This is a genomic window from Acinetobacter sp. AYS6 (assembly GCF_025630795.1).
Taxonomy (GTDB): domain Bacteria; phylum Pseudomonadota; class Gammaproteobacteria; order Pseudomonadales; family Moraxellaceae; genus Acinetobacter.
Genome location: NZ_JAOTNV010000010.1, coordinates 33588 through 91258 on the forward strand (window position 1 = coordinate 33588; position 57671 = coordinate 91258).

At 38.5% G+C, this 57671-nt stretch carries 56 protein-coding genes, 1 tRNA gene and 1 riboswitch (1 of these 58 only partly in view); of the genes, 22 read left to right on the plus strand and 35 right to left on the minus strand.

Going from position 1 to position 57671, the window contains the following annotated elements; all coding sequences use genetic code 11:
* Positions 1 to 145 precede the first annotated feature (145 nt).
* The 5 genes from OD757_RS15885 to panD all read left to right on the plus strand — a co-directional run bounded on the left by OD757_RS15885 (position 146) and on the right by panD (position 2713).
* A tRNA-Gln gene (locus tag OD757_RS15885) sits at positions 146 to 220 on the plus strand.
* A 36-nt stretch (positions 221 to 256) separates the two neighbouring features.
* Positions 257 to 1207, plus strand: a complete 951-nt coding sequence (locus OD757_RS15890) for a ribose-phosphate pyrophosphokinase (RefSeq protein ID WP_002120445.1) — start codon at positions 257 to 259, stop codon at positions 1205 to 1207.
* A 95-nt stretch (positions 1208 to 1302) separates the two neighbouring features.
* On the plus strand, positions 1303 to 1599 hold the full coding sequence (gene rplY / locus OD757_RS15895) for a 50S ribosomal protein L25 (RefSeq protein ID WP_009393890.1): 297 nt from the start codon (positions 1303 to 1305) through the stop codon (positions 1597 to 1599).
* A 20-nt stretch (positions 1600 to 1619) separates the two neighbouring features.
* Positions 1620 to 2201: an aminoacyl-tRNA hydrolase gene (pth, locus tag OD757_RS15900; protein WP_003653332.1), complete on the plus strand. Its 582-nt coding sequence runs from the start codon at positions 1620 to 1622 to the stop codon at positions 2199 to 2201.
* A 131-nt stretch (positions 2202 to 2332) separates the two neighbouring features.
* A complete protein-coding gene (gene panD, locus OD757_RS15905; protein WP_002120296.1) occupies positions 2333 to 2713 on the plus strand; it encodes an aspartate 1-decarboxylase in 381 nt (126 codons plus the stop codon).
* A 46-nt stretch (positions 2714 to 2759) separates the two neighbouring features.
* Here the strand turns inward: panD and OD757_RS15910 are convergent, their stop codons facing one another.
* Together OD757_RS15910 and OD757_RS15915 are read right to left on the minus strand one after the other, a co-directional pair.
* On the minus strand, positions 2760 to 3320 hold the full coding sequence (locus OD757_RS15910) for a GDYXXLXY domain-containing protein (RefSeq protein WP_263032460.1): 561 nt from the start codon (positions 3318 to 3320) through the stop codon (positions 2760 to 2762).
* Positions 3317 to 5101, minus strand: a complete 1785-nt coding sequence (locus OD757_RS15915; protein WP_263032461.1) for a DUF2157 domain-containing protein — start codon at positions 5099 to 5101, stop codon at positions 3317 to 3319. Before OD757_RS15915 ends, OD757_RS15910 begins: the two co-directional genes overlap by 4 nt.
* Positions 5102 to 5277: 176 nt before the next feature.
* A riboswitch (FMN riboswitch) is annotated at positions 5278 to 5428 on the plus strand.
* 90 nt (positions 5429 to 5518) lie between these two features.
* On the opposite strand from OD757_RS15915, the gene ribB reads away from it, so the two are divergent.
* Positions 5519 to 6178 carry a 3,4-dihydroxy-2-butanone-4-phosphate synthase gene (ribB, locus tag OD757_RS15920; RefSeq protein WP_151767212.1) on the plus strand — a complete coding sequence of 220 codons (660 nt, stop codon included), beginning with the start codon at positions 5519 to 5521 and terminating at the stop codon, positions 6176 to 6178.
* Between the two features lie 59 nt (positions 6179 to 6237).
* On the opposite strand, the gene OD757_RS15925 is transcribed toward ribB, so the two are convergent.
* Positions 6238 to 6912 (minus strand): HAD-IA family hydrolase, encoded by a 675-nt coding sequence (locus OD757_RS15925; RefSeq protein ID WP_263032462.1) that lies wholly within the window; start codon positions 6910 to 6912, stop codon positions 6238 to 6240.
* Between the two features lie 97 nt (positions 6913 to 7009).
* On the opposite strand from OD757_RS15925, the gene OD757_RS15930 reads away from it, so the two are divergent.
* Complete coding sequence (locus OD757_RS15930; RefSeq protein ID WP_263032463.1) at positions 7010 to 7777, plus strand: hydroxymethylpyrimidine/phosphomethylpyrimidine kinase; 768 nt, start codon at positions 7010 to 7012, stop codon at positions 7775 to 7777.
* A 43-nt stretch (positions 7778 to 7820) separates the two neighbouring features.
* On the opposite strand, the gene lysM is transcribed toward OD757_RS15930, so the two are convergent.
* The 6 genes from lysM to OD757_RS15960 all read right to left on the minus strand — a co-directional run bounded on the left by lysM (position 7821) and on the right by OD757_RS15960 (position 11491).
* The gene (gene lysM / locus OD757_RS15935; protein WP_009393958.1) at positions 7821 to 8294 is read right to left on the minus strand and encodes a peptidoglycan-binding protein LysM; all 474 of its coding nucleotides are present in this window, start codon (positions 8292 to 8294) and stop codon (positions 7821 to 7823) included.
* A gap of 186 nt (positions 8295 to 8480) precedes the next feature.
* Complete coding sequence (gene acpP, locus OD757_RS15940; RefSeq protein WP_004641570.1) at positions 8481 to 8717, minus strand: acyl carrier protein; 237 nt, start codon at positions 8715 to 8717, stop codon at positions 8481 to 8483.
* Positions 8718 to 8801: 84 nt separating this feature from the next.
* The gene (gene fabG, locus OD757_RS15945) at positions 8802 to 9536 is read right to left on the minus strand and encodes a 3-oxoacyl-ACP reductase FabG (RefSeq protein WP_004794212.1); all 735 of its coding nucleotides are present in this window, start codon (positions 9534 to 9536) and stop codon (positions 8802 to 8804) included.
* Positions 9533 to 10519 (minus strand): ACP S-malonyltransferase, encoded by a 987-nt coding sequence (gene fabD / locus OD757_RS15950; RefSeq protein WP_009393944.1) that lies wholly within the window; start codon positions 10517 to 10519, stop codon positions 9533 to 9535. The genes fabG and fabD overlap by 4 nt, the downstream gene beginning before the upstream one ends.
* Before the next feature lie 151 nt (positions 10520 to 10670).
* Positions 10671 to 10856, minus strand: a complete 186-nt coding sequence (gene rpmF, locus OD757_RS15955) for a 50S ribosomal protein L32 (protein ID WP_000290730.1) — start codon at positions 10854 to 10856, stop codon at positions 10671 to 10673.
* A gap of 74 nt (positions 10857 to 10930) precedes the next feature.
* Positions 10931 to 11491, minus strand: a complete 561-nt coding sequence (locus tag OD757_RS15960; protein WP_009393966.1) for a YceD family protein — start codon at positions 11489 to 11491, stop codon at positions 10931 to 10933.
* A gap of 96 nt (positions 11492 to 11587) precedes the next feature.
* Here OD757_RS15960 and OD757_RS15965 point away from each other — a divergent pair, with 96 nt between their 5' ends.
* The 5 genes from OD757_RS15965 (at position 11588) to rluB (ending at position 15528) form a co-directional block, all read left to right on the plus strand.
* Positions 11588 to 12250 carry an elongation factor P hydroxylase gene (locus OD757_RS15965; RefSeq protein ID WP_263032464.1) on the plus strand — a complete coding sequence of 221 codons (663 nt, stop codon included), beginning with the start codon at positions 11588 to 11590 and terminating at the stop codon, positions 12248 to 12250.
* 89 nt (positions 12251 to 12339) lie between these two features.
* Positions 12340 to 12957, plus strand: coding sequence for an L-threonylcarbamoyladenylate synthase (locus tag OD757_RS15970; protein ID WP_003653356.1), 618 nt, complete (start codon positions 12340 to 12342; stop codon positions 12955 to 12957).
* 224 nt (positions 12958 to 13181) lie between these two features.
* Complete coding sequence (locus tag OD757_RS15975; protein ID WP_009393917.1) at positions 13182 to 13973, plus strand: segregation and condensation protein A; 792 nt, start codon at positions 13182 to 13184, stop codon at positions 13971 to 13973.
* Positions 13970 to 14563 (plus strand): SMC-Scp complex subunit ScpB, encoded by a 594-nt coding sequence (gene scpB / locus OD757_RS15980; RefSeq protein WP_004794223.1) that lies wholly within the window; start codon positions 13970 to 13972, stop codon positions 14561 to 14563. Before OD757_RS15975 ends, scpB begins: the two co-directional genes overlap by 4 nt.
* 41 nt (positions 14564 to 14604) lie before the next feature.
* Positions 14605 to 15528, plus strand: coding sequence for a 23S rRNA pseudouridine(2605) synthase RluB (rluB, locus tag OD757_RS15985; RefSeq protein WP_009393918.1), 924 nt, complete (start codon positions 14605 to 14607; stop codon positions 15526 to 15528).
* Positions 15529 to 15592: 64 nt separating this feature from the next.
* On the opposite strand, the gene bioD is transcribed toward rluB, so the two are convergent.
* The 5 genes from bioD to OD757_RS16010 form a co-directional block, all read right to left on the minus strand.
* Positions 15593 to 16237 (minus strand): dethiobiotin synthase, encoded by a 645-nt coding sequence (bioD, locus tag OD757_RS15990; protein ID WP_263032465.1) that lies wholly within the window; start codon positions 16235 to 16237, stop codon positions 15593 to 15595.
* A complete protein-coding gene (gene bioC / locus OD757_RS15995; protein WP_263032466.1) occupies positions 16238 to 16987 on the minus strand; it encodes a malonyl-ACP O-methyltransferase BioC in 750 nt (249 codons plus the stop codon).
* Positions 16984 to 18141: an 8-amino-7-oxononanoate synthase gene (locus OD757_RS16000; protein ID WP_263032467.1), complete on the minus strand. Its 1158-nt coding sequence runs from the start codon at positions 18139 to 18141 to the stop codon at positions 16984 to 16986. The genes bioC and OD757_RS16000 overlap by 4 nt, the downstream gene beginning before the upstream one ends.
* 1 nt (position 18142) lies before the next feature.
* Positions 18143 to 19423, minus strand: coding sequence for an adenosylmethionine--8-amino-7-oxononanoate transaminase (gene bioA, locus OD757_RS16005; protein WP_263032468.1), 1281 nt, complete (start codon positions 19421 to 19423; stop codon positions 18143 to 18145).
* Between the two features lie 93 nt (positions 19424 to 19516).
* Complete coding sequence (locus OD757_RS16010) at positions 19517 to 20248, minus strand: alpha/beta hydrolase (RefSeq protein WP_009393962.1); 732 nt, start codon at positions 20246 to 20248, stop codon at positions 19517 to 19519.
* A gap of 356 nt (positions 20249 to 20604) precedes the next feature.
* Between OD757_RS16010 and otsB the strand changes: the two genes are divergently transcribed.
* Together otsB and OD757_RS16020 are read left to right on the plus strand one after the other, a co-directional pair.
* A complete protein-coding gene (otsB, locus tag OD757_RS16015; RefSeq protein ID WP_263032469.1) occupies positions 20605 to 21456 on the plus strand; it encodes a trehalose-phosphatase in 852 nt (283 codons plus the stop codon).
* On the plus strand, positions 21444 to 22877 hold the full coding sequence (locus tag OD757_RS16020; protein ID WP_263032470.1) for a trehalose-6-phosphate synthase: 1434 nt from the start codon (positions 21444 to 21446) through the stop codon (positions 22875 to 22877). Before otsB ends, OD757_RS16020 begins: the two co-directional genes overlap by 13 nt.
* A 69-nt stretch (positions 22878 to 22946) precedes the next feature.
* Here OD757_RS16020 and OD757_RS16025 read toward each other — a convergent pair whose 3' ends face one another.
* The 7 genes from OD757_RS16025 to OD757_RS16055 all read right to left on the minus strand — a co-directional run bounded on the left by OD757_RS16025 (position 22947) and on the right by OD757_RS16055 (position 33541).
* Positions 22947 to 24140: an MFS transporter gene (locus tag OD757_RS16025; RefSeq protein ID WP_263032471.1), complete on the minus strand. Its 1194-nt coding sequence runs from the start codon at positions 24138 to 24140 to the stop codon at positions 22947 to 22949.
* 290 nt (positions 24141 to 24430) lie between these two features.
* The gene (gene bfr, locus OD757_RS16030; protein ID WP_004794241.1) at positions 24431 to 24895 is read right to left on the minus strand and encodes a bacterioferritin; all 465 of its coding nucleotides are present in this window, start codon (positions 24893 to 24895) and stop codon (positions 24431 to 24433) included.
* Between the two features lie 251 nt (positions 24896 to 25146).
* The gene (gene ligA, locus OD757_RS16035; RefSeq protein WP_263032472.1) at positions 25147 to 27186 is read right to left on the minus strand and encodes an NAD-dependent DNA ligase LigA; all 2040 of its coding nucleotides are present in this window, start codon (positions 27184 to 27186) and stop codon (positions 25147 to 25149) included.
* Positions 27187 to 27280: 94 nt separating this feature from the next.
* A complete protein-coding gene (locus OD757_RS16040; protein ID WP_263032473.1) occupies positions 27281 to 28324 on the minus strand; it encodes a cell division protein ZipA C-terminal FtsZ-binding domain-containing protein in 1044 nt (347 codons plus the stop codon).
* A gap of 1 nt (position 28325) precedes the next feature.
* Positions 28326 to 31775, minus strand: coding sequence for a chromosome segregation protein SMC (gene smc / locus OD757_RS16045; protein ID WP_263032474.1), 3450 nt, complete (start codon positions 31773 to 31775; stop codon positions 28326 to 28328).
* Between the two features lie 10 nt (positions 31776 to 31785).
* The gene (locus tag OD757_RS16050) at positions 31786 to 32481 is read right to left on the minus strand and encodes a GntR family transcriptional regulator (protein WP_263032475.1); all 696 of its coding nucleotides are present in this window, start codon (positions 32479 to 32481) and stop codon (positions 31786 to 31788) included.
* Positions 32482 to 32737: 256 nt separating this feature from the next.
* Positions 32738 to 33541, minus strand: coding sequence for a sulfite exporter TauE/SafE family protein (locus OD757_RS16055; RefSeq protein WP_004794252.1), 804 nt, complete (start codon positions 33539 to 33541; stop codon positions 32738 to 32740).
* Positions 33542 to 33571: 30 nt separating this feature from the next.
* On the opposite strand from OD757_RS16055, the gene OD757_RS16060 reads away from it, so the two are divergent.
* A complete protein-coding gene (locus OD757_RS16060; protein ID WP_263032476.1) occupies positions 33572 to 34324 on the plus strand; it encodes a biotin--[acetyl-CoA-carboxylase] ligase in 753 nt (250 codons plus the stop codon).
* A gap of 14 nt (positions 34325 to 34338) precedes the next feature.
* Entirely contained in the window at positions 34339 to 35073 is a 735-nt protein-coding gene (locus OD757_RS16065; protein ID WP_263032477.1) for a pantothenate kinase, read from the plus strand.
* 49 nt (positions 35074 to 35122) lie between these two features.
* Here the strand turns inward: OD757_RS16065 and ffh are convergent, their stop codons facing one another.
* Positions 35123 to 36538 (minus strand): signal recognition particle protein, encoded by a 1416-nt coding sequence (ffh, locus tag OD757_RS16070; RefSeq protein WP_004794257.1) that lies wholly within the window; start codon positions 36536 to 36538, stop codon positions 35123 to 35125.
* Between the two features lie 140 nt (positions 36539 to 36678).
* Here ffh and OD757_RS16075 point away from each other — a divergent pair, with 140 nt between their 5' ends.
* Together OD757_RS16075 and OD757_RS16080 are read left to right on the plus strand one after the other, a co-directional pair.
* Complete coding sequence (locus tag OD757_RS16075; protein WP_263032478.1) at positions 36679 to 37488, plus strand: inner membrane protein YpjD; 810 nt, start codon at positions 36679 to 36681, stop codon at positions 37486 to 37488.
* A gap of 84 nt (positions 37489 to 37572) precedes the next feature.
* On the plus strand, positions 37573 to 38517 hold the full coding sequence (locus OD757_RS16080; protein ID WP_263032479.1) for a tRNA dihydrouridine synthase: 945 nt from the start codon (positions 37573 to 37575) through the stop codon (positions 38515 to 38517).
* Positions 38518 to 38595: 78 nt separating this feature from the next.
* Here OD757_RS16080 and OD757_RS16085 read toward each other — a convergent pair whose 3' ends face one another.
* The 7 genes from OD757_RS16085 to OD757_RS16115 form a co-directional block, all read right to left on the minus strand.
* Positions 38596 to 39549, minus strand: a complete 954-nt coding sequence (locus OD757_RS16085) for a DUF6160 family protein (RefSeq protein ID WP_263032480.1) — start codon at positions 39547 to 39549, stop codon at positions 38596 to 38598.
* Positions 39550 to 39707: 158 nt separating this feature from the next.
* Positions 39708 to 42119: a DUF6160 family protein gene (locus OD757_RS16090; protein ID WP_263032481.1), complete on the minus strand. Its 2412-nt coding sequence runs from the start codon at positions 42117 to 42119 to the stop codon at positions 39708 to 39710.
* A 32-nt stretch (positions 42120 to 42151) separates the two neighbouring features.
* Complete coding sequence (locus tag OD757_RS16095; protein ID WP_263032482.1) at positions 42152 to 42877, minus strand: hypothetical protein; 726 nt, start codon at positions 42875 to 42877, stop codon at positions 42152 to 42154.
* 15 nt (positions 42878 to 42892) lie between these two features.
* Positions 42893 to 44935 (minus strand): hypothetical protein, encoded by a 2043-nt coding sequence (locus OD757_RS16100; RefSeq protein ID WP_263032483.1) that lies wholly within the window; start codon positions 44933 to 44935, stop codon positions 42893 to 42895.
* A 231-nt stretch (positions 44936 to 45166) separates the two neighbouring features.
* Positions 45167 to 46642, minus strand: coding sequence for a hypothetical protein (locus OD757_RS16105; RefSeq protein ID WP_263032484.1), 1476 nt, complete (start codon positions 46640 to 46642; stop codon positions 45167 to 45169).
* A gap of 296 nt (positions 46643 to 46938) precedes the next feature.
* Positions 46939 to 47508, minus strand: coding sequence for a dCTP deaminase (gene dcd, locus OD757_RS16110; protein ID WP_003653416.1), 570 nt, complete (start codon positions 47506 to 47508; stop codon positions 46939 to 46941).
* A 114-nt stretch (positions 47509 to 47622) separates the two neighbouring features.
* Positions 47623 to 48216, minus strand: coding sequence for a LysE family translocator (locus tag OD757_RS16115; protein WP_263032485.1), 594 nt, complete (start codon positions 48214 to 48216; stop codon positions 47623 to 47625).
* Positions 48217 to 48579: 363 nt separating this feature from the next.
* Between OD757_RS16115 and OD757_RS16120 the strand changes: the two genes are divergently transcribed.
* Positions 48580 to 49149, plus strand: a complete 570-nt coding sequence (locus tag OD757_RS16120; RefSeq protein ID WP_009393937.1) for a DUF2062 domain-containing protein — start codon at positions 48580 to 48582, stop codon at positions 49147 to 49149.
* Between the two features lie 32 nt (positions 49150 to 49181).
* Here the strand turns inward: OD757_RS16120 and OD757_RS16125 are convergent, their stop codons facing one another.
* The 3 genes from OD757_RS16125 to OD757_RS16135 all read right to left on the minus strand — a co-directional run bounded on the left by OD757_RS16125 (position 49182) and on the right by OD757_RS16135 (position 52034).
* Complete coding sequence (locus OD757_RS16125; RefSeq protein ID WP_263032486.1) at positions 49182 to 50054, minus strand: 5'-methylthioadenosine/S-adenosylhomocysteine nucleosidase; 873 nt, start codon at positions 50052 to 50054, stop codon at positions 49182 to 49184.
* Positions 50055 to 50197: 143 nt separating this feature from the next.
* Positions 50198 to 51388 (minus strand): iron-sulfur cluster carrier protein ApbC, encoded by a 1191-nt coding sequence (gene apbC / locus OD757_RS16130; protein WP_263032487.1) that lies wholly within the window; start codon positions 51386 to 51388, stop codon positions 50198 to 50200.
* Positions 51389 to 51533: 145 nt separating this feature from the next.
* A complete protein-coding gene (locus tag OD757_RS16135) occupies positions 51534 to 52034 on the minus strand; it encodes a hypothetical protein (RefSeq protein ID WP_263032488.1) in 501 nt (166 codons plus the stop codon).
* A gap of 394 nt (positions 52035 to 52428) precedes the next feature.
* Here OD757_RS16135 and metG point away from each other — a divergent pair, with 394 nt between their 5' ends.
* Positions 52429 to 54495, plus strand: coding sequence for a methionine--tRNA ligase (gene metG, locus OD757_RS16140; protein WP_263032558.1), 2067 nt, complete (start codon positions 52429 to 52431; stop codon positions 54493 to 54495).
* A 107-nt stretch (positions 54496 to 54602) separates the two neighbouring features.
* Here metG and OD757_RS16145 read toward each other — a convergent pair whose 3' ends face one another.
* The 3 genes from OD757_RS16145 to OD757_RS16155 all read right to left on the minus strand — a co-directional run bounded on the left by OD757_RS16145 (position 54603) and on the right by OD757_RS16155 (position 55893).
* Positions 54603 to 54938, minus strand: coding sequence for a calcium-binding protein (locus OD757_RS16145; RefSeq protein WP_263032489.1), 336 nt, complete (start codon positions 54936 to 54938; stop codon positions 54603 to 54605).
* The gene (locus OD757_RS16150; protein ID WP_263032490.1) at positions 54919 to 55107 is read right to left on the minus strand and encodes an NF038215 family lipoprotein; all 189 of its coding nucleotides are present in this window, start codon (positions 55105 to 55107) and stop codon (positions 54919 to 54921) included. The genes OD757_RS16145 and OD757_RS16150 overlap by 20 nt, the downstream gene beginning before the upstream one ends.
* Before the next feature lie 162 nt (positions 55108 to 55269).
* Entirely contained in the window at positions 55270 to 55893 is a 624-nt protein-coding gene (locus OD757_RS16155; RefSeq protein WP_009393869.1) for a LysE family translocator, read from the minus strand.
* 178 nt (positions 55894 to 56071) lie between these two features.
* Between OD757_RS16155 and OD757_RS16160 the strand changes: the two genes are divergently transcribed.
* The gene (locus OD757_RS16160) at positions 56072 to 56641 is read left to right on the plus strand and encodes a TetR/AcrR family transcriptional regulator (RefSeq protein WP_263032491.1); all 570 of its coding nucleotides are present in this window, start codon (positions 56072 to 56074) and stop codon (positions 56639 to 56641) included.
* Positions 56638 to 57671, plus strand: partial view of an MFS transporter gene (locus OD757_RS16165; RefSeq protein ID WP_263032492.1) — the 5' portion only. It continues 610 nt past the right edge of the window; the window shows 1034 of its 1644 coding nt (coding positions 1–1034); its start codon is at positions 56638 to 56640; its stop codon lies beyond the right edge, outside the window. Before OD757_RS16160 ends, OD757_RS16165 begins: the two co-directional genes overlap by 4 nt.

Below are 57671 nucleotides of genomic sequence, written 5' to 3' on the forward strand. Positions count from 1 at the left end.
GGCACCGGGTTTTGATCTCGGCATCCGTTGGTTCGAATCCAGCCGCCCCTGCCATTCTCTTATTTTAAAGACAGACTTAATTGCTATGCTTTTTGTTGATTAATCTTGACATTGCATTGCAAAAATATTAAAGTTCTGCCGCATTAGGGGCGTCGCCAAGTGGTAAGGCACCGGGTTTTGATCTCGGCATCCGTTGGTTCGAATCCAGCCGCCCCTGCCATCTATTTAATTACATACCAACCGCCAAGGGTGCTTCATGCCCAATCTTGTCGTTTTTAGTGGAAATGCTCATCCACAGTTCGCTCAAAAAGTCGTAAGTCACTTACATATCCCTCTAGGTGCTGCATCAGTCGGTCACTTTTCTGATGGAGAAATTTCAGTAGAAATTACTGAAAATGTTCGTGGCAAAGACGTATTTATCGTTCAGCCTACTTGTGCCCCTACCAATGATAACCTTATGGAAATCTTGGTTATGGCAGATGCTTTGCGTCGTGCAAGTGCTGGTCGTATTACCGCAGTTATCCCTTATTTTGGTTATGCTCGCCAAGACCGTCGCCCACGTTCTGCACGTGTGCCGATTACAGCTAAAGTTGTTGCAGACATGCTTACCACTGTTGGTATTGATCGTGTCGTAATGATTGACTTACATGCTGACCAAATTCAGGGTTTCTTCGATATTCCAGTCGACAACATCTATGGTACTCCTGCTTTACTTGCTGACTTACGTCAACAACAGCATGATAACCTTATGGTGGTTTCTCCTGACGTTGGTGGCGTAGTACGTGCTCGTGCCGTTGCTAAACAGATGGGTGACATCGATTTAGCAATCATTGATAAACGTCGTCAAAAAGCCAATGAGTCGCAAGTTATGCACTTAATTGGTGACGTGAAAGATCGTGATTGCGTTATCGTAGATGACATGGTGGATACTGCTGGTACATTGTGTAAAGCAGCTGATGCGCTTAAGCAATTTGGTGCACGCCGTGTAGTTGCATATGCAACTCATCCTGTACTTTCAGGTAAGGCTATTGAAAACTTACGTAATTCAGTTATTGATGAATTGGTTGTTACTGACACCATTCCTCTTTCTGAAGAAGCACTAACCTTGGGCAAAATCCGTCAGGTTTCTGTTGCTAGCATGGTTGCTGAAACGATTCGTCGTATTAATAACGAAGAGTCTATCAGTGCGATGTTCGATAGTTTATAATATTGCAGCTTTTCTTAACCCTGGCCTTGGCTGGGGTTTTCTATCACTAAACTGGTCGCAAGTTTAGTCTATTTAACTTTAATGAGGATTTACTCATGTCAAACTTCGTATTAAACGCTCAAGCGCGTGCTGAAGACAAGCAAGGGAAAGGTGCGAGCCGCCGCCTTCGTCGTGAAGCTTTAATTCCAGCTATCATCTATGGTGGCGAAGCTGAGCCTGTAAGTGTTACTTTAGAACTTCGTGAGCTTGTAAAAGCTTTAGAAAACAAAGCATTCTTTGAAGAAGTTGTAGAAATCAAAGTGGGCGACAAAGTTGAAAACGTTAAAATCCAAGCGTTACAACGTCACCCAGCAAAAAACACTCCTATGCACGCTGACTTTAAACGCGCATAAGTGTTAAAAGGCGTAGATTAGTGTCAAATATTTCGCTAATTGTTGGTTTGGGCAATCCTGGTTCAGAATATGCCCAAACCCGTCATAATGCAGGTTTTTGGTTCATTGAACAGCTTGCTAATAAATATGGCATTACATTAAAAAATGATCCGAAATTTCACGGAATCAGTGGACGTGGTAATATAGAAGGACACGATGTCCGTCTACTTCTACCCACTACATTTATGAACCGTTCTGGACAAAGTGTAGTTCCATTTGCGAAATTTTATCAAATTGCTCCCGAAGCAATTTTGATTGCTCATGATGAACTTGATATGAACCCTGGTGTAATTCGTCTAAAAACAGGCGGAGGGCATGGTGGTCATAATGGTTTACGTGACATTGTCCCTCATATTGGTCCAAATTTTCATCGTTTACGTATTGGTATCGGACATCCTGGCTCGAAAGAAAGAGTTTCAGGTCATGTACTTGGTAAAGCACCAAGTAGTGAACAAAGTCTGATGGATGCAGCAATTGATCATGCCCTTTCTAAAGTGAAACTACTTGTTCAAGGTCAAGTTCCACAGGCCATGAATCAAATCAATGCATATAAACCCACTTAAATTGTTGAACAATCAAGCTTGCTATCTTGCTTTTTTAGGAGCAAAATGCGCATCAGCCACTTTGCCAACAGCAAAAGCTATAGATTTCATCATAAGATCTTAATCTTAGGTCTACTCAGGAGACGCTAGCCATGCTATCTCGTTTATTAAAATGCAAAATTCACCGTGCAGTTGTAACCCATGCTGAACTTCACTATGAAGGTTCTTGTGCAATTGATGGCGTATTGATGGACTTAGCTGGTATTCGTGAATATGAAGAAATTCATGTTTGGAATGTAACCAATGGCAAACGCTTCACAACCTATGCGATTCGTGGTGAAGATAACTCTGGAATTATTTCGGTAAACGGCGGTGCTGCACATCAAGCAGACGTTGGTGATTTAGTGATTATTGCTACATTTGGTGATTTTACTGAAGCTGAAGCAAATATTCATAAACCACGTTTGGTCTATGCGAATCCAAATAATACAGTCAACCATACAGCGAATTGTATTCCTGTCCAAGTTGCTTAACTTATTCTAAGAATAAAAAAGCCCGCATTGACGGGCTTTTATAATTTTATAAATCTTTAATAGCTCCTTCCCACCAACTCTTTTGTTTTTCGCAATTTAATGATTGAAGCTTTTCTCCTCGTAAATTAAACAAGATCGCTTCTCCTTCAGGATTTACCTTAAATTCAGCATATTTTGCTTTCTGATAGCATTGAGCTAGACCTTCTGCAAATAAGAAACTTCTTGAAGCTGGATATAAAGCCTGTAAACGATTTTCAGGATTTTTTAAAATTAAATTTTGCCCAGTAAATGAATTGTTAGCATCTAAAATTGTGCGGACTACTCGATTTTGCGAATCCAAAATAACTTTTGCTGGAACAGAAGAATGATTAAAAATTACCTGATCTAGAGCCTTACTCTCACTTCCTGCAAGAGCTTTAAGTGATTGTAAATTTAATTCATAAGCCAGTGCCATATAGTCACCTTGTAAAATTGAGCGGGGGTCAACTGGTTTAAGCTCAATGAAAATACTTTTACTATGTTGCAAATGCCATTCATTCTTCACTACTAACGCCGCAAAAAATAATATGGTGGCTAATGCAAGAATAAGAGAAAAATACTTCTTCATTCTTTCTCTCCTTCAACAAGATCATTTTTATTTTCGCGGTGAAGTAACCAAGACAGAGCCAATAGAACAACACCAGAAATAAAAATAGATGCGCTCTTAGCTAGAAAATTTATTTGTAGATTGTAATAAAGCTGCCAGAATACAAAAACAAATACTGCTAAGCTAACTCCATAAACCACATGGTCTTTCTTTTTTAACGTCCACGTTAAAATAATCAACAGGATAAAAATTTCAAAATATCCCAATGCAATAAGTAATATGCCAAAAGTTAAAAAGGCAAAAAATGCTGCTCCTTTAAGTTGTTTATATAAATAAAAAGAACTAAAGCATAATAACCAAAGACTAGGTAACAGATAGAATACCCCTAACTTCTGGTCCACCGAATTATCTAGGGCTAGCCCCATAAAAGTATCGAAAAAAGAAGCTACTAGAATTACTACAAGCACACATAAAAAAATACTACGCTCATATAGAGCTATTGATCCCTTCTTAGGTAAGAGCACCAAACTAAAAACCAAATAATTGAGCAAAGTTAAATTTAAATAAGTTTGATTAGAATGTATTGACCACAATGAATGATCCAGTTGTAGCAAATAGATAAAAGCGATGCCATATGTGGCAAGCATTTGAATTAAAATAAAGAACCAATGTAGTTTAAGAAAATAACTAATACACAGAATAAAAATCTGTGCAATTAAAACCCATAGAATTCGATCTGTTTCTGAACCGAGATGAAATAGGAAAGCAGACTGTCCACTAATAAATAAACAATAGGCAAATTGTCGAAAGAAATAGCTTTGTGATTTCTTTAAAAGAACAGTAGCTAATCCTACAAAAATAATTCCAATGACTAAAGAAATAGCCTCCCAAAATACCAGCGTAAAAGCAGCAAGCGCTAAACCTGCAAGCCAAGCACCAATTGCCAATGGAATGATATAAAAACGGCTTTGACGAAAAATTTTTATTAAAAGATAGCTAATCAACGCAAACCAAATAAAAATAATGCCAGCAATCAATAAAAAAATGAACTCATTAGAATCTTTGAATAAGTTATTAATTCCATCTACCAGCCATATTGTAGCTGTCACCCCGAGAACAGCAGCCATTAAACTGGCACATAGCTGATCATTTTTTTTGAAGAAATAATAAAAAGCAATTATCCCTAAAAAGAAAGCAGAGATCAGATAAGCAATATTTTCATTCGATAGATATTGAATCATTCCAATGATTGAAATAACAGCAAACCATGCGATAAAGACAAATCTTAAAGCACGATACTTCTTTATACATACCCAAAATTCGACAAGGCTTAATAAATTTAGAGCAAATAGATATAAATAAGGAAATTTTTCTGACCAAAAAGTCTGCTTAAAAAATAAAAAGAGTGTAAGTTGACTGGTAATACAAATTAAAGTAAAAATTCCAATATTGGGGCGATATAACCACGGTAGTAAAAGTAATGTCCAAAGTAAGAAAAGCAAATAGCTGTCTGCACCTGTTTGATAGACCTGCCCGATTACAGCCAAACTTAGGCCTATCATCAAACCGCAAACACCATGTAAAGTCTGCCTAACTCCTTCACTTAAGGTATCTTTTACGCTGATCCATGCTGTCACAACTAATATAAGTGGAGGGATGACTAGCTGAATGCTGTCTGGCAGCATTAACCAGTTAGCAGCAATTAAATAAAGAATACTGACAGCCATAAATACATAACTGAAAATATGGAGATGCTGAATAAATAAAGTATTCCTAAGGGGATAATCATCTCTTATCTGCATGAAACACCTATTTTATTTATAATTTTCTATAAAAAACATAGCATTCCATTTTCATATCAACAAGTAAGCTCTTGTTAAAAAGCCTATTTCTGTTTGCGAAAATACTTATTCTTAAAGAAACTTAGCATTCTATAAAAGCATCTAGCCAATTTTATCAAGCGCGTTATAATAAAACCCATCGCTTCAGGGCGGGGTGTAATTCCCCACCGGTGGTAAAGTTAATTTTTATTGATAAATTAACAAGCCCACGAGCTTAAATTGTGTAATTTGAGCAGATTTGGTGAAACTCCAAAGCCGACGGTATAGTCCGGATGAAAGAAGACGACGAACTGGGATAAATCCGTTTTATTTCAGTAACAGCCTGTTTTTACATCAGTCCTGAAATGTTCAACCGTATTTTTACGAGAGCGTTTCATTATGTCTAGCTTAATTCAACCAGAACTTTTTTTCTCAGCCCTCTCTCCTGCTGAGCAACGCATTCAACAAGCATTAGAAGATATCCGTCAAGGCAAACCTGTCTTGGTTATGGATGACTTCGACCGTGAAAATGAAGCAGATCTCATTGTTGCAGCCGAAACTTTAACAGTAGAAACAATGGCACGTATGATTCGTGATGGCTCAGGCATCGTATGTTTATGCCTTACAGAAGAGTTAGCAGATCATCTAGAACTTCCACCAATGGTTTCTCAAAACTCAAGCCAGTTTCATACTGCTTTCACAGTAACAATAGAAGCAGCTCAAGGTGTTACCACAGGTGTTTCTGCTAAAGACCGTGTTACTACCATTCAAACTGCAATTAAAGATGGTGCTGTCCCAAGCGATCTTAACCGTCCTGGCCATGTTTTTCCTTTACGTGCACGTAATGGTGGAGTACTTACTCGCCGAGGACATACCGAGGGAACAATTGATCTAGCAAGACTAGCTGGGCTTAAACCTGCTGGCGTGTTATGCGAATTAACTAACCCAGACGGTACTATGGCATCAGGTATTCAAGTTTTGGCTTATGCGCAAACTCATCACTTAACCGTGATTACCATTGAAGAACTTGTTCAATACCGCCAACAGCACGGTGTTTAAATAAAAAAAGGTTTGGCTTTATATCAAAGCCAAACCTTTAAATTAAAACTTACTTATATTTAAGAAACTTTCTTTTGTGCTGCCATTTCTTCAACATAGTCCAAGAGTTCAGAGAATTGATTAATCATTGCTTTTGGCTGTGCTTGAGCAAGTTCCTCTGCTGTTCCATAACCATAAGTCACAGCTACCGCCTCAATACCATTATGACGTGCACCTAAAACATCATATTGACGGTCACCCACCATTAAACATTCTTCTGGGTTTAGTTGCTCATGTTCCAAAATATAATGGATAAGGTCAGCTTTATTAGTCCGCTCACCTGTCAACTCACTGCCATAAATATGTACAAAATATTGACTTAAGTCAAAATGATCTAGGATACGTTTTGCATAAATCGTTGGTTTAGCAGTTGCAACGAATAAACGATACCCCTCTTCTTTCAATGCATTAAGTGTTTGGGCAACCGATGGATATACTTCATTTTCAAATAAGCCCGTAACTGAAAACCGCTCACGATAAGCAAGTAAAGCTTGTTCAGCTAAAGCATCATCTTGCGTATCGAGAAGTTTTGCTAATGATGCTTTTAATGGGGGGCCAATTGTCCAGTCAATATTTAAATCGGCAGCTAATGGAAAGCCCAACTTATCCATTGCATAGCGAATTGAAGTATGGATACCTACTTTTGGGTCTGTTAAGGTTCCATCTAAATCAATCAAAATATGTTTTATAGCCATTCAATCACTAACCCAGTAAAGTATTTAATTCAATTGGTCGAGAGTTTAATCAAACTCTCTTATACTAACGTAAATTTAAATTGAAAAGGAAATAACCGTGCGTCCAACCGTACTTTGTTTCTCGGGTTTAGACCCTTCAGGTGGTGCAGGTTTACAAGCTGATATTGAAGCGATTGGACAAAGTGGTGCTCATGCAGCAATTGCATGTACAGCTCTTACCATTCAAAACTCACAACAAGTATTTGGCTTTGAAGCAACCTCAAAAGAACTATTATTAGCCCAAGCAAATGCCGTAGTAGGTGATTTACCGATTAAATGCGTTAAGTCAGGCATGCTCGGCACTACAGATAACATTGCTGCTCTAGCGGAATTTCTTCGTGCACATCCTGACTATCAATATGTACTCGACCCAGTGTTGGTGGCAAACAGTGGTGGTTCATTAGGTGATCAAGCAACTCTTGTCAAAGCTTTCGTTGAGCTTATTCCCCTAGCCACTGTTATTACTCCAAATACAGTCGAATTACGTGCTCTAACAGGAATCGAAAACTTAGAACAAGCGACCCAGAAACTTTTCGAAATGGGTGCTAAAGCTGTATTAGTCAAAGGTGGGCATGAAGATACACCAAATCATATTAAAAATAGTTTATATATTAATGGTGAACTTGCGGCGAGTAGTAGTTGCCCCCGCTTGGAGGGTGAGTATCACGGTTCAGGATGTTCTTTAGCTAGTTTTATTGCTGGTCGTTTAGCTTTAGGTGATTCTTTAAAAATTGCTGTACAGCATGCTGAAACATGGTTATTTGGGGTTTTAAAAAATGCCGAGACTCCGGTACCAAATGGGCAAAAAATACCAAAAAGATTTTAAAAAGAAAAAAAGGCGCTCAAAGCGCCTTTTTTATTAGCTTCAATTATTGAGGAATACGTAAAACTTGTCCTGGGAAAATCTCATCAGGATCTTTTAGCATTGGTTTATTTGCTTCAAAGATTTTTGGATACTGATTTGCATCCCCATAAACTTCTTTCGCGATTTTTGAAAGGTTGTCGCCAGATTTCACTGTATAAAATTTGCTTTCTGGTTCAGGAGTCGCAACAGTCATCTGGTCATCTACGTGTGCCACATGATCAATATTCCCAACAATAAGAATAATTTTCTCTTTGTCTGCTTGGCTTTTTACCTGTCCTTTAATGATTGCAGTATCATTTGAACCGTTATAGGTAACAGATAAACCTTCTACCCCTAGGCCTAAACTCTTAATTAAACCTAATAATTTATTTGCAATTTCTTGTGCAGATGGTTCTGCTGGTGTTGCTGGAGCTGGTTGTGGTTCTGCTGGTGCGGTATTTTTCTTACCAATACCTTTTACAAAATCAAAAAGACCCATCTTTTAGTCCTCATATTATTGTTTATAGTAAAGTCATTAAACTGACCTTTATTGTTATACTTCAAAAAAGTGATACCTCTGCTATCAATTAAGGTTGATCTTGTAAAAATATGTATCTCTTAATTTTTTTCTCAAATAAAAAAAGCCACCTTACGGTGGCCTTCTTTTTATTCAGCAATATGCGAATTAACCAAGTTTTTTAGTTACATAGTCAATTGCAGATTGAACAGTAGTGATTTCGTTAGAATCTTCATCAGGGATAGTGATGTCGAAGTCGTTTTCGAAAGACATTACAAGTTCAACTAAATCTAAAGAGTCAGCACCTAAGTCATCCATAAAAGATGCTTCGTTTTTAATTTCTTCAGCTTTAAGACCAAGTTGTTCTGCAACCGCTTGTTTAACGCGTAGTTCGATATCGCTCACAGGAATTCTCCTCATTGCTCGTGGCGTTTGATTTGCCACTAGTTTAATTGAATATAAAAATTTTTAAAAGTTTATACATCAGCCTTAGGCCATGTATAAACCACCATTTACATGTAATACCGTACCGGTAATGTAACCTGCTTTATCACTTGCAAGGAAACTCACCGCATTTGCGATATCTTGTGGCTCACCTAAGCGATTCAAAGCCACTTGATCACTCATTTTTTTGCGAATGTCTTCACTAAGTGCATCTGTCATTTCTGTTGCAATGAAACCTGGTGCCACACTGTTCACAGTGATTTGGCGGCTACCCATCTCTTTTGCAAGACTACGGCTAAACGCTTCAATACCTGCTTTTGCAGCAGAGTAGTTCGCTTGACCTGGGTTTGCAAAGTGTGCAACAACAGAACTAATATTAATAATGCGGCCAAAGCGCGCTTTTGTCATACCTTTAAGCACACGTTTAGATAAACGATATACAGCTTTGAGGTGAATGTTGAGAATATCATCCCAATCATCTTCTGACATGCGTAGCAATAAATTGTCTTTCGTGATACCTGCATTATTAACCAAAACAAGCACAGGGCCATAGTTCTGTTCAATATGAGAAACGACTGCTTCAATCTCATCGAGATTACGCACATCGAGAGCTAAACCTGCCCCTTGCTCACCAAAGCTTTCACTTAACTTTTGTGCGCCAGATTCAGATGTCGCAGTACCTACAACAAAATAACCGTCTTGAATAAGTTGCTGGGCAATTGCAGCGCCAATGCCCCGACTCGCGCCCGTTACTAATGCAACTTTGCGTTCTTGTGTCATGCAATTTTTCCTTCTGCCACTAAAACAGCATTTAGGGCATCTTCCATTTTACTCTTGCTATCAATAGCAAAAGCTTTTTCTATATTTGGTAAACGCTTCGCGAGATTACTCAATACTGTACCAGGGCCACACTCAACAACGTAGTGAATACCTTGGTCTTGTAAAAACTGCATCGTATCTGTCCATTGTACAGACTGGTACAATTGAGCAGTTAACGCCTGACGCAATTGAGCAACATCGGTAGCTATTCCCGCGTTGACATTTTGTATTACAGGAATGGTAGGCAGCTCAATGGCAGTTTGTTCCAAAGCTTCTGCAAATTTTTCAGCAGCAGGTTTCATCAATGAACAATGCGATGGAACCGACACAGGTAAAGCAATTGCCTTAGCAGACTGCTCTTTTGCCAAAGCCATCACTTGTTGTACAGATGCTGTACTTCCAGCAATCACGACTTGACCTTGTGAATTATAGTTTGCAGCTTCTACTGAACCTTGGCCTTCTGCATTTACGATTTGGCAAAGTTCAACCACTTTTTCATCGGCTAAACCAAGGATTGCAGCCATAGCTCCTTCCCCTTGAGGAACAGCGTTTTGCATGAGTTTACCACGCAAATTCACGAGTTTCACTGCATCTGCCAAGCTCATAGATCCAGCAGCAACCAAAGCGCTGTATTCACCTAGAGAATGCCCTGCAAGGTATTTAGGTGCCAGACCACCTAAATCAAGCCATACACGCCATAGAGCGATACTGGCAGTTAATAACACAGGTTGGGTATTTTCTGTTTGGTTGAGTCCTTCGCCACTTTGCGCAATATGCCATAGATCGAATCCAAGTGCATCCGAAGCTTCAGCAAAGGTTTGACCAACCCCACTAAACTGTTCTGCTAGTTCAGCAAGCATACCGACTTTTTGTGATCCTTGCCCCGGAAACACAAACGCAGTTTTTGTGGCTAAAGCTACTTGTTCAAGACGTTTAGCAGACATAAGAAATCCTTTTTTGGGTTTTCACTCATTTCTGGAGCGGAAATTTAACATGTTATTTATATTTTTATAATTGCGAAAAACAACAAAAAAAGGGAGCTTTCGCTCCCATTTTTTCTATACTTAAGCATCACGCTTAATGCATATCATACAATTATTCAGCATCAGCTGCTTTAGCGAATAATTGACGACCACGGTAGAAACCGTCTTTAGTCACGTGGTGACGACGATGAGTTTCACCAGTTGCTTGGTCTACTGTTAATGCATTCTCGGTTAAAGCGTCATGTGAACGGCGCATGTCACGGCGAGAGCGACTTTTACGGTTTTGCTGAACGGCCATGATGGCTCCTTACAAAGATCGAAAAAATGGATCAGAACAAATTCAGTTGTCTTATCTCACAATTATATCACAAATTATGAGTTAAGTTTACCCTTCAAACCTGCCAAAACATCAAACGGATTATCCCGTTTTTCTTCAACAACATTTTGAATGGTAGGTTGATGTTTATTTTCACAAGCATCATGCTTGGGAGATAAAGGCACCAACAATAACAGTTCATCTTCTAGTAATGCGAGCAAGTTAATCGAGGCTGGCGTATCATAATCGCCTTTCGTCGAAGACTCACTTTCACCTAAAACGATGAAATCAGCATCCTCATCCAAGCGCTCTATCAGTGACTCATCATCCATTAATGCAATATGAAAGTCCAAGACAAGAGGCATTTCAACAGGTTCCAAACAACGTTGGCACTCCATTGGAACTATCGTGTCCATATGACCATCCATCCACACAATGCGATGATATGCATCCATTGATAGCTTACAGTCTATGTTAATCAATTGATTATCAATTGATCCAACAGCTTCACGAGCGATACGAGCAAAGCGAGACAAGGGCAGTTGACCTGACCATGTAAAGCCTTGTTCAGCCCATTTAAACGGCTCAATCTGTGCCGGAAAGGTATTTGCTGACATAATTAAGGCGGCAATTCTACAAATTCATCGGTACTCTGTCAAAGATTAAGATACAATTTTGCACTTCTTTAGACAGAACTCGGGGTAAATTAAGCAATGCACCTGTTGCAGCCGCAACCTGAAGTTAACACTTCATTACTCGTTTGCACCCATTCAACTCATCAGAACTCTCTTGTACCTGACATAGTGCAACTCTCACCATGGTCAAGCTCAAAATCGGAGTCTGAGCAAGTCGATTGGCTTATTTTACACTTTAATCACTGGTTTTCCCACCATAATGTGACATTAGTTCGTGGAGATTTTGAACCAGAATATTTCCCGGCAACAAATCAGGGTCCAGCTAGAATCCAATTCGCCCATGGTTTTTTGAACAGCGCCTTGCATGAAATCAGCCATTGGTCGATTGCTGGTGAAAAACGTCGCCTAATGCCTGATCTTGGATATTGGTATGCTCCGGATGGCCGTACTCAAGAACAGCAAAGTCTATTTGAACAAGTAGAAATTAAGCCGCAGGCTATTGAATGGTTGTTTGCACAGTCTTTTGGTAGAAAATTTAGAGTCTCTCTGGATAACCTGACAGGTGATAGCGGAGATGGCAAAATATTTAAAGATAATGTTTATGCTCAAGTACAACGTTACTTTTCACGCGAAGCCAAGTTGCCACGTGATGCAGCAGCATTTATTGGTTTGATTTGCCAATGTACACGTTCGGGTACACCGTTACAATTAAATGAATTTAAACGTGAACTCCTTGATTAATTGACAATAAAACCACGTTAACTACTTGCATAGGTTATTTAAAAAGCCTAATAATTATTTTAAAACTGGCGTGATGGAGTATCTAAAATATGATGCATTTACATGTACATCCTGAAAATCCACAGCAACGCCTCATTAGCCAAGCGGTTGAACGCATTCGTGCCGGAGATGTTGTGGTTTACCCTACCGATGCTGCCTACGCAATTGGCTGTCAGATCGGTAATAAAAATGCTATGGAACGTATTGCACAGATTCGCGGTTTAGGGCCGAAGCACCAATATGCAATTATGTGCTGTGATTTATCTGATATTGCAACTTATGCAAAAGTTGATAATGCAACTTATCGTTTATTAAAAGCAAATACCCCAGCCATTACGACTTTTATTTTACCTGCTACCAGTGAAGTTCCGCGTAGGTTAATGCATCCTAAAAAGAAAACCATTGGCTTACGTATTCCAAGTAACCCAATTTGTCAGGCTTTATTAAAAGAACTTGGTGAACCCTTACTCACCAGTACATTAATTTTACCAGGTCAAGAAGACCCTCTAGATGACCCATATGACATAGAAAATCAGTTAGATAAACGAATTGATGTATTCATTGACGGTGGTTTCGGTACTTTAACAAGCACAAGTATTGTCGACTTATCGGGTGAACATCCTGAAATTATCCGTCGTGGCATTGGCGATGTAAGTGCTTTTGAATAAGCACTTACATTTTTTACCAATAGTTTTAAAAAAAGTATTATCACTTAAAAAAATACTCTTTATTTATTTTGGATTTTTTTTACACTTTAGTCGTTAAGTAATTTATTAAAAGACACAATTCATTTAGAATGATTTCCACTATCTGCTGTTCTTCTATTTACAGCTCTCTTTGACTTGAATAACAAGTCTCATGCTTTTGAAAATTCGCGTGGCTTATAATCGTAATGAATCAATCACTTCATCAATCCATGGAAGACGCTCCACACATCCGTGTTTTAGATGAGTGGCATGACAAGATTCCTGAAGATCTCTATATACCTCCAGCTGCATTTGAGATTTTGCTCGAACAGTTTGAAGGTCCACTAGATTTTTTAATTTATCTGATTCAAAAAAACGGTTTTGATTTAATTCAAGTCGATATTGCTCCTATAGCAACTCAATATTTAACCTATATGGATAGTATGAAGTCCTTAAATATTGAGCTAACAGCTGATTATATGGTGATGGCAGCGTTATTAGCCGATTTAAAGTCTCGCCTACTTTTACCAAAGCCCACCACTATAAGTATTGAAAAAGATCCTAAACAGGAACTTATTGATCGACTTGAAACCTATTTACGTATTAAGCAAGCGGCTGAGCGTTTAGGTCAAATGCCAATTCTTGAGCGTGATACATTCAGTGCCAATGTAAGCTTAGGTCATATCGCTCCTATTTATGAGGGCTATGATATCTCAGCATTACATGATGCATTGTTCTGTGTATTTAACCGTCCAGAACCTGTGACTCATGTCGTGGCTCAAGAACCTGTATTACTCGAAGAACGCATTGCATATATTGAAGAGAAATTAGAGTCTGGTGACGTGTTAAGTTTTAAAGAATTACTCAATCCCCTGCAAGGTCGCATGGGAATGGTTGTTACATTTATGGCTGTTTTAGAATTAACCCGACAACAAAGAGTTAAAATTATTGCCTCTGGTATTGAAGCTCCTTTAGCAATTCAAGGATCTGCAATATGAGTTTTGAACAAAATAATACGGATTTGTCATTAGCTGACATTCATCACGAAGTTTTATTACAACTTGAAGCAATTATTTTTGCCAGCGAAGCACCCGTTTCAATTGCCCGTTTAAAAGAAGCATTTAATAATCAATATAATAAACAACAGCTTCGTCAACTTTTACAACAGCTCGCGCTATTACAACATGGCAGATCTATTGAATTGATTGAAACAGCGCAAGGGTTTCGCTTTCAGGTAAGATCTAAATATCGTAGTATTATTGCGCAAATTTGGCCAGAGCGACCAACAAAACTGTCGCCTTCTTTACTGGAAACACTGGCCGTTATTGCCTATCATCAACCGGTTACCCGCGCTGATATTGAACAAATTCGTGGTGTGTCTAATAATAGTCAGATTCTTAGAACACTATTTGACTGGAACTGGATTAAAGAAGCTGGTTTTAGAGATTTACCCGGAAGACCTGCGTTGCTAATTACAACGCCTCAGTTTCTGAATGCTTTTGGTCTAGCTTCGCTAGGCCAATTGCCTCCCCTACAGAACGCCAAGGAAGCCTTTATGGCTCTCGATGCAAATGCACCGAAATCATAAAGAGGTGGACTGTTGATCATTATGTCTAAGGTTGTGCTGTCATGAGTGAAAAATTGCAAAAAGTATTAGCGCGAATCGGATTAGGTTCCCGCCGATATATGGAAGAGGTTATTGCCGCAGGACGCGTGAGTGTAAACGGCCGTGTTGCCCAAGTGGGTGAGCGCATCGAACCAGGCGATGAATTACGTATTGATGGCCGTAAAGTTCAGTTTCAGATTGAAGACGAAATTCGTCGCCGTGTATTGATTTACTATAAGCCTGAGGGTGAAATCTGTTCACGTAATGATCCTGAAAAACGCCCAACCGTATTTGATCATTTACCACAAATTGCAAATGACCGCTGGGTTATGGTAGGTCGTCTAGATATTAACAGTACTGGTTTATTACTGTTTACAAATGATGGTGAGCTTGCTAACCGTTTAATGCATCCATCAAATGAAATTGAACGTGAATATGCTGTTCGAGTGATGGGTGAAGTAACTCCTAAAATACGCCAAAACATGATAAATGGCGTAGAGCTTGAAGATGGTCCAGCTAAATTTGAGTCTTTCTCGGAAATTGGCGGTGAAGGTATTAACCGCTGGTATCAAGTAGTGGTGAAAGAAGGTCGTAACCGTGAGGTTCGTCGTATTTTTGAATCACAAGAACTTAAAGTAAGCCGCTTATTGCGTACGCGCTACGGTACAGTTATTTTACCACGCGAATTACGTACTGGCCGCTGGATGGAACTCGATAAAACTGACATCGATAATCTAGCAAAATCTGTTGAGTTAAAGCCACGTCAAGGTACTGGTTTATTTGGTATGGCAAAACGTCGTACTGACCGTATGACCGAAAAACCAATGGCAGCTCGTCGTGGCGGTTACTTACGTCAACAACGTCGTGATGATGAAAAAGAAGCTCCTGTTAACACGGGTAACCAACGTAAATCGACTGGTTTTAACCGTGGTTCTAAGAAATTCTAAAATATTTAATAATATGTAAAAAAACCGCTCTTATAAGAGCGGTTTTTTTATAGCCTATTTTAAATTAATCCATTTTTTCTAGCTCAATCCATTCAGCTTCAGGGAAATAAGTTGCTAAATAATCTTTTAAATAATCTGAAGTATCTTGAGAAATTAATGGATCTTTTGACTCATCTTTTAAGTTATATACCAAGGCTTGCAATTTCAGCCCACGAGACTTGAGAGCTTCAAGACTAAGTAAAGTATGGTTAATACTTCCTAATCGACCCGATGTCACTAAAATAACGGGGAACTGGTGCTGAGCAATATAATCAATGGTAAGTAAACTTGTAGTTAATGGCACCATTAACCCGCCAGCACCTTCGAGTAAAACAATCTCAAAACGGTCAGCTAATGTTTGAGTTGCATTTTCAATTTTTTGAAAGTCAATTTCTCGGTTATCGAGGCGGGTTGCCAGATGAGGCGAAGCAGGATAACTAAAAATTTCCGGCATGGTGAGCTTATCGTGATCTTCTTGAAACCATCCCTGCCCCATAATTTCACGATGCTTTTCAATATCTTCAGAAATATCAACATTACCCGTTTGAATGAGTTTTTGGGTGATCACTTTTTTACCCTGCTCAGTCCATAATTTTGCTAAAACGCCTGTAGCGTAGGTTTTACCAATGTCGGTATCAATTCCGCTAACAAAATAGATCTGACCACTCATTTACTTAATTCTCCGGGCAATACAATAGATTGGATGATATGTTAAGGAATATCCCTCAGCATGCTTAAACTGCTCATAATCTTGATAAAACTGCTGTAAAGTCTGCTTGTTCCAACGATGACGTGCTGTTGCAGTCACACCTGTTGCTTTTAAATGCTGCAATACGGCTTTAGGTGAATCGAAATAAAGCTGGGCTTCTGACTCAGACAAATGCAGAATCTCAAAACCAGCCTGAGTTAAGGCACTATGCCAATTTTCAATAGACCAATAACTTAAACCTTGACCTGTTAATTCTTTAATCTCGATTAAATTTTTTGGTCCAAAAGTTGAAAAACATAACCAGCCTTTTTCATTTAAAGCAGCATGACAATGTTGAAGTACGCGAGGTAAATCCTGCATCCATTGCAAAGCCGAACCTGAAACAATCATATCGAGCTGATGGGGAAACGGTAAAGTTTCAATATCACCAATCAACCATTTCAAATGTTCTTGGTGAGGAAAGTGCTGCTGCACATCTGCATATAGGTCATTTAAAATCAATTCTTCAATTTGAAAAGATGCAGCAATAAGATGAGTTAAATTGCCAGAACCACAACCAATTTCAAAAACACGTGACATCGTAGTCGGGCAAAACTGCTGGAGTAACCGTGTTAAATTTTGGCAAATTTGTTTTTGAACAATTGCATGTTCTGCATAGCTTTGCCCTGCTTTAGCAAAACGCTGGGCAACCAAGTTTTTATTCAAACTCACAGAAAACTCACCAATTCTTCAAGTTCATGTTGCTGCACCATAGACGTTAAAGAAATACGCAAACGAGAACTATTTTGAGGGACAGTTGGTGGGCGCACAGGCATGGCATAAAAACCGTTTTCCTGCACTTGTTTTGCCTTATCGATAGCAGCCTGGCTCTCTCCCACAATAATTGGAATAATATGACTGGTTGATGGGCTCACATAACCCTTTTGCACAACAGCGTGTTGAAGATATCGGCTGATATTTTTTAAGTGCTCACGTTGCGGTTGAGCTTGTAATACTTTTTGGAATATAAAATTTGCCCAAGCCATAACAATCGGCGGTTGTGCAGTACTAAAAATAAGCGGGCGCATTTTATTAATGAGATAGTCTTTAATAATTGGATGGCAAATAATGTAACCACCGACTGCTGCCAATGCTTTACCTAATGTACCAACTAAAAAATCAATATCTTGAATGACATTATATTGTTCAGCACATCCCAGACCTTGCTGACCACGCACACCAATTGAATGTGCTTCGTCGACATACAACATAGTTTTAGCGAAACGTTTTTTGAGCTGCACTAAAGCGTCTAAATCCGTTTCATCCCCATCCATACTAAAAATACTTTCAGTCACCACGATAATTCGTTCAATCTTGTCATCATCGTGATATTTTTGCAGAAGTTGTTCTAAGTGCTGTAAATCGTTATGACGATAACGTACATATTGAGCACCAGATAAACGTATACCGTCGATCATGCTCGCATGAACTAGCTTATCAGCCAAAATTAAAGTTTTACTGTCGGCAACAGCTGGCAAAATACCAATATTCATGTGGTAGCCACTATTAAATAATAGTGCCGCCCGACCACCAAATGCTTGGCTTAGGCTATTTTCTAATTGCTCATATTCTTCAAAATTACCTGTTAATAAACGTGATGATGAAGAACTAAAATAGCTACGCTCCATTGGAAAACTTTCTAAAAATTCTTCACGAAGTTTTACATCCGCAGCTAGGCCAAGATAATCGTTTGAAGCCAGATTAAGCATCGTTTTATTTTGAATCGTAATAAAACGGTCCTGCTGCACATTTTGAGTAAATTGTCTCAAATTACCTTGTTGTTTTAACTCATCCAATTGAGTAGCAAAATGATCAAGCAATGACATTTTAATGCACTCCTTGCATCGTTTTAACAACTTCAACCAGCTCTTCAAGCAAATTGCTTAACTCTTGATGCGTGATTACATAGGGAGGCATCACATACACTAGCTTGCCAAAAGGACGAATCCAGATTCCACGATCGACAAACTGTTTCTGTAAAGTTTTCATATCGACATTAAAGATGAGTTCAACTACACCTATTGCACCAAGCACTCTCACATCAGCAACATAATCTAACTGATTGAGCGGTGTTAAATATTGAGTAAGTTGTTGCTCAATTCGCTCAATATTGGCTTGCCAATCTTGCTCAATTAGCAATTGAGTACTTTTTAAAGCAACTGCACAAGCCAATGGATTAGCCATAAAGGTTGGGCCGTGCATAAAGACGCCAGCCTCACCCCGACTAATGGTTTCTGCAACATGTTTTGTTGTTAAGGTAGCAGACAAAGTCATATAGCCGCCTGTTAACCCTTTACCTATGCACATAATGTCTGGCTCAACTTGTGCATGTTCCCACGCAAAAAGCTTACCGGTACGGCCAAAACCAGTGGCAATTTCATCGAAAATTAAAAGCAGGTTATATTTTTCACAAAGCACTTTGGCCTGACGTAAATATTCAGGATGATAAAAGCGCATGCCCCCTGCACCTTGTACAATCGGTTCAATAATCAGTGCAGCTAAATTTTGATGATTTTTCTGAATTGCATTTTCTAACTCTGCAATATCTTCTGGATTCCAATCTTCATGAAATTTGGTCTGAGGTGGCGCAACAAAAATGCGGTTTGGTAAACTTGTACCAAAAATCTGATGCATGCCTGTGACTGGATCACAAACAGACATCGCATTCCATGTATCTCCATGATAACCAGAACGCGTTGTAATAAAATTTGTTTTTTGCGGTTGACCTTGTGCTGTCCAAAATTGCACGGCCATTTTCAAAGCGACTTCTACTGCAACAGAACCTGAGTCTGCATAAAAAATTTTATCGAGCGTTGGCGGCGTAATTTTTAAGAGAATTTTTCCTAACTCAATGGCAGGATCATGGGTTAACCCACCAAACATGATATGGGACATGTTTTGTAATTGGTCTGACACTGCTTGATTGAGTTCAGGGTGGTTATAACCGTGAATCGCACACCACCAAGATGACATACCATCAATTAAAGTCCTACCATCATCTAACTCAATAGTCGCGCCATACGCACGTTTAACTTTAAATGTCGGTAAAGGTTGGGTCATTGAAGTATAAGGATGCCAAATATGTTCCAAATCAAAATTATCGGTCATCCTATTTACCCTTTTACAGCGTTCAAATCTTTCATTGAACACATGTTAAACCTGTTAAGAATGAAAGAAAATTGCGATATCAATCAAAGCTTATTAACTTTGCTGATGAATTGTTAAAAATTGGCAGATTTCTTCAATTGTTCGTTCAACTTGAAGGTAGGGAAAAGCATGAGTAGCGTCATTTAGTAATTTATATCTCATCTTTTCTGTAGCGATATATTCAAAATTTTCTACAATTTTGCAAGGAATGACGCCATCTTGTTCAGCAAATAAATGAAGCTGTGGCCCAGAGTAATTTTTTAAGTTCTCTACCAAGTTTAAATGCTCTAACATTTCTAACCCTTGTAATAACAACTCATAAGGAGGAGGGTTTGCTATATTTTGCATATTTAGCCAATCTTGTTTAGCTTGAGCTGACCCTTGAGTGATTAAATAAAAAAAGCGTTTTAAGGTCGCTTCGGGATTTTGCAAAAAGGATTGCTTAAATAGATCAAATACATCAGCAGGCATTGCAGTTTGCCACGTGCTATTAGCAACAAAACATGGATTCGAAGCGAGCGTAATTAAAGTTTTAGTTAGGCCTGTGCTCTTATAAAAAGAATCAACTAATTGAGTTGCTAACTGCCCGCCTAAAGACCATCCAATTACAGTATCAATATCATTTAATAAATGAAGCTGTTTCTGGACACTATTATTCAAAATGTCAAATATATTAGTAAGTTGTACTTCACAACCCTTCTGTTGCAAATGCAATTTTAATGATTGCAAAGGTTCAATTCCTACACCCCAACCTGTAATCAATAAAATTTTATTTTGTAACTTCATATGCTTGTCCAGAGCCAGTTTTTTACAGTTTATATATAAATATTAATTTAAAATATCTTTTAAAATCAATATAAAAACTAAATTCCACAGATTAAAATCAAGTGTTTATGAGCATTTAATATTCTGAAATATATTGATAAATAAGACCTGCATTATTAATAGGAAACATACAAAAATTTAATTAACTAAACATTGAAGCCAATCAAAAAACAACATACTCCACACTTCGCCTATAAATCCATTATGCAATGTAATTAATGTTAATACTTATGTTTTTTTATTAAAAAAAATGACTCATCAATTCATTTTAATGTTAGAAGATTAATTATTGATCAAAAAATATTGGGCAGGCTAATATGAACAGTCAAAGTATAATATCTGATGGGAGAGAAAAAGATACATATTTTGTTACACCAAATGATATTATAAATACTTTACCTTTAGATAAAAACTACTGTTTATTTTTGGATATTGATGGAACTCTATCTCCATTTCAGATTAATCCTGAGCAGAGTTTTATTCCAAAAACTACATTAGAAACTATAAAAGAAATAATTAAATTAAATATACCTGTTATTGCTGTTACAGGCCGCAATGTAGTGACAGCTAGTAAGCTACTGTATCCTGTTGAAGTTCCTATTGCTGGCTTGCATGGTTTAGATATTTATTTTAGTACAGATCATTATATTCGACCAGATTTAAGTCAGATTAATTTTAAAAAATTAAAACAAGATATTATAAAATCTTGTGAAAAATATCCTGAATTACTAATTGAGGATAAAGAGTATTCTATTGCTTTACATTATCGTGAAAATCCCAACTTAGAAAGTCACGCCATTAATATTATGCAAAAAATCAAAACTGATTATCCCCAATTAAAAATAAATAAAGGCAAGTTTGTTATTGAATTAATTCCAAACCAAGCCGATAAGGGCAAAGCAATTCAAACTATATTAAATCATCTTAATTTATCTTCAGTACTCCCTATTTTTATAGGAGATGATTTAACTGATGAATCTGGTTTTATTTTTATTAATCAGCAGTCTGGTCTCACTATTAAAGTGGGTTTTGGTGAAACACAAGCAAAATATAGATTAAAAGATATCGATAACGTCGCTAATTTTCTTTTTTTATTTCAAAACAAAATAAAAAGCTTATATGTCAAAAATAGTCAAAATCAGAATGGAGAAAAAATATGTCTAAATTAATCGTATTATCAAATCGAATAAGTATGCCTTCAGGTAAAGCTTCAGCTGGTGGTCTTGCTGTAGCTGTACAAGATGCTTTGAATGATAGCAATGGTATTTGGTTAGGCTGGAATGGCCAGCAGATTACCGATAGCGAAGCACCAGAATTTGAACAGGCTTATTCTCAGGGTATTGACTACATTACCTGCCCTCTCACTCATCAGCAATATGCACAATATTATTGTGGTTTTGCCAACAAGGTTCTGTGGCCAGCAATGCATGCCCGGGAAGATCTTATTGAATATGATGCACAAGAATATAGTACCTATCAAAAGGTCAATCGATTATTTGCTGAAAAGTTAAAACAGCTTGCTCAGCCTGAAGATCTCATTTGGGTACACGATTATCACTTTTTTAGTGTTGCCCGTTACTGCCGTGAATTAGGCATGCAAAATAAAATTGGTTTCTTTCTCCATATTCCTTTTGCTAGTCTGAATATCTGGCGCAAAATTCCTGTAGCTCGAGAGTTAATTCAAGACTTGAGCCAGTATAACGTGATTGGCTTGCAAACCCAGATTGATCAAAATGCGTGTATGCAAACATGTTTAAGTTTACTCGAAGCTCAGAAAATTCACCGCGACAGTATTAGCTATAAAAAACGTCAAATACTTATTAAATCGTACCCTATTGGCGTTCAACCAGAAATGATTCAAAAACAAGCCCAACAAGATGCACCAAGCCCTTGTGTGTTTAATTTTGAAGACATACCTCGTCAAAAAACGATTATTGGGGTAGACCGGATTGATTATTCAAAAGGTTTACTTGAGCGTTTTAATGCATTTGCCACCTTCTTAGAAACCAATCCCGAATATCATGGTTTAGTTCGACATTTGCAAGTTGCGACACCGTCACGTACGGATATTGCAGCGTATCAACGTTTATACCAACGTTTTAAAACTAAGTTAGAATTGATTAATGAAGAGTTTGCACATGAAGATTGGAGACCGGTAGATTGTTGCTATGACCCAGTTCAGCACAATCATCTCATGCATATTTATCGTCACTCTGATATTTGTTGGATTAGTTCACTACGTGATGGTATGAATCTAGTCGCTAAAGAATATATTGCAGCTCAAGATCCAGAGAATCCTGGAGTACTTATTTTATCTAAATATGCTGGTGCTGCCGAGCAGATGACTCAGGCCCTGCTTGTTGACCCGCAAGATAGAGCGGCCATGATTGATACTTTAAAAATGGCTTTAGAAATGTCTAAAGCTGAGCGTATTAATCGTTATCAACAATTGATAGAGGGTTTATCAACATCTGATCTTACCCATTGGCGAAACGATTTCTTAGATGATTTGGAAAAAACACCAACTTTGCTAATGAAATCTCAGCGTTTATTACAAGATAATTATCAATCTATTTATCAGGTTTTATAAATCTAAAAAAAAGAGCATCGAGAAATTAAACTTCTCGATGCTCTTTAGATTATTTTTAACCTTAATAAATTAATTCGTTTTTCCAAGTGTAAAACGATTAAGTAAAGCAATAATAAATAGTAATACCGCTACACCTGTTAAAACTGTACTTAAACCAGCCCATTCACCAATTAAACCAATTAAAGCTGGCCCGCTTAATGAACCTGTATAGGCAATCGTTGAGACTAAAGAAAGTGCTGCTGCTTTAGGCATATCATTTTGTCGACCCACACGAGAAAACATCACTGGTACAATATTAGAACAGCCTAATCCTAAAAGTGCATAGCCTAATACCACCACTTCCCATACGGGTGCAGTCACAATAACAACCATACCAATTGCTGCGCCAATCGCACTATAAGTTACGACATTTTTTTCACCCCATTGCTTTAGTAAGAGGTGACCGGTAAAACGTCCAGTCGTCATGCTTAAAGCAAAAAAGGTATAAGCCAGACCCGCAAAGGCTGGATTAAGCTGATACTTACTTGTTAAATAAATACCACCCCAATCCATTGCCGCACCTTCCGATAAAAAGGCAATAAAACACATCATGCCAATAAGTAGAATAATGCCATTAGGTCGATAAAGTTTTTTTGGTGCTTGAGTTGTATCTTGATGTGGTTTTTCATCCTGTTCAAAAGACGTTAAACAAGGAGGAATCGCAATTCCACCGATCACAAGCAAAATCATGACAACAGACAAAGTACTCATTAATGGAGAAAGTCCGATTGCCAATAATGCAGTCACCAGCATGGCACCAGTTAAGCCACCAAGACTACACATTCCATGGAAGCTAGACATGAGAGCTCGCAGGCTATGTTTTTCAACGACTACTGCCTGTAAATTTATAGCTACCCCAAGACAGCCTGCTGCCGACCCAAACACAAATAATGCTACAGCCATCATTACAATGCTGCTCCACATCGTGAGACTAGGTAATAACACCATTAACAGCATCAATGCCACCCCAATTAATGGCCGACATCCCCAACGCTTGACTAAAGCACCAGTCGTAGGCATCGCTATCATTGAGCCAATACCCATACAAAGCAAAAGCAAACCAAAATCAGCGTGATTGAGGTTTAAGCGTTGCTGTACATAAGGAATAAGTGGTGCCCAAGCAGATATAGCAAAGCCCAAGCTAAAAAAGCTGAGGCGTGTTGCAAGACGCTGAGTGCTTAAGAGAGTAGCTGTATCTAAAACAGCAGGTTTGGTAAATAACATATTTTCGCGAGCTCACCATAAAATCATTGGCGATCCATACCAACCGATTTTCCATAGAAAAACCCTTGCCTCATTTAATTTCTAGGCAAGGGTTTTGTTGGCGAAATTATATCCAATTTCATAAAAAAAACAGGGGGTGTGATACAATTTTTCTGACTTTTTTGTAACTACCAAAGCCTTATATAGTAAGGCTTTGAATATGTTCAATTTGACAAAATTAACATTTAAGTGATGAGTTGATTTTATTAAAATGAGCCCATAAAAAACCCAGCTTAAACTGGGTCATTTTATTAAATTTGAGATTGAATATAGTTTTGCAAGCCAATCAACTCAATTAAACGTAATTGCTTTTCTAACCAGTATGTATGGTCTTCTTCAGTATCTGACAATTGTTGGCGTAACATATCACGGCTAATGTAATCGCCCTTCTCTTCACAAAGTTTGATACCTGTCGCTAACTTTTCACGAACATGATATTCAAGCGCCAAATCCGCTTTTAAACAAGTTACAACGTCTGTACCAACATTGATATCTTCACGGTGCATGTTTGGCTTAGCACCTAAAAACAATACACGGCGAATGATCGCATCAGCATGAGAAGCTTCTTCTTGCATCTCATGATCAATACGCTCATAAATTTTATTTAAGCCCCAATCTTCATACATACGAGAATGGATTAGATATTGATCACGGGCAGCCAATTCTCCGCCAATGAGCATATTTAAATAGTCTATGACTTCTGGATTGCCACGCATAATAAATCTCCTATCGTATGAGAACTATTATGGGCAATCTTAAAAATGAATGCAAAGTAAAAAATAGTTAAGTTTATGATTTTTATCAAATTAAAATGAGAAACATACGCATTTGCAGTTCAAGTAATTAAATTTCCCCTGCAAAAAGAAACGCTTGTCCGATTTATAGTCTCAGACAAGCGTTAAAATATGACAAAAACCATCAATTTATTATTTTGTAACTAAAATCAATGGTTCTTATTTCGGTAAGCTTATTCGCTTAAGGTTTGCCCATAGGTCGCCATAAGTGATAAGAAATCAGTCTCATTCATCACTGCAATACCAAGTTTTGCTGCTTTTTCTAATTTCGAACCAGCCTTTTCACCTGCAACAACACATTTAGTTTTACTCGATACACTACCACTGACACGTGCGCCTAATGCTTGTAGCATCTGGGTCGCTTGATCACGGGTCATTTGCTCTAATGTGCCTGTTAAAACCCAACTCTGGCCATTTAATGGCTGACGTGTTGGTGCAGTCGGTGCATCCCAATGAATGCCTGCTGCAATTAAGCGATCAAGCACTTCAATGTTATGGGGCGCTAAGAAAAAGTCAGCAATCCATTCTGCGGTAATATCGCCTACATCTGGTGTTTTCTTTAGAGCCTCAACATCAGCAGCTTTAAGTGCTTCTAAAGTTTGGAAAGTATTGGCTAACATTCTGGCAGTAGTTTCGCCTACCCCACGAATTCCTAAAGCATAAATAAAACGTGCAAGAGTTGTCTTTTTACTCGCTTCGATGGCATCAATCAGATTTTGTACTGACTTCTCACCCATTTTCTCAATGCCAAGTAAAGTTTCTCGGTGCTCATGTAAGTGATAGATATCGGCAACATCTTTGAGTAAATCGAGATGTAATAAAGACTCTACCCAACGATCACCTAAACCTTCAATATCAAGCGCCTTACGTGACACAAAATGACGAATGGCTTCAATACGCTGCGCAGCACAGTAAAGACCACCAGAACAACGTGCTAAAGCTTCTCCTTCAGGCATTACAACTGGTGAGGCACAAACAGGACAGCTTTCAGGTAAATGTACAATTTCAGCCTCAGGTGAACGGAATTCTGGCCAAACTTTTTCTACTTTAGGAATAACATCACCCGTACGATACACACTAACAGTGTCTCCCACCCGTACATCAAGACGATGGATTTCACCAATGTTGTGTAAAGTTACATTAGAAACCGTCACGCCTCCCACAAATACAGGATTTAAACGTGCGACTGGGGTCAAAGTACCTGTACGTCCCACCTGCCAATCAATCTGATCAACCGTAGTTAATGCCGCTTGTGCAGGGAATTTATAGGCAGTCGCCCAACGTGGCTCACGACTTAAGAAACCGAGTTGTTGTTGCTGTTTTAAGTCATCAACCTTTACAACCATCCCATCAATTTCAACTTGCAAATCGGGACGCTCTTTTTGAATTTGCTCATAGCGCTGCTGTACTTCTTGAATTGAATTACATAGATATTGACGTTCAGCAATTTCAAATCCAAGTTGGGTTAGCCATTGTAAGCTATCATGCATGGTTGATAGGCCATGATTTGGTTCACATTGAGCGATCCCATACGCATAAAACGCTAAAGGTCTGCCAGCAGCAATCTTCGGATCAAGCTGTCTTAAACTACCCGCTGCTGCATTACGAGGGTTCGCGAATGTTTTATCCCCTTTTGCTTCCTGATCGGCATTGAGTTTCTCAAAGCCAGATTTTGGCATAAGCACTTCACCACGTACTTCAAGCAGACGTGGAATTTCAAAATGATCTGAATGCAGCACTTTAGGCAAGTTGCGAATCGTTTTAACGTTTTGGGTAATGTCTTCTCCGGTTTCTCCGTCACCACGTGTAATACCACGTACTAACACACCGTTTTCATACCAAAGCGAAATCGCAAGGCCATCAAGTTTTAGTTCTACTTCATATTGTACTTTTTGATTGGGCAAACGCTCTTCAACACGACGAGCAAATGCAAACAAGTCTTCCTGATTAAAAACATTCCCCAACGAAAGCATAGGAACCACATGGGTTACACTTTGAAATTTAGAAAGTGCTTGTCCACCTACTTTTGTAGTGGGCGAATCTGATTGAACCTGTTCAGGATATTGCTCTTCTAAAGCTTTTAATTGGTGAAATAAATGATCATATTCACTGTCCGAGATTGTCGGCTGATCCATGACATAGTAGGCATGGTTATGCTTTGCAATCAGTTGAATAAGCTGACGCATCTGTTCGATCACGGAAGTTGTTGCCATTATGTTATTCACCATAAAAAAGGGTGGAAATTTCTCCACCCTGAGCTGCGACTAGATATGTTGCAATTATCGCAACGAACGTAAAAAATTAAAACTAGGCAGTCGCCTGTGCCGGACGATAATCAATCACATGATGACGCCAGTGCTCTTTTAACTGTGGTGTAAATTCAAGATTATTCTCATCATAAACTTTGCCATCGATTTCACGAGCAATTAAACCTGCAATACTCGCCATCATGTCAAAACCAGTCACGGCTTTACTGTTTGGAAGCGCAAGGAAAAATGCCAACCCTTGAACTTGTTCAGTAGATAGAGTTTCAAGATCAAACCCAGCTGGTCCATTGTCTGTCATACGTAACACAGAGAACATCAGTACACTCGGCTCATCCGTATTTTCATAACGATGGAAACATGACATTTCGCCATAACGTAAACCGTATTTTAACAATACTTTAAGGGCTTTATCACCAGACAATGCGCGACGAGGGTTCGGATAGACATTTAACGCAATAATCTGTTCAGCCATCGCTAATGCACTTTCATCATCATAGCGTTGCTGTTCATGTAAATGCACATCCAGAATATTACTCTCACCTTCAAATTCAGCAATTTCGGCAGTTTCAATATTCGGGTTTAAACTCAACTCAGGCTCTGTTTTTTCACTTTCAGATTTCAAGTTTTCTTCTGATAAAGCTTCAGCTGCTGATTTAATAGAAACCGTATCAGCTAACTCAACTGAACTATCTGTATTAATGGTAGAGCTTTTTACAGTTTCTTCAGATTTAATTTCAACCGAAGAATTTTCAACAAATGGTTGTGTTGGTTCGACTGGAATTGCTTTAGCGGGTTCTACAGCCAGAGTTTCTGTTGGTTTTGTTTCACTGACTTGTGACTGTGCTGTTTCATTTAAAGTTGGTTCAACTCGCTCTGCGCTAGTTGCCGCTGCACGTTCAGCTTCAGTTTGCTCAAGCTGATCACGCACGTGTCTAGGTATAACCGGTTGATTACTATCAGGATTAATATGCAAATCACTGTCTAATGAGGGTTCGGCATGGTTTGACTTTTTTAAAATCATTTTTAAGCCAATTAGCATAATAATAATGGCGACAACGATGCCAATAATCGTATTGATTTCCATTCTATGACTCCGAAACTAACCCGTATTCTTTTGCCTGTTCTAAATCGACAGTGACTAATTTTGATGTACCCGGTTCAGGCATGGTCACACCCAACAAATCAGTTGCCATGGTCATCGCCAGCTTATTATGTGTAATGTAAATGAATTGTACATGTTCAGAAAGCTCTTTTACCAAATTACAATATCTCTGAACATTCGCATCATCAAGTGGTGCGTCCACTTCATCCAATACACAAAACGGTGCCGGATTTAATCTAAAAATCGCAAATACTAATGCTAACGCTGTTAAAGCCTTTTCTCCACCGGAAAGTAATGCTAGAGAACTATTTTTCTTACCCGGTGGTCTTGCCATCAGTTTAACACCAGATTGCCAGTCATCTTCAAGACTTAAATTTGCTTCACCACCATTAAAGACCTTTGGAAACAGATTTTGCAACTCTTGATTAATCTGATCAAAGGTTGTCATAAACAACTTACGAGTTTCCTGATCAATGCTTTTCATCGCATCTTTTAGTTGAGTTACCGTATTTTCCAAATCTTGAATTTGGTGACTCAACTCATCAAAACGCTGGGAAACCTCTTCAAACTCTTGTGAAGCAGCAAGGTTAACCGCACCGATTTTTTCAAACTGTTTCTGTACTTTTTCCAGTTTTTGCTGGTGGTCGGTTAAATCGATTTGTAAGCCTTTTTGGAACTCAGCATTTAGCTCTTTAAGCTGTTCTTGGTAATGTTCACGGTCTGACTTAGCTGCTTGCCATGCCAAACGTTTTTCTTCAAGTTGTTCTCTGAGCTGCTCATCTTTTTGTTGATATTGATGACGCTGATCAGTCAAGGTTTGTTGTTTTTCCTGCACACTATTGAGTTCGAGCTGCCATTCATTCCAGTTCTTTTGCAACTTTTCAGTTTGGACAAATTGCTGCTGAAATTCCGACTCAAGATTTGGTAACTCTAACTGAATAGGATCAACAAATTTTTTCGCTTGTTCCATTTGAGCATTAATTTGCTGATATTGACTCTGCAAGAATGAAATATCTTTTTCAAGCAACTCAATTTGTTGAGTCGTTTGCGTGCTGTTACGACGTAAAATTTCACGTTCTTGTTGTTGCTGATGCAAACCTTGCTGCTGTTCTTCTAGCTGCTCTGTTAACTCTTCTACCCGAAATTGCAAAGTTTTATAGTCAGGTAAAATGGTTTCAAGCTTGATTGCTAATGCATGTAAATCAATCTCCAGATCATCTTTTTGCATTGCATCTTCTTCAAGCTGCATGTCTAACTGAGCTAACTGATCTTTCAATTGCTGTTTTTGCAGTAAAAATGCTTGTGCTGCGGTTTGCTGTTTAGCAATTTGCACATCAAGCTGTTGTAAGTCTTTTTGTTTTTGTTTAACAACTTGCTGTTTCTGTTGCACATCAGACTGCAACTGCCCTAGTTCATCTTTTTGCTGAACTAAAATTTGATCTAATGCTTGTAATTCAGGTTGCTGCTTTTCAAGAGCTTGTTCGATTTCATCTAGACGAATGCGATGGCTCAGCATACCTTGTGCACTTTGACTCTCGTCATCATACATAAGGGCAATCACCCAATCCTGTCCAACATGATAGCCATCTAAAGTCAAAATAGACTGACCATGTTGCAGTTGGTTTTGCTCATTTAAAGCAGTAGTCAAATCTTGTGCAATCGCTACATTCGAAAAGATTGATAACTGTGGCGACGCAATCCAATCATTTAAACAATCTAAATTACCTTTAAATTGACTTGTTTGCTCGGAAGGTTTTAACTGGCGAGCAACTCCTTCTTGAAAAGTTTGTTCGGTCTCAAGAATATGGGCTTGTAACCATTTCGCTAAAAACTTCTCAACAATCTGCGCATATGGTTTACCTTGCTCTGTTAACTGTAGAGCCTGCATTAAACGTAGTGCATCTTGATGTTGCTTTGGGCTTTGCTTAGCAACAAGTTGGCTTAAGTTTTTCTGCTCTGATAATAAAACCTGTATTTCTGTTTTCAGGGTTTGTTGTTGATTTTTACTTGACTGATGTTGCTGTTGAGATTGCTCTACACGTAGCAATTGTTGCTCAATTTCAGCCTCTAACGTCGTGATTTCATGACAAAGCTGTTGTTGCAGTTGCTCAAGCCCACCCTGCTCATCTTCATGAACATGCGTTTGAATTTGGCTTGCTTGATGTTGTAGCGTTTCTTTTTGCTGCTCAATTCTTAGAACATTTTTGCCTAACTGCTCAATTTGGGCAGACATCTGCATTTTTTGCTGCTGTTGCTTTTCAACCTGAGCTTTTACTTGTTCAAACTGTTGTTGTGCTTGTTTTTGCTGGGCTTGTAAATCACCAAAGTTTTGCTCAGCTTCTGTTGCAGTATGCTCAATTGCAGTTAATGCTTCAGTTTGTTCATCTAACTGATTATTCAACGTTTCAAGCTGTAACTCTGAAAGCTGTAAACGTTCTTTAGTTTGGAATTTTTGCTGTTCTAATTGAATGAGTGTCGTACTGTTTTGCTGGTATAAACTCTGTTTTTGTTCCAGAGTCATTTTCAGTTCAGATAGTTTTTTTTCAGCTTGTTGCCACTCTTGTTGTAGTGGTGAAGACTGCTGAATGAGTCGTTGAAATAAAGCACTGGTTGCTTCTAAATCATGTTCAATCGTGCTTAACTCTGAACGAACTAATTTAAAAGTTTCGCCCAACTCATTCATTTGAACAGTATATTCTTCTTGTAAGCGTACGCTTTTATCTGCCTGAAAAGACAAAATTTCAATTTTTAGGGTCCGAATCTGGCTTTCCAGTGTTTTATATTGAACCGCTGCTTCTGATTGACGTTTAAGCGTCTTCAGCTGTGATTTTAACTCGAGGGCAATATCTTCTAAGCGTGAAAGATTTTGCTCAGTATGTTCAAGATGTTGCAAAGTTTCACGTCGACGAGCTTGATAGCGAGAAACACCTGCGGCCTCTTCAATAAAGATACGCATTTCTTCAGGCTTGGCATCAACCAGACGGTTAATCATGCCCTGTTCAATCACCGCATAAGAACGTGGCCCTAATCCTGTTCCCAAGAAAATATCGGTGATATCACGACGGCGGCAGCGTGTGCCATTTAAGAAATATTCGGACTTACCTTCACGGGTGACCTGACGACGAACCGCTAACTCATTATAAGCATTATATGATCCACCTAACTTGCCATAGGTATTATCAAAACGTAGCTCAACACTCGCCACGCCCACTGGCTTACGCTTGGAAGTTCCTGTGAAAATAACATCTTGCATGCTACCACCACGTAGCTGACGAGCATTTGATTCACCCATCACCCAACGAATGGCATCAATTACATTTGATTTGCCACAACCATTTGGACCAACCACTGCTGTGCGGTTCGCCTTAAAATTTAAAGTTGTACTATCTGCAAAAGATTTAAAGCCGGAAAGTTTTAAACTGCTTAAACGCATAATGCCCTAACTAGCGGCGTGAGCGTCTTGCCCAGGCCAATTCAATCTGTTTCATTCGTGTCAGCGATTCCAACACAAGGTTACGTAAGTGTCGACAAAAATCTTCCATAAATAAAGCGGCTTGTTGTGATTTTCGGATCAAAATTGCATCAGTCACGAGTTTAAATAATGCAAATGCTTCTTGTAGTTCCCGCTTAGAGGTATTTAAGGTCAAAAAATAACTGCGACGTAGTGAAGGTAGTAACTCTTTATAAAACTTCATTAGGTAAGGGTTACCTACCATATCTTGTTGTTCAGCTAAATATTCGAAAACACCATCATAAAATTTTTCGATATCTCCTGCTTTTACATGCTCAAGAAGTTGTTCCAACAATAGCTGCAATTGATCTGCTTCATGTGCGCGCCATGTTTCACTGATGCGTTGAACGATATGCCCCAATAACATCACGTTTGTGTCAAACAGTGCTTTAACCTGCTGTGCAGACATTTCTGAAACAATTGCCCCGCGGCGTGGAAATATCTCAATTAAATGAGTACGCTCTAATAATAACAATGCTTCACGAACTGACCCCCGGCTTACATCAAGCTCTTTGGCAATACGTAGCTCTTGGATACGTTCACCTTCAACCAGCTCGCCACTAATGATCTGTTCGCTAATATATTTGACAATTTGCTCAGAAAGACTTTCTGTCTCTTCGAGATTCATAAATCACCCGCTACTTTTTATATGCATTAATCCATGCTTTTCTTTCGCATCCTTGTTTTTAACTGATCACACCGATTAAAAACTATGTCATTGTCTGACAATTTTATTGCATTTTAAGCCAACCCATTTAAAAACAACATCAAAATCGGATGAATAAAATTCTCAAATGCTCTTATATTATTTAATAAAAAAAGCTCGAATTTCTAAAAATTCAAGCTTTTACATTGTAGTCTTATCAAGATTATATTTTTAGTCTCTAGTGCATAATCCCTTTATAAATAAAATAACTCCCCACCACGACTAATAAACAGGCAAAGCATTTTTTTAACATTTGCGGTGACAATGCATGGGCAACTTTTGCTCCAAATTTTGCCGTAACAAAACTCATAACACTAATGCCAATAAACGCATAGATGTGCACATAACCAATCGTGTTAGGTACAGAGATGTGTTCTTTCGCACCAAACCACATAAAGCCAATTGCACCCGCAATAGCAATGGGTAAACCACAAGCTGCGGAAGTCGCGACTGCTTTTTGCATGACGACACCATGACGGTTTAAATACGGAACAGTTAAGCTACCACCTCCAATACCAAAAATTGCAGAGGCAATACCAATGCCACCACCCGCCATAAATTGCATAGGGGTTGAAGGAAGCTGACGTGTTGGGTCAACAACCACATTTGCCCCTTTAAACATGCGATAGGCCATCACAACTGCAAAAACGCCGATAAGAAGTTGCAAATGTTGACCAGACATCAAATCGGCAATGCCTGCCCCTAAAAATGAGCCGATCACTAACCCAGGCGCTAAATTACGAAAAACAGGCCAAAGTACTGCACCTTTTTTATGATGAGCCGAAACAGAACTAAAAGACGTCACAATAATGGTTGCAAGCGATGTTCCAACTGCAATATGCATGATTACCGCTGGGTCATAGTGCAATTGGGTAAAAACGACATAGAGGATTGGTACAATAATTAGTCCACCGCCTACCCCAAACAATCCGGCAGTAAAACCAGCAATTGCGCCAATGAGTAAATATATGATTAACTCCATAAATGTTTTACCACTCTGCTCATATTCAACATGGATTTAGAGACTCGCCAACTACAACAACTTTTAAGCGCAAAAAACCAGCTTCCAGAAGTGGTTTTATTAAAAGCAACCACAACTTCGACCAATGATGATATTCGTGAAATTGCCCAAAAAGGCATTACAACGGGCTTGGTTTGTAGTGCTCAACAAACTCAAGGGCGAGGTCAACATCAACGGCAATGGATTTCACCTGAAGGAAACATTTATTTAAGCACATTGGTGCAAACTCGAACACCCTTAGATGGCCGCTTAGCACTTGAAGTTGCTCTAAATATTCTGCAAATCTCCCAGTTACAAGCGCTGAATTTGCAAGTGAAATGGCCAAATGATTTGTATAGTACGCATGGAAAATGGGGTGGAATTTTGGTCGAACCGCTTTCCCAGCATCAGGCTATTGTGGGCGTAGGCATTAATTTAAAAACACCACCAGTGACTGATAGTGACCAACCGATTACCTCTCTAGAGGATTTAGGTCTAGAACAAATGAGTCGTCTTGAACTTATTTCAGAGCTTTATGTCGCGATTCAAAATGCAGCTCGTTGGTTTGATCATGGTTGCTACAACTTGGCTGGACGTTTTAACCACCACGCTGCATGGCTTAATCAGTTAGTTCAATTCGAACATAGTCAGGGATTGGTGCATGGCCGTTTTGTTGGAATTTCCAACGAAGGTGCAGTAATTCTTGAAACCCCAGAGCCGCAACAATTTTATCAAGGTCGCTTAAGACCACAAGTGAATCAATAAACAGGTGTTCTTCCATGAAAAGTTTATGGCTTGATATCGGGAACACCCGTTTAAAGTATTGGATTACTGAAAATCAGCAAATTATTGAACATGCTGCAGAACTGCATTTGCAGTCCCCTGCCGATTTATTACTGGGTTTAATTCAACACTTTAAACATCAAGGACTACATCGCATCGGGATTTCTTCGGTTCTTGATACCGAGAACAACCAACGTATTCAGCAGATTTTAAAATGGCTCGAAATTCCTGTTGTTTTTGCCAAAGTTCATGCGGAATATGCTGAGTTAAAGTGCGGCTATGAAGTTCCAAGTCAGCTCGGTATTGACCGCTGGTTGCAAGTACTCGCTGTAGCTCAGACTAATGAAAACTATTGCATTATTGGATGTGGAACAGCCTTAACAATTGATTTAACGCAAGGTAAACAGCATTTAGGTGGTTATATTCTGCCAAATCTTTATTTACAGCGCGATGCACTTATTCAAAATACAAAAGGCATTAAAATTCCAGACTCAGCTTTTGATAATTTAAACCCAGGCAATAACACAGTCGATGCAGTACACCACGGTATTTTGTTAGGCCTCATTAGTACAATTGAAAGCATCATGCAGCAATCTCCTAAAAAATTGCTCCTTACAGGTGGAGATGCTCCTCTTTTTGCTAAGTTCTTAAAAAAATATGATCCGGTCGTAGAAACTGATCTTTTGCTCAAAGGACTACAGCAATATATTGCTCATTATCCTAAAGACTAGAATATAGAACAAAATAAAAGGCGCTATATGCGCCTTTTATTTTATAAGTTTATTTCTTTTGGTCGTTGTTGCCAAACAGTGGGCCCATTCCGCCGCCACCGCCGCCGCCAAATTGTTTTTGCATATTGCCTAATGAACGCATCATTTTGCTCATACCAGATGGATTCGCAAATTTCTTCATCATTTTAGCCATTTGCGCTTGTTGCTTAATGAGTTTATTTACTTCAGCAACATCCATACCACAACCTGCCGCAATACGCTTTTTACGACTTGGGTTCATTAGGTCCGGATTACGGCGTTCTTTAACGGTCATCGACTGGATAATTGCTTCCATTTTCTTGACCTGTTTTTCAGGATTTGCTTGCTCAATCGCCTGCTGAATTCCTGCACCGCTCATGCCAGGCAACTTATCTAAGAAGCCCATCATGCCGCCCATACTTTTCATTTGCTCAAATTGCATCAGCATATCTTCAAAGTTAAAGCTGCCGCCTTTTTGCAATTTTTTAGCCATTTTTTCGGCTTTTTCTTTGTCGATTTTGCGTTCAACTTCCTCGACTAAAGAAAGTACGTCACCCATGCCTAAAATACGTTGAGCAACACGATCTGGATGGAATGGTTCTAAAGCATCAAGCTTCTCACCCATACCCAAGAACTTGATTGGCTTACCCGTAATTGCACGTACAGAAAGCGCTGCACCACCACGTGCGTCACCATCAGTTTTAGTAAGAATTACACCCGTAAGTGCCAGTGCATCATTAAAGGCTTTAGCTGTATTTGCAGCATCTTGACCTGTCATGGCATCAACCACAAACAAGGTTTCAGTTGGCTTAACGGCAGCATGTAATTCTTTAATTTCGTCCATCATGTCTTCATCGACATGCAAACGACCTGCGGTATCGACAATTAACACATCAGCAAACTGGATTTTTGCTTGTTCAATTGCACGATTAACGATATCAATTGGCTTTTCAGAAGCATCTGATGCAATAAAACCTGCACCAACTTCTGCTGACACAGTTTCTAACTGTTTAATTGCTGCTGGACGGTAAACGTCCGCAGAAACCGTCATTACTTTTTTCTTTTGACGCTCTTTTAAGAAACGTGCCAACTTAGCGGCAGTTGTGGTTTTACCCGCACCTTGTAAACCAGCAAGTAATACAACAACGGGAGGCTTAGCACTTAAATCAAGTGTTTCATTCGCCTCACCCATCATCTTGGTAAGTTCGTCATAGACAATTTTTACAAATGCCTGGCCTGGTGATAACTGAGTCATCACTTCTTGGCCCAATGCCTCTTCCTTAACTTTCGCGATAAATTCACGAGTTACAGGTAACGCGACATCGGCTTCAAGAAGTGCCATACGTACTTCACGTAAGGTATCTTTAATATTGTCTTCGGTCAGCTGCCCTGAGCCAGTAACATTTCTTAAACTCTGTGTGAGTCGTTCTGTTAAGGTATCAAACATTGCAAAATCCGCTTAAAATGGCTAGTTGCAAAAAAATCTTTCTCGAAATAGAAAATTTATGCATAGAATGCTATAGGATACTTTAGTTCGCAGCGAATTTATATCTTATATAGATGAATTAATCCTGAAAAAGGTTTGACATGATTAGCCTCCCCTTGGTTTACACAATTTTGGCACTCATCGCATATACCACTTCTTTCTGGTATTTGTTTATTCGTTTAATGTCAAAACGTGAACCAAACCCATGGTTATTTGCTTTTATTGCAACTTTGGCACTTCTGTTGCACGGCACAGTTTTATGTCATGCCATGCTGACACCAGCCGGAATTAACTACGATGTTTTTAATTTAGTATCGTTTACATCGTGGCTTATGCTGTTGTTAAGTTTAATTTTTAGTATTTTTCGCCCTATTGTACCGTTAAACTTATTAGGTATTCCTGTAGCCGCTATTGGCCTTATTTTAGGTTTTGCATTTAGCCGACCAAATCAGTTTATTGAGCAACATTCCCTAGGTCTTGATACTCATATCATTCTTTCTTTATCTGCTTACGCAGTTTTACTGATGGCAACCATTCACGCTATTTTGCTATGGTTTCAAAATCGTGAACTCAAAAAGAAACAAAAAAAACGTTTTTGGGTCAATTTACTTCCGCCAATTCAGGCGATGGAGTCTTTGTTATTTGATCTGATCATTACTGGGTTCATTTTATTAACGATTGCACTCACTTTTGGTTTCTTGACGATTGATAGCTTCTTTGCACAGCATCTTGCTCATAAAACCGTCTTTAGTATTATTTCATGGATTATTTATGGCTCACTCTTAATTGGCCATTACAAACTCGGATGGAGAGGTCAAAAAGCGATTCGTTTTACCTTAATTGGTTTTGTGCTTTTGGCGATTGGTTTTATTGGTAGTAAATTTGTGCTTGAAATGATCTTGGGCCGTTAAGTAAATTAAAATTTCTTCGATACTAGACAGCGTTATACATATCCCGTATAACGCTGTTTTCTTTTTACTCAGGTGACACAGACTGTGAAACTCATACTCGCTCCAATGGAAGGTTTAACTGACCCGATCATGCGGGATACACTCACATCTGTTGGTCATTTCGACTGGTGTGTGACCGAGTTTATTCGCGTTACAGACAGCATTTTGCCAGATCATATTTATTATAGTTTTTGTCCAGAATTAAAAAATGACGGCAAAACAGCAGCTGGCACCCCTGTCCATGTCCAGTTTCTAGGTAACAATCCAGATATGCTGGCAGCAAATGCAGCAAAAGTTGTAGAGCTTGGTGCACCAGCCATCGACCTTAATTTCGGTTGCCCCGCAAAAACTGTAAACCGACACCGCGGCGGCTCTGTTCTTCTTGATGAACCCGATGTTGTACATATGCTGATTAAAGCAGTGAGAGATGCAGTACCTGCCCACATCCCTGTGTCAGCAAAAATGCGTTTAGGTTATCTAGATGAAAATCACACCATGGAAAATGCGCATGCTGTTGAAGATGCGGGTGCAAGTTGGTTAACAGTTCATGCACGCACTAAAGCAGATGGCTATACGCCACCTGCCTATTGGGAAAAAATTCTGCCTATTAAAGAAGCTTTAAAAATTAATGTAATTGCCAACGGTGAAATCTGGACCAATGCTGATGCTAAAGCTTGCCAGCAACAATCTGGCTGTGAAGACTTAATGATTGGCCGTGGTGCGGTAACGACTCCAGATTTAACCCAATGCATTCGCCAAAATATGGATGAAGCGTTATTTAGTTGGGAACAACTGGTTGATTTACAAATTCGTTTTTTAAACGGTCAGGCAAAAACAGAAATTGGTATGGTGGGTCGTTATAAGCAATGGTTAGGGATGATGACGAAAGCCTATCCACAAGCTAAAAACTTATGGGACCAAGTTAAACGTATTAAAGCTTTAGATGAAATTGTTCAACAATTAGAACACACCAGATCAGATGTTATTTAATTCAGTATAACTATAAAAAGAGGGCGATTGTTTTCACAACCGCCCTCTTTCGTATTTCAGGTTAAGTTATTATTTTTTCTAAAAGCCACTTACTTTCATTTTAAAGTCAGTTACAGAAACGCCAGTGACACCAAAACTCCCCATAGAACCGTTAGGCAAGTTATTAAATGTCGTTGTACTTTGGGTTCCCATATTTCCTAAAGTGACATTGTTAAATGAAGCATCGAACTTACTAGATACGCCTGTATTTCCAAAGGTTAATCCAGTTGGATCAACCCCTGCGTAAAAACCATCAAGTACAAAACCTGTTGAGGTATTTGTGCCAGCAAATTTAAACCCGAATGTAGCACCCGTATTATCAGACACTAAAGTAATTGGACAACCCGCAGCAGCAGAACAAATAGATTGAATTGCACCACCAAATTTAACCATCACTGATTGAGCAGCATGGCCAAGCTGAATATTTAAACGAGGTTTATTGGTTTGTACAAAGTTAATATCTAGATTGCCAGTAGAACGGATCAGTTCTTTTACTCCCGTATTTACTGTCGTTCCTGAACTAAAAATTGATTTTGGTGCATAACTTGTTAATGCATAATCGGATGGACTAGATAAAGATGCACTTGGGGCTAAATAAACTGAAAAAGGTAAAAGTCGAATACCGTTTACATCACTCCCCATAGATACAGCTAAATTTAAAAAAGGATTTCCACCACCAGCATCGACATCCATTGCAATATTAAAAGAAGGATTACTCGATACAGCAGCTTTAATAAACTCTATGCCAGGAACTGGATTTGTAGAATTCCCTGCAATGACAAAGCCAGCCTTACTGTTATATGAAGTTGAGGCAATACCGTTTGTATCAATCAGAGCGACTTGATTAAACTTAACTTTATCAGCCTGAATACCTAAGGTTAAACCATTTTGGCCAGTCGCGGCCGCAAGACTTTGATCATCTAAAGGCTGCATTGCAAAAACACTTGAACTACTGGCAAGTAGCAACCAGCACCCTATATTTTTATTCTTCATGTCGCTCTAATCCTTAAGAGACAAACGATTATTATTTGTTCAGACTATCAGAATAATATTCAAGTACAAAGCAATTATCCCTATAACCCGACGAATGCAAATCTAATCACATTAAAATAAAAACTATAAAAAGTGGCAATGGCTGCCACTTTTTTTGATTAGTTAAAAGCACCATTTCTAGGCACAATACTAAAGCTACTATTTAAACGTCCACCCGTAATCGCAAGCTCGCCTAAACGTGCACCTGCACCAGTTGAAGGTGGGTAGAAGTTAATATCTTTAACACGTAATGCGCCGTCGATACTCTTATCAGGATTAAAATAAACCGCTGTATTTACGCCAACTTTACCTAAACCACTTGCACTGTCTTTACCAACAACTAAAGCAGTATTAAACGCAAGTTTGCCTGTAATATTATCAAAACCAATTGCAGAACCATCGATCGGATCACTAATTTGAACTGTATTTCCAGTTGCTGTGGCAGGCATGGTGAAATCGCCCAATACAGTTAAAGCACTACCATCTGCAATTGAACTGTTTGGTACGATCGATAAGTTAAGATCTCCGCCTAAACGCAGTTTTAGACCAAATAAGACATCATTATTTCTGGCAAAGTTATCAATTGGTGAGGTACATGAACCGGTAGCTGGACAAGTTTTATATTTTGCCCCCGGTAAATAACCTGCTGCAATTTCAGTTGATAAAGCAAGTAGCATCTCTTTTAAACTAATATTAAGACTGCCATTTTCTAAACCAATGCTACCATTGCCTTTGACGAACATATCAATGTTACGTAATCCCATATAATAGTCAGTAGGACTACCGCCATTATTAGCATTTGGAGAACCATCGATTAATAAAACCGAGGTCGTTTTGGTTCCAGTCGCATCACGTCCTGTAGTTCCAGCTGCAACACCAAAACCTAGACGCGAAGTCGTTCCAGATGTAGCAACAACATTCTGAACAGGTTTACCATTGGCATCTTTTGTATAGTAATAAGCACTATTTGCTGGCGCGTCTAAACCATATACAGCGGCATTAGCATTTAAGTTATAAAAAGGTAGTGCTAAGCCCCACTGGTTGTTTGCACCATTGTCTGCAAACTGATTTGCAGGAGCCACATTCGCACTTGTCGTAAAACGACCACGTCTTGAAAATGCTTGAAACTCTGCTCCACGCATCGCAAGAATCAAGCTAAACGGATTATTAACCGTATCACGGTGAATATTATGCTGATAATCAGCAGCTGTCGTTAAAGTACCGCTACCTAAACGGATTCCGTTTAAAGTTGCGTTAGCTGGCATTAATAAGGTTTTTGTATCTGCAAGATTTAGATAAATATTTCCGCTGTCGAAATAACCACGTGTAGCAGAGTTAAGTCCTGTTAAATTACCAAACTCGAAACCGTAAGCATTCAGACCTGCTCCACCAATTTCTAAAGTGGTTGCTTTACCATCTGCGCCTAGCATTGAATCATTATCTTTGGTGAACTCACCTTTCATGCGAAAAGCAATGCCAGAATTACCTAAAATACTATTACTTGAACCTGTACCAGCAGCTGTATTTGCTGTACCTAAAGTGGTGGTATCCGCAGTACCATCTATCCCACGAAGCTGTAGATAACTATTTACCATACGTCCGCTAGCACCTAAACGAATCAAACCTTTCGCATTTTGTGGGCTATTAGTTGCATCTAAAGCATAAGGGTTAGTTTTATCTACATTCGAGCTGAGCATCACCTCAATATTCAGGCCTGAATTGGTTACTTTGCCACTACTGTCAACATATGTACCCGCAGTTAAACCAGAAGCTGAATCTGCTACACGGTTAAAATCAACATAGCCATAGGTAGTATTCGGAGTTTGCCCTACACCAGCAACATTAGTTCCAGTATTTGTCTGTAAAACTAAGCCACGAGTTGGATCAATCAACATGGCTCCTTTACCAACAAAATTAAAGTTAAAATTTCTTAAAATTAACTGATTTAGCTGGCTGCGAACATCCAATTGCCCTAGATAAATATTGGCATTATTAATACCAAGTGTCATGCTTGACTGGCTATTTGCATTAAATAACCCATCTTGGGTTGTAAGTGCCAAATTTAAAGGAGAGGTCGTTTGAATAGCCAACTGCCCTAAAGTTGGCGAACATGTAGCTGAACTATTACAAACTTTAAAGCTATTTACAGTAATAAGTGATGGACTACTTTGCATAGAAAAGTCGAGTCCAGTTTTACCCGTAGTTGGGTTACTCCCCACATCTAAACGATAATTAGTGCTTAAAGGTTGGCTAGATGCATTACTTTTTTGGACTTTTACTCCACTTGCTTGAGCTCTTAACACCTGATCAGCACTTGTTGGTGTGCCTGCATGGTCATCCCAGTAAGCATTATCAATATTAATTTCATTAAACGTAGTTTGAATAGAGATCCCATCTTGTCCATTGACGGCACTCAAATCAGCATCTGTTAAAGCTTCTAAAGCATAAATTTGACCACTCACTAACAACATGCTGGTTGCTAATGTATTTAAAATAAACTTTGAGCTGTGATTTTCTTTATTTTTTTTCATCACTTCAGTTCCTTTGAAATCTACATTAACCCTTAACAACGAGGATGGCTACCATCACAGCTAAAGACCATGACTTTTCCTTGAATAGCCAAATTCCCATTCATCATTAAACCCATGAAACCAGTTTCACGCCCATAGTCATAGGCCGATGGAGTTGCTGTAGCAACTTGCTGTGCTGCACTATTAGCAGTCGCAGCATATGTCGGTTTTTTGAAATATGCATAATCATACATATTTGAACTCGAGCCTTGCGTTGTTGTTGAGCTGGTAAAGTTATCTTGCTCAATTGATAAAGCATTGAACCCAAAATTGCGAATTAAAATTGGCTGTGCTGCACTAAAACTAAGCTGAATAGCCGGTTTAATAATTTCAGTATTACTTTTATCAAGATACTTTAAATCAACGCCATCCAAGCCCATTTTTTGAATATTTAAAGTTCCTTGTACACCTTTAAACACAAGCCAAAGTTTATTACCACTATCACTATTTTCAGCCCAACCACTTGGCTTAGTTGCATCTGCTTGTACAAAACGTTTGTTAATCGCTAAACCTATATGACAGAACTCAACGTTCTCACAGACACCACCACTACCATTGTCAAAGACACCGTTAGCTGTCTGGTTTAAATTAAGCATTAAAGATAAATCGGCACCAGCTTGACCATTAATCGCTTGCAAAGCGTCATTATCTAAAGTTTGCAGCTCAGCATGAGTAACCGATGTGCAAAGAGCGAGGATCAAAGTACTTATTTTTTTCATATCAATCTCCTCCTCTTATAGACCTTTAGTTGTAAGTTTCAAGTGCTGAATTAAAACACCGTCAATAACACCTGAACCCATGTTATTACTAATGGCTGAACTAATTTGTGCTCCAGATAATTTATAGGTGTTCAAATCTGCATTTGGTGTAGTGCTATACCAACGCCCCCCTTCGTAACGAGCATCTGGTAAAGGTGTGCCGGCTGGTACAGTAAATTGAGCGCCATTCCCTGCATCAGCTAAGGTATAACCTGTATTATTTACTGTTGGGTTATAATAAGAGGTACTGTCAATACTAGCCCAGTTAGCACCCTGAGAATCAAATTTTAAGCCTGTGCCTGCATTTCCAGTCCAGCCCGTTGCTGTACGGTACTGCCAAGTATCGTAGCAAGTACCTAAGTTCAAAAATCCACAGTTATACTTACCAGCACGACGTTCCTGATTTTGCAGTTGGTAGAAATTTTGAGTTTGTATTGCTGCAGCAACAGTACCCGTAGGCAATTTACCAAATGAAATACCGACCGCATCTTGCGTATTGTTGCCTTTAAACGCTTCTAAAGTATTGTTCGAAGAATTATAAACAGTTGAACCAATTGAAATACTGCTATGGGTTGCACTAGAACCTTGGTAAGTTTTACCACCTAACGTGACATTGGTCCCACATTGGTAAATATTACAAGTTGAACCTAAGTAACTCGTATCAGCACCACTATAGTCTGTATAAATTTTCTTATAAATTTCAGGTTTATTTGGAATACGAGCAAGTTCTAGACTAAAGTTTTTACCATCTGAACTTAAAACCAATGGTTGATATAACGAGCCTAAAACAAGGTTAATATTTGGGTTATAGAGATATAAACCTTCATTCGCATCAAAAGTTGGTGCAAGCCCACCATTAATTGCAGGTGTTACCAAATTACCTTGAGTAGTTCCAGATTCACGCGTACTCAAACGTAATACATTATTCATAGCGCTGTCTGTTGGGGCAGTCCATGAACCAGTTGAAGTAATTGTCGTAGTTTGACTACGAATACGATACAACCAATCTGAACTTGGTGAATCATTACTTGGAGCGCCAGTATATTGAGTACTATAGCGATTTACCCACGACCCTACCGAAGATGTTGGAGTATTTGCAGTAATTGTTGCTCTTAAATTAGATGCATCGCCACTGTTTAAACGAATAACACCAGCGAAACCTAGAGTATCATTATAAAAAGGGCTCATTCCACCAGCAGATGTTGCCCCCCCTAATGTTTGGAAAAGCTGTAAACGACTGCCATTTAAGCTAAAGTTATTCCAAACTCCCTGTAAACGAAGACGGTTCGCACGGCTTGCATCCGTACTCGTACCAATTAAGCCATTTGAGTCGCCATAATTAAATTGGTCTGCTGCACCATTTATTTTATTTGGATTTCGGACAAAAATATCTGACCACAAACCTAATTTCAGCTTATAAGCATCTAAACCTACGGAATCTTTCGTTCCAACCTCATATAAAGGAGCTTCCAAAGCTAAATAAGTTACTTGGCAAGATGGATCACTTGCACCACTACAAGTAGCCGCACTGAAATTAGGTACTGAATTTGCTGTTGCAACTTTAAAAATCCACGGGTTAACCGCAGTACCCCAACTCGAAATTGCAGCGGCTGTATCAGTAGACGCGATGCGAGTATTTGTATCATTATCGGATTTGGAAAGCGCTAAACCATAAAGAAAAATATCTGCTTTACCAACAGCGCGATCACCCGAATCAATCGAGCCATTTTTATTGGTATCTGCTGCTGTCATACTCAAAGGACCGACAGGTACATAATTGATATAACCAGTATCTTTAGTACGATCAGTTAATATCTGACTTGAGGTTTCATTAGCGCCTGCACCACGAAATACCATATAGGCATTCTGTGGCAAGATAGCAATACCTTCACCTGTAGTTTCACTTAAGCCCGCATCAGAAAGTTCTTCGAGTGCGAAACTAGTTTGGCTTATACAAAGCCCGATTAAACTTGCCAAAACGGTTTTTTGAAACCTTACCGTATAATTAAGTGTAGTCATCTTGACCTTCCTGTTTTATACGATGCCGCGCACCATATTTATTTTTCTTTAACAATCCTTGATGTCAGGTGAATCTATCCTTTTCACCTTAGACGAAGGGGCAAATCCAAAAGATAATGCCAACCTTTCCACATTTCTATTATGCGGAATATTTGCACAAATGCAAAAAAAAGCATGTAAAAAATTACTTTTCCGATGAATGTAAAGCAGCCTAATCTACTTTCTCGGAATTTAACAAAAAGTTAAACCTGAACCATGGCAGTTTGGCTTAAAGTTTTGATTCGTTAACTGCAAGTTGCTTAAATTTAATGTGAGCGGACTATTTTTTAAATCAATAGTACCAATATTTACATCCAAATCACCTACACTTAATAATCCTAATAAATCATAAGTTTGTGCTGGATTAGCTTGTAGATAGGCAGAAACAGCTGTTGAAATTTGTGGAAATAGTGGTGAAATATCAATCGCATCTTGCGGAATGATGTTACCAATGTTAACTGGATTTGCAAAAGACATCCACCAACCTTTTTGAGCCACGTCATCTGCTTTCGCACCTGGCCATTGGAGCATTTGATTTTGTAGAGCAAGATACATTGGTGAATTAATTGGTAAATTATGAATAAGACCCAATGACTGAGTTAAATTTAAATTCGCAGTAATATTTGAAATCGTACCATTCATATATACATTAGGAAATTTAGAACCTTTACCTGCTATGGCACAAGCTAACAAACTACATTCTGTTACTGTAGCTTCTACTTTACCACCTTGAGTATAAATACCTGTTGGTTCAGGATAAGCGGGATCATGCGGGCCTGCTGCATTATATTGCACTGTCCCATCGACCGGATAAGAACTACTATGTCCGACATAAATATTAGGAACTTTCACTGGTGCGGATAAAACTTTGGAGCTAACTCTATTACCATTGACCTGAATAGGAGCAATTTCAAAATAGTTATTTTGAATGCCAGGAATATTAAATCCACCATTAGAAGTAATAAAACTTACCTCAGCTGCTCCTCCTAAACCCAAAGCCTGTAAACGACCTGTAACTGCATTTGTTCCATATAAATTGTCCCGAGTTGCAGAGGTTGTCGCATAACCTTTAATTAAACCACTACTATCAGATTGAACTTTCATATAACCAGAAATCGAGTTAATCCCATTTGGCCTAGATGTATTTTCAGTACCTGCTGTAAGCAAGCCGATAAATTTCTCAGCACTTAATCTTAAACCTGCGACTTCACGGGTTGATGCAGAATTAGGATTTTTAATTGCAAACTCTATGAACGGATTTGTTAAAACAGCAGAAGATGAAGCACGCTCTTCGCTAGTCATGGCCAAAGGATTGCCATTCGCATCGAACTTTTGACCACTTAAGCTTAGATTATCAATATCAATATCACAGCCACCAGCACCATTAACACCGCCACAACCTAACTGTAATTTACGAATATTGGTGTTAATTTCTAGTTCAGCTTCCAAACCTAATTTATAGAAACCAATATTACTACTGTTGTCACGTAGCTTTTCTAAATTTGCAGAGTCCGTTGGTGCAATATAAGACATACTCATTAAAGCTTGGCCACGAGTTGCGGATAGTTCCGAATCTGACATAGGGACTAATGTAGAAGCAGCATAAGCTGAAGAAAAGCATAAGCTTCCAAGCGCTATCGCTACATGAAGAGACGTAAACTGTCGCATGGCCGACCTCCGTATCCGTGGGGGCATAATCCTGTTTAATTTCTTTTTATTTGGTCTGCCTGAATTTAGTAGATATCTAAACAATTACTACTAAAAGACAACCGATACATTTGCTTTTAAATTCTGTGATGCAGAACAAAAAAACAAATCAATTATTGATCATATTATATTATTTTGTACAAAAGGAAACTGTCATTTATCACTATTCCGATAAACGCACCTCATGTAAATTTTATTCATAAAATTGGGCCACCTAAGCGACCCATTATTTTAAAACTCTTCTTATCTAAGAAAAATTATGTCTTAGGAAGTGTAACGCCTGTTTGACCTTGGTATTTACCACCACGGTCTTTATAAGATGTTTCACATACTTCATCACTTTCAAAGAATAGCATCTGTGCTACACCTTCCCCTGCATAAATACGGGCAGGTAAATTAGTGGTGTTTGAAAATTCTAAAGTTACGTGGCCTTCCCATTCAGGTTCTAATGGAGTCACATTCACAATGATACCGCAGCGAGCATAGGTCGATTTACCTAAGCAGACTGTCAATACATTACGAGGAATACGGAAATATTCGATTGTACGCGCTAAAGCAAATGAGTTTGGCGGAATAATACAAACGTCAGACTCAATATCGATAAAACTTTTGTCATCAAAATTCTTTGGATCGACAATTGCTGAATGTACGTTAGTAAAAACCTTAAATTCACGGGCACAGCGTACATCATAACCATAGCTAGAGACCCCGTAGGAAATCAACTTTTCACCATTTTCATCAAAACGGACTTGATTCTCTGCATAAGGTTCAATCATACCGTGTTTTTCGCTCATCTCGCGAATCCAACGATCAGACTTAATAGCCATGTATTTTCTATCCAAAAGGTAAGTTCATTGATTTCGACGTACTTTAACTTAAAAAACCAATTATGAAAACAACGCAAAGCTACTCAAACAAATAAGAATAGCTCAGCGGCACCTTTAAAGGTTCAGTAAAGCAGAATAACTAATTGGAATTGAAAAGCTGACTAAAACAAGTGAAGCAGTTTTTTGTAAATTAGTTTGATTTAACCAACCCACTTTCTTAGACGCTAAAACTGAACCTAAGAAAATCCAAAATAAGGCAATTGGTGTAATAAGCACTAAGTAAGCCATCATGTGAACCAAATAAATATGAAAATCACTCCATGCAGCTACAGGAAAAATTGCTGAAGCAAAGAGCAAAGCTTTTGGGTTCAATAAGGTTGCGCAAAATAATTCACGAGTACGAATCGTAGGCTGGTTAAATTCTACTTCTTGATTTGCCGTATGCCATAACTTAATGGCTAAGAAAATAATATAGCAAGCACTCAGTAGCTTAAGAATAGGCGGTAGCAATGGCAATGTGGTAGACACTTTCCCAATCAGCATTCCCCACGCAGAAATAGAGATCACATACCCCAAAACTTCTGCTGGAATAAGTTTTACTGACTTCCTTAATCCTACTTGCACGCCTGAAGAAGCAAGCAAAGTGTTAGTTGGACCAGGTGTAAGTAAAATTGTGGCTACTAAGCCAATAAAAAGCCATGAAATCATTGAATGACCTCACAATATAGTCATCTCAGATTAATAGATATCCAGTCATATGGCAAAAGGTAATTGTAAAACAAAATTTTTAAAATCGTCTTTTAATTTAAAATAAAAATAATAAAAACATATATTTATTTAATTAACACAAAAATTAGTAAAGAAAACTTTACGGTCAGTTCTGAGGCTTTTCAAATAGATTCTGAGTTTAGTAACATAAGTATTTTCATTTTAAGTCTATTTTTCCATCAAAATTCTTTATAATAAAAAATATATAGTAATGGTAAGTTTAAATTTTAAGCTTTTAATAAGTTTCAATTCATATATTGTTTCTGATTTCTTTTATATAGAGCACTGCGCTCTACTATCTTAATGATTATGGCAAAGCATTTTTTTCAATCTTGGCTTCCCTCCCCCGAGAAAGTTTCAAATATGAAATTTCTAAGGATTTTTGGTAAAAAGACCCTTAATCCTGTGCTTTGGTATGTCAATCGAAAATCAATTACCCGCGCTGTTTTTGTCGGCACTTTTTTTGGTTTACTGCCTATTCCTTTCCACAGCGTATTTATTGTGATGGCGGTCTTACTATTTGAAGTAAATTTACCAATTAGCTTAATGCTGGCTTGGCTAAGCAATCCACTTACTTTAGTTCCAATTCTATATATTGGTTTTTGGTTTGGTGCCCATATTTTTCATGTGCATATGATCAACAAAGAAATGTTGTTGGGTGTATTGCACCAGATTTCCCGCTGGATTACTCATTTCGGGCATGGACACATTGATTTTAGTCTCGCGAAAATTTTAATGACAGGTCTGGTTGTCGAAGCTTTTGTATTTGCTGTCATTTTATATCTATCTACAGAAATTTTCTGGCGTTGGATGGTCATTAAAAACTGGAAAAGTAGACATCGCCATAAAAAGCAAGAAGAAGAGATTTTATAAAAATACCACTCTTCTTGCTTAGATTTAAATCATCATTTTGGTAGTTTTGATTTCATATATTCTTCAGCCACATTAAGTACATACTCTTGGCAAGCTTCTCCTGTACCTGGGTCATAAGCTCCATTATTGGTAATATTATTAGATAAGATTCGGATTCCTAGAAAAGGAACATTCAACTGACTTGCAATTTGTGCAACAGACGCCGCTTCCATTTCTTCAACAGAAGTTCCATAACGTTGATGGAAGAACTGAATACGATCAAGCTCATTATTCCAGACATCTGCTGAGCCAATCGTTCCCTCAACCACCTCACCTTTGTCATAACGGACTTTATGTGCCGCCATTAATAACTCTTGGTCACCTTCAAATTTACGAATTGCAATTGGCTCTGGATCAGACTCATCTGTTGGTAAAACATCAAAAGCTTCAACCCATGTGAGTGAGTTTGAACCAGCACCTACTGGCTGTTTAGGAGTTCTAAACGCACCAATATTGGTCGCATATTTTCCTAAAACAATATCGTAAACGTGTAGATCCGGGTCGTGCCCACCTGCTGTTCCCTGATTAATGATCGCAATCGGTTTATAACGTTCAATAGCTAAAGCAGTTGCAGCAGCTGAGTTACTCATGCCCATGCGAGTTTTAGAGATAATCATTGGATAACCGTTATAGGTACCCTTCCAGAATGTCCACCCACCAATTTCTTCAACAGTCTTATTCTCTAATTTTGAAGCCATTCTTTCTGACTCTACGGGCAAAGCACCTTGAATAATAATCGGCTGTAGTTTCTGTTTTTGTTCTTGAACGGTTGATGTCTGAGAGACGGATGAGTTGTCGTCATTACAACCCGCTAAAAATAAGGCGCTACATAAACTGATTACGCCAAAAGCATATTTAAATTGCATTTTTTACCCTTTCTTTTTAAAAAGGGTAAAGTAGCAATCTATATGCCAATTTCAAGTTTAGCTTTGTTATTAATATTCAGTAGCTTAATTTTTTATTTTAACCATATAATAAAAAACCCGACTTAAAGTCGGGTTTTAATAAGTTAAAAAATCCGCTTGTCATCACGTGTACGCTGAGGAATTTTTTCAATCTGCTCCCACATAGCCTTAGCAATATCAATATAACTATCAGCTGCATCATCCATCGCGACAACACTTGGTTTACCCCGATCAGCATGCTCACGGATCTGCGCATTTAGAGGCAAGCGACCTAGCAATGGAATATGGTATTGCTCGGAAAGCTTATCACCACCACCAATACCAAAAATTTGTTCTTCATGACCACAGTTCGAACAAATATGGGTCGACATGTTCTCAACGACACCTAATACAGGTATGCCAACTTTATTAAACAACTCAATCCCTTTAGTCGCATCAAGCAAGGCAACATTTTGTGGTGTAGTCACAATGATTGAACCAGTCACTGGAATACGCTGTGCAAGCGTGAGTTGAATATCCCCAGTACCCGGTGGCATATCAATCATGAGTACATCTAAATCAGGCCAAAGGGTTTGATTAAATAGTTGCATTAAAGCACCCGTTGCCTTTGGTCCACGCCACGCGACAGGTGTATTGTTATCACCAGTTAAATGTCCAATCGATAAAACTGCCATTCCATAGGCATCTAAAGGCACAAAATTTTCACTTTCAATAAGAGGGGTTTTGCCAGCATTGCCTAACATTGTCGGAATACTTGGGCCATAGATATCAGCATCTAAAACCCCAACTTTAAGTCCCATTTTTTGCAAAGCCAGTGCTAAATTGACAGTAGTTGTCGATTTACCAACACCGCCTTTACCAGATGAAACTAAAATAACATGCTTAATTCGAGGATGAAGCGGCACATCTCTTTGTTGCGGAGCGGCTTTTTGAATAGGAGGATTATTCGGATCTGGTTCTGATTTAGGTGAAGCATCTAGCATAGGAGGTAAATTTGAACTTTCTTGTGGAGGGCGTTTTTGTTGAACCACATGTAAGTTTAGTTCTTCAATACCACACTTTTCTAATGCACCAGCTAAGTCATCATGAATTTGCTGCAAATGCTCTTTTTCATCAGGAAATGTATTTATAGTGAGTTGTAATACTCGACCTTGAACTTGAAGCTGACTAATGCGCTCTTTTAAAGCATCTTTTGAATGCGGTAATAAATAATTCTGGAGTACGGTTTGGATTTCATCTTCTTTCACTTCTTGTGCGGGTGAAAAAACGGACTTTAATGAAGAAAGCCAAGACATATTGTTTACTCCAAAAACAGATCATTACAGCTTAATGGAGATAGTGTAACAGTATTGGTCCGCACTCGCTCACCTTGGGATGAATAATTACTCACTTCAAATCTCATCTTTTAGGTCAGGAGTGCAGATTTTAGCTTAAATCAACTTATTCAGCAGAATCATGATTTTTCAATTTATTTAACTTATCGGTTGCCGTTTTCTTCAACTCATCAAATTTTGCCGTTGCTTGAGTTTTTAACTCATCAAATTTTGTTGCAGCCTCATCTTTTAGCTCCGCTGCTTTGGCTTTGGCATCATCAAGTTTATGGCTTGCTTCAGTACGTAAATGATCGAATTTATCTTGCAGAGTGTGCTGAGCATCTTCAAGTTTGCCTTTCAAATCATGTGCTTTATCTTCAACCGCTTCTTTACCAGCAGCCTGTTTCTCTTTTACATTTTCTTTTAAATCATCTAAAGCTTTTTCACCTTGGGCTTTTACATCGGCTGCTTTTGCCTTTAATTGGTCTACTTTATCTTCAACTACTTCTTTACCAGTAGCTTGCTTCTCTTTTACATTTTCTTTTAAATCATCCAAAGTTTTCTCACCTTGAACTTTTGCATCTGCCGCTTTTGCCTTTAAATCATCTAATTTATTTTCAGTAGTCATCGTTGTTATCCTCATAGTTAATTAAAAAATTACCTGAATAAGTTATTAGTTATACATCGTTATGGCTTATTTTCTGACCGTAACTGCAATTTGAAACAAAGACAATACAGGAAGATTCAAATATTTTTCGATTTGTTTATCTGTTCTAAAGAGAAACAACTTCTCACTTTAAAATTCGATTTTTACAAATTCCGCTTGCCCCCTCACAAAGATTATTATCTCGCTATTCAAACATAGCTCTCGCTTTTTATACGGACAAAGTTTATTAATGTTTGCTTATCCCGCCAATTGAGCGTAACTCTCGTCTTGCAGTCAGACAAAGCGTTGCTTTGTTTTTCCTCCTTCATCAGTTAAAATCTTCCACCTTATAAATACGAATGAGAGAATGAAATCCGTGCGTAAAATTTTAGTCACTAATGCCCTCCCTTATGCTAATGGCCCAATTCATATGGGTCATTTACTCGGTTACATCCAGGCAGATATCTGGGTTCGTGCCATGCGGGCAATGGGTCATGATGTGACTTACGTATGTGCGGATGATGCTCATGGTACTGCCATCATGCTACGTGCTGAGGCAAACGGTATTAGCCCAGAAGAACAAATTGCGAATGTTCAAAAAGAACACATCCGTGATTTTGATGGCTTCGGTGTACATTTCGATCACTATGATTCAACTCATAGCGATGCCAATAAAGCACGTTCAACAGATATCTATATTAAAAACCGTGAAGCTGGAAATATTGCAGTTCGCCCTGTAACTCAATTATTTGATCCAGAAAAAGGCATGTTCTTGTCTGACCGTTTCATTAAAGGTACATGCCCGAAATGTAAGTCAGAAGATCAATACGGCGACTCATGTGAAGTCTGTGGTACAACCTATAATGCAACTGAGTTGCTTAACCCACGTTCAACTTTAAGTGGTGCAACACCAGTTGAAAAATCTTCAGATCACTATTTCTTTAAATTGCCAAACTTCGCTGAGTATTTACAGAAATGGACCCGTGATGAAGGTCGCTTACCTGTCTCGATTGCCAACAAACTTGATGAATGGTTTGAAGCAGGTTTAGCAGATTGGGATATTTCTCGTGATGCCCCTTACTTTGGTTTTGAGATTCCAGATGCCCCAAATAAATACTTCTATGTTTGGGTAGATGCACCAATCGGTTATATGTCTAGTTTTGAAAATTACATCAAAACTAAACGACCAGATTTAAACTTTGATGATTTCTGGAAAAAAGACAGTCAAAACGATGTTTATCATTTCATTGGTAAAGACATTGTTTATTTCCATGCATTGTTCTGGCCAGCCATGTTAGATGGTGCAAACTATCGCACTCCAACTGGTCTTTTTGTAAATGGTTTCTTAACTGTGAACGGACAAAAAATGTCTAAGTCTCGCGGTACTTTTATTAAAGCTGAGACCTATTTACAACATTTAAACCCAGAATATTTACGCTACTACTTTGCCTCTAAACTGTCAGATAAAGTTGAAGACTCTGATTTAAATCTTGATGATTTTATTCAAAAAGTAAACTCTGACTTAGTCGGTAAAGTCGTTAATATTGCTAGTCGTTGCGCTAAATTTATCAACAGTAACTTTAACAATACTTTATCTGCTAAATGTGCAGAACCTGAATTGGTACAAAGTTTTATTGATGCAGGTGATTCAATCGCTAGCGCATATGAAGCACGTGAATTCTCAATGGCTATTCGTGAAATTATGGCGCTTGCTGACCGTGCAAACCAATATATTGATGAGAAAAAGCCATGGGCTCTTGCTAAGCAAGAAGGTCAAGAACAACAAGTTCTTGATGTGTGCTCAGTTGGTATCAACTTGTTCCGTCAATTAGCTGTGTACTTAGCTCCTGTTCTTCCAACTTTGGCTGAGCAAGTTCAAAGTTTCTTAAAACTTGAAAGCTTCAATTTCGAATCACGTAAACACATTCTTGTAAGCCATGAAATTGCACAGTTCCAACCACTCATGCAACGTGTTGATCCAAAAGCTGTTGCAGCAATGGTGGATGCTTCTAAAGAGTCTTTAGGTACTCCTGCTCCAGAAGCAACTAAAGCAACGGCGAAAAAGGACAAAGCTGCCGAGAAAAAAGCTGCCCCGGCTCCAGCAGTGGGTGAAGCTGAAGTTATCGGTATCGAAGACTTCTTAAAAGTTGACTTGCGTGTTGCTCAGGTCGTTGAAGCAGGTACAGTTGAAGGTTCAGATAAATTACTTCAACTGACGCTAGACGTTGGTGAAGCTGAACCACGCAATGTATTTAGTGGTATTCGTAGCCAATACGCTCCAGAAGACCTAAAAGGTAAATTAGTGGTTATGGTTGCTAACCTTGCACCACGTAAAATGCGTTTTGGTATTTCAAATGGTATGGTACTAGCTGCTGGAAATGGTGAAGGTATTTTCATTATTTCTCCAGATACAGGCGCGAAACCAGGCAATAAAGTGTCTTAATCTACCTTAATAAAAAAGCTTCCTAAATTGGAAGCTTTTTTATTTTAGAAATTTAGAACTGAGTGAACCAAAATATTAAATAAATTTAGCAAGCCAGTGCTTTCAAATTATGACCACGGCCACCCTTCACAAGGGTTATTAAATAAAACATGTATGTTTCCTAGCTCCTCCTGTGTTAAATAACCATTCTTATTTTCATCTAGATAATGAAATAGCTCTGTTTGCTTGTTTTCACCTTGAAAACGTTTATCGCTCGGCCAGTTATAAGGATAGAAATCTTCAACACGTTGAAATTCTTTTAGGCTGTACATTCCATCATGATTTAAATCATATTTTTCCTGAAAAAGCTCCCAATCTAAAGAAGCAGGTTCACATGCATTTACCATATTCAAAATACAGTAAGTGACGAATCCAGCAAGCAACCTAATAGTTAGATTGCTCATGATTATTCGCTTGTAGATCGGAAATTTTGTAATCCTTTTCATGAACAGGAGTACCAACAATACTCATGCTCCGCTCATTTGCTGGAGGTTGCTTGCTCATCGTTCTCATCTCACATCCTGTAGTTAAGATGAGAAAAACTACAGAAATGCTCACCATTAGTTTTTTCATAACGTGAACCTCATTTCTTTTTGTTTTATTTATTAAGTTACCACTTTTTAAGTGTTTAATGACTAAAAAAGATATTTTAATTTGTATATATTTTACACAAAAATAAAGCCAGACTATAAATAGCTGGCTTTGGATTTTTTAGATATTTTAATTAAAGACTTATCATTTGAAGAAAATTAACTTTAAGCCTAATACACTCACAATACTTCCAGCTACGCGGTCAACGCCAGTTTTTGCCTTTAAATACATTTTTCTAGGCTTCTCTGAAGATAAGAGCATTGCCACACACGAGTACCAACCCGCATCAATCATGAAACAAATAATTGGTAATGCGACGTAATAATAATTTGGAATTTCTTTCGGCAGTAAAGCTGTAAATACACTCGCTAGCACAACTGCAATTTTTGGATTACTTAACTGAGTAATCAAACCATATCGATAGGCTTGTTTATAAGTCATTTTTGATTTGCCATCATTTTCCATGGCAATTGGTTCTTTGGCGTGTTTAATAATTTTAAAAGCAAGCCAAAGCAAATAAAGCCCACCACCAATTTTTAAAATTAAATATGCTGAAGGTACAGCCAATAAAACTGCTTGCAATCCCATAACAGCTAAAAATCCAAACAGAGCCGCGCCCGTCCCTGTTCCTAACGCTGTAAACAAACCATGTTTGCGTGATTTAGAAATTGAATTTTGTGCCACATAAATAAAGCTTGGCCCAGGGCTTATTGCTCCAAGCATCAATGCCATCGCAATTGAAAAAAGAGGAATAAGGGACTCAAACATTGTATTGACCTAGCATCACGCAATTGCGCGGTATTCTAACAGCTTTTTATGACGCATATAAAAATGGTGAAGATATAAATGATGAAAATTGAATTTTCATGTTTTTACAATTTATATCTTCACAACGGACAAAAATGTCCGTTAAATATATAGCCTTTAAAACTCCCCAATTGATGACATGAGTAAACGTCAAAAAATTGCTGCCCATAATCGGGATGAATTACTCAATGCAGCCGAAGAATGTTTCCGTATTCATGGCATTAATGTGCCCTTACAAGTTGTGATTGACCACGCTGGTGTAGGAAGAGCAACGTTTTATCGTAATTTTGGTGATCGTAAAGCTTTAATTAACGCGCTATTAGAACGTGCGATTACACAGTTAGAGCAAAAAGCAGCTCATTTTCAACAATTCGAAGACGGTTTATTTCGTTTAATTGAAGGACATATTGGGCAACTTCCTAAACTCTCAATTTTGCAAGATTTTTGGAGAGTCATTGATCGACAAGACCCAATTATGTTAAAAATTTATGAACGGCGAAATAATGCACTTAACCCACTGATTGAAAATGCGATAGAACAAAAACTGTGCCGAGCTGATCTAACTGCTGATGACTATGCAATGGTCACCGCAATGTTGGGTTCTTCATTTCAAGGACATGAGCCAGAAGAACAAACTCGCTTAGCAAAACGAGCAATTGAATTACTATTTCATGGTATTCAAATACAAAAAATTCGAGGGATAGAATGAGTAAAACGCCTCGTTATTTAGAAACACCACCCGACTGGACACCAGAAGAACAACCGACTCTTCCTGGTTCACCGGCAGCTATTGCACACTCTGTACCTAAGCGGTTTATTTACTTCTTTATTGGTTTATTTGTGGCGCTTTCAGCAAGCTTAAGTAATGGTTTTATTACGGCAAATTTACCTTTAATTCAAGGTGAATATGGATTAACCCCTTCTGAAGCTGCTTGGCTCCCTGCCGCCTATGTTATGGCAAATGTCAGCTCAAACCTGATTTTATTTAAAGCCAGACAACAGTATGGTTTAAGAGTATTTTCAGAAATAGGGCTTGTCATTTTTATTGCAGTGCTTGTCTTACATATTTTTGTACATACCTACGAAATGGCCCTCTTCGCTCGGGTCGTGGCGGGTTTAGCTGGCGCACCGTTAAGTTCTCTAGGTATGTATTACACCATGCAAGCCTTTAAAAAAGCAGACATGGCAAAAGGAATATATATCGCCTTCGGCTTTCAGCAACTTGGCGTACCGTTAGCTTGGATTATTTCTCCATTTCTTGTCAGTACAGACAGTTGGTCTGTTCTTTACACCTTTGAGCTCGGCTTAGCACTTTGTTGTTTAGCCATGGTCGTTTCATTGAAATTACCACGTAGCTTAAGAATTTATGTTTTTGAGAAGCAAGATTTCTTTACATTTGCCTTATTGGCTCCCGGTTTCGCATGTTTATGTATTGTGTTGACCCAAGGTCCAATTTTATGGTGGTTTAATAGTGAATGGCTTGCTTATGTATTAATTGCCGGTTTTAGCTTAGTTGTTCTAGGTTTACTCTACGAACACTACCGTGCCAATCCATTAATTATGACACGCTGGTTAGGCGCGTCTTCTACATTAAGATTTATCTTTGGTGCTTTTGCAATTCGACTTTTAATGTCTGAACAAAGCTATGCAGCTGTTAACTTCTTAAAAACAATGGGAATGGGCCCTGACCAGTTTGTTCCCCTTTACGTTGTTATATTGGTTGGAATTTTAAGCGGCAC

What these genes read in the sequence shown, in the direction of transcription:
- OD757_RS15890 (WP_002120445.1), top strand. Translation starts at nt 257, where the DNA reads ATGCCCAATCTTGTCGTTTTTAGTGGAAATGCTCATCCACAGTTCGCT.
- rplY (WP_009393890.1), top strand. Translation starts at nt 1,303, where the DNA reads ATGTCAAACTTCGTATTAAACGCTCAAGCGCGTGCTGAAGACAAGCAA.
- panD (WP_002120296.1), top strand. Translation starts at nt 2,333, where the DNA reads ATGCTATCTCGTTTATTAAAATGCAAAATTCACCGTGCAGTTGTAACC.
- OD757_RS15910 (WP_263032460.1), bottom strand. Translation starts at nt 3,320, where the DNA reads ATGAAGAAGTATTTTTCTCTTATTCTTGCATTAGCCACCATATTATTT.
- OD757_RS15915 (WP_263032461.1), bottom strand. Translation starts at nt 5,101, where the DNA reads ATGCAGATAAGAGATGATTATCCCCTTAGGAATACTTTATTTATTCAG.
- ribB (WP_151767212.1), top strand. Translation starts at nt 5,519, where the DNA reads ATGTCTAGCTTAATTCAACCAGAACTTTTTTTCTCAGCCCTCTCTCCT.
- OD757_RS15925 (WP_263032462.1), bottom strand. Translation starts at nt 6,912, where the DNA reads ATGGCTATAAAACATATTTTGATTGATTTAGATGGAACCTTAACAGAC.
- lysM (WP_009393958.1), bottom strand. Translation starts at nt 8,294, where the DNA reads ATGGGTCTTTTTGATTTTGTAAAAGGTATTGGTAAGAAAAATACCGCA.
- fabG (WP_004794212.1), bottom strand. Translation starts at nt 9,536, where the DNA reads ATGACACAAGAACGCAAAGTTGCATTAGTAACGGGCGCGAGTCGGGGC.
- fabD (WP_009393944.1), bottom strand. Translation starts at nt 10,519, where the DNA reads ATGTCTGCTAAACGTCTTGAACAAGTAGCTTTAGCCACAAAAACTGCG.
- rpmF (WP_000290730.1), bottom strand. Translation starts at nt 10,856, where the DNA reads ATGGCCGTTCAGCAAAACCGTAAAAGTCGCTCTCGCCGTGACATGCGC.
- OD757_RS15960 (WP_009393966.1), bottom strand. Translation starts at nt 11,491, where the DNA reads ATGTCAGCAAATACCTTTCCGGCACAGATTGAGCCGTTTAAATGGGCT.
- OD757_RS15965 (WP_263032464.1), top strand. Translation starts at nt 11,588, where the DNA reads ATGCACCTGTTGCAGCCGCAACCTGAAGTTAACACTTCATTACTCGTT.
- OD757_RS15970 (WP_003653356.1), top strand. Translation starts at nt 12,340, where the DNA reads ATGATGCATTTACATGTACATCCTGAAAATCCACAGCAACGCCTCATT.
- OD757_RS15975 (WP_009393917.1), top strand. Translation starts at nt 13,182, where the DNA reads ATGAATCAATCACTTCATCAATCCATGGAAGACGCTCCACACATCCGT.
- scpB (WP_004794223.1), top strand. Translation starts at nt 13,970, where the DNA reads ATGAGTTTTGAACAAAATAATACGGATTTGTCATTAGCTGACATTCAT.
- rluB (WP_009393918.1), top strand. Translation starts at nt 14,605, where the DNA reads ATGAGTGAAAAATTGCAAAAAGTATTAGCGCGAATCGGATTAGGTTCC.
- bioD (WP_263032465.1), bottom strand. Translation starts at nt 16,237, where the DNA reads ATGAGTGGTCAGATCTATTTTGTTAGCGGAATTGATACCGACATTGGT.
- OD757_RS16000 (WP_263032467.1), bottom strand. Translation starts at nt 18,141, where the DNA reads ATGTCATTGCTTGATCATTTTGCTACTCAATTGGATGAGTTAAAACAA.
- bioA (WP_263032468.1), bottom strand. Translation starts at nt 19,423, where the DNA reads ATGACCGATAATTTTGATTTGGAACATATTTGGCATCCTTATACTTCA.
- OD757_RS16010 (WP_009393962.1), bottom strand. Translation starts at nt 20,248, where the DNA reads ATGAAGTTACAAAATAAAATTTTATTGATTACAGGTTGGGGTGTAGGA.
- otsB (WP_263032469.1), top strand. Translation starts at nt 20,605, where the DNA reads ATGAACAGTCAAAGTATAATATCTGATGGGAGAGAAAAAGATACATAT.
- OD757_RS16020 (WP_263032470.1), top strand. Translation starts at nt 21,444, where the DNA reads ATGTCTAAATTAATCGTATTATCAAATCGAATAAGTATGCCTTCAGGT.
- OD757_RS16025 (WP_263032471.1), bottom strand. Translation starts at nt 24,140, where the DNA reads ATGTTATTTACCAAACCTGCTGTTTTAGATACAGCTACTCTCTTAAGC.
- bfr (WP_004794241.1), bottom strand. Translation starts at nt 24,895, where the DNA reads ATGCGTGGCAATCCAGAAGTCATAGACTATTTAAATATGCTCATTGGC.
- ligA (WP_263032472.1), bottom strand. Translation starts at nt 27,186, where the DNA reads ATGGCAACAACTTCCGTGATCGAACAGATGCGTCAGCTTATTCAACTG.
- OD757_RS16040 (WP_263032473.1), bottom strand. Translation starts at nt 28,324, where the DNA reads ATGGAAATCAATACGATTATTGGCATCGTTGTCGCCATTATTATTATG.
- smc (WP_263032474.1), bottom strand. Translation starts at nt 31,775, where the DNA reads ATGCGTTTAAGCAGTTTAAAACTTTCCGGCTTTAAATCTTTTGCAGAT.
- OD757_RS16050 (WP_263032475.1), bottom strand. Translation starts at nt 32,481, where the DNA reads ATGAATCTCGAAGAGACAGAAAGTCTTTCTGAGCAAATTGTCAAATAT.
- OD757_RS16055 (WP_004794252.1), bottom strand. Translation starts at nt 33,541, where the DNA reads ATGGAGTTAATCATATATTTACTCATTGGCGCAATTGCTGGTTTTACT.
- OD757_RS16060 (WP_263032476.1), top strand. Translation starts at nt 33,572, where the DNA reads ATGGATTTAGAGACTCGCCAACTACAACAACTTTTAAGCGCAAAAAAC.
- OD757_RS16065 (WP_263032477.1), top strand. Translation starts at nt 34,339, where the DNA reads ATGAAAAGTTTATGGCTTGATATCGGGAACACCCGTTTAAAGTATTGG.
- ffh (WP_004794257.1), bottom strand. Translation starts at nt 36,538, where the DNA reads ATGTTTGATACCTTAACAGAACGACTCACACAGAGTTTAAGAAATGTT.
- OD757_RS16075 (WP_263032478.1), top strand. Translation starts at nt 36,679, where the DNA reads ATGATTAGCCTCCCCTTGGTTTACACAATTTTGGCACTCATCGCATAT.
- OD757_RS16085 (WP_263032480.1), bottom strand. Translation starts at nt 39,549, where the DNA reads ATGAAGAATAAAAATATAGGGTGCTGGTTGCTACTTGCCAGTAGTTCA.
- OD757_RS16090 (WP_263032481.1), bottom strand. Translation starts at nt 42,119, where the DNA reads ATGAAAAAAAATAAAGAAAATCACAGCTCAAAGTTTATTTTAAATACA.
- OD757_RS16095 (WP_263032482.1), bottom strand. Translation starts at nt 42,877, where the DNA reads ATGAAAAAAATAAGTACTTTGATCCTCGCTCTTTGCACATCGGTTACT.
- OD757_RS16100 (WP_263032483.1), bottom strand. Translation starts at nt 44,935, where the DNA reads ATGACTACACTTAATTATACGGTAAGGTTTCAAAAAACCGTTTTGGCA.
- OD757_RS16105 (WP_263032484.1), bottom strand. Translation starts at nt 46,642, where the DNA reads ATGCGACAGTTTACGTCTCTTCATGTAGCGATAGCGCTTGGAAGCTTA.
- dcd (WP_003653416.1), bottom strand. Translation starts at nt 47,508, where the DNA reads ATGGCTATTAAGTCTGATCGTTGGATTCGCGAGATGAGCGAAAAACAC.
- OD757_RS16115 (WP_263032485.1), bottom strand. Translation starts at nt 48,216, where the DNA reads ATGATTTCATGGCTTTTTATTGGCTTAGTAGCCACAATTTTACTTACA.
- OD757_RS16120 (WP_009393937.1), top strand. Translation starts at nt 48,580, where the DNA reads ATGATTATGGCAAAGCATTTTTTTCAATCTTGGCTTCCCTCCCCCGAG.
- OD757_RS16125 (WP_263032486.1), bottom strand. Translation starts at nt 50,054, where the DNA reads ATGCAATTTAAATATGCTTTTGGCGTAATCAGTTTATGTAGCGCCTTA.
- apbC (WP_263032487.1), bottom strand. Translation starts at nt 51,388, where the DNA reads ATGTCTTGGCTTTCTTCATTAAAGTCCGTTTTTTCACCCGCACAAGAA.
- OD757_RS16135 (WP_263032488.1), bottom strand. Translation starts at nt 52,034, where the DNA reads ATGACTACTGAAAATAAATTAGATGATTTAAAGGCAAAAGCGGCAGAT.
- OD757_RS16145 (WP_263032489.1), bottom strand. Translation starts at nt 54,938, where the DNA reads ATGAGCAATCTAACTATTAGGTTGCTTGCTGGATTCGTCACTTACTGT.
- OD757_RS16150 (WP_263032490.1), bottom strand. Translation starts at nt 55,107, where the DNA reads ATGAAAAAACTAATGGTGAGCATTTCTGTAGTTTTTCTCATCTTAACT.
- OD757_RS16155 (WP_009393869.1), bottom strand. Translation starts at nt 55,893, where the DNA reads ATGTTTGAGTCCCTTATTCCTCTTTTTTCAATTGCGATGGCATTGATG.
- OD757_RS16160 (WP_263032491.1), top strand. Translation starts at nt 56,072, where the DNA reads ATGAGTAAACGTCAAAAAATTGCTGCCCATAATCGGGATGAATTACTC.